General features: G+C 46.6%; 50 protein-coding genes and 4 pseudogenes (1 of these 54 running past the window's edge). 27 read left to right on the forward strand and 27 right to left on the reverse strand.

Annotated elements, in window-relative coordinates; all coding sequences use genetic code 11:
- Both A9587_RS25685 and A9587_RS15345 read left to right on the forward strand, forming a co-directional pair.
- On the forward strand, positions 1 to 115 hold a 115-nt coding region (locus A9587_RS25685; RefSeq protein ID WP_123057717.1), incomplete at its 5' end, for an autotransporter outer membrane beta-barrel domain-containing protein.
- A 133-nt stretch (positions 116 to 248) separates the two neighbouring features.
- On the forward strand, positions 249 to 881 hold the full coding sequence (locus tag A9587_RS15345; RefSeq protein WP_016248394.1) for a LysE family transporter: 633 nt from the start codon (positions 249 to 251) through the stop codon (positions 879 to 881).
- Between the two features lie 34 nt (positions 882 to 915).
- On the opposite strand, the pseudogene A9587_RS25690 reads toward A9587_RS15345, so the two are convergent.
- From A9587_RS25690 to zorA1, 5 genes and pseudogenes are all read right to left on the reverse strand, one after another.
- Positions 916 to 1,090, reverse strand: a pseudogene (locus tag A9587_RS25690) (hypothetical protein); the annotation flags it as partial.
- 179 nt (positions 1,091 to 1,269) lie between these two features.
- A complete protein-coding gene (gene zorD, locus A9587_RS15350; protein ID WP_105264013.1) occupies positions 1,270 to 4,509 on the reverse strand; it encodes a type I Zorya anti-phage system protein ZorD in 3,240 nt (1,079 codons plus the stop codon).
- Complete coding sequence (gene zorC, locus A9587_RS15355; RefSeq protein WP_085448719.1) at positions 4,509 to 6,296, reverse strand: type I Zorya anti-phage system protein ZorC; 1,788 nt, start codon at positions 6,294 to 6,296, stop codon at positions 4,509 to 4,511. The genes zorD and zorC overlap by 1 nt, the downstream gene beginning before the upstream one ends.
- Positions 6,293 to 7,030, reverse strand: a complete 738-nt coding sequence (zorB1, locus tag A9587_RS15360) for a type I Zorya anti-phage system protein ZorB1 (protein WP_000483326.1) — start codon at positions 7,028 to 7,030, stop codon at positions 6,293 to 6,295. The genes zorC and zorB1 overlap by 4 nt, the downstream gene beginning before the upstream one ends.
- Before the next feature lie 11 nt (positions 7,031 to 7,041).
- Positions 7,042 to 9,597 carry a type I Zorya anti-phage system protein ZorA1 gene (gene zorA1 / locus A9587_RS15365; protein ID WP_105264014.1) on the reverse strand — a complete coding sequence of 852 codons (2,556 nt, stop codon included), beginning with the start codon at positions 9,595 to 9,597 and terminating at the stop codon, positions 7,042 to 7,044.
- A gap of 411 nt (positions 9,598 to 10,008) precedes the next feature.
- Here zorA1 and A9587_RS15370 point away from each other — a divergent pair, with 411 nt between their 5' ends.
- On the forward strand, positions 10,009 to 10,176 hold the full coding sequence (locus tag A9587_RS15370) for a hypothetical protein (protein WP_010377087.1): 168 nt from the start codon (positions 10,009 to 10,011) through the stop codon (positions 10,174 to 10,176).
- Between the two features lie 142 nt (positions 10,177 to 10,318).
- On the opposite strand, the gene A9587_RS15375 is transcribed toward A9587_RS15370, so the two are convergent.
- From A9587_RS15375 to A9587_RS15400, 6 genes and pseudogenes are all read right to left on the reverse strand, one after another.
- The gene (locus A9587_RS15375; protein ID WP_001515825.1) at positions 10,319 to 11,701 is read right to left on the reverse strand and encodes an amidohydrolase family protein; all 1,383 of its coding nucleotides are present in this window, start codon (positions 11,699 to 11,701) and stop codon (positions 10,319 to 10,321) included.
- Between the two features lie 9 nt (positions 11,702 to 11,710).
- Positions 11,711 to 12,660: pseudogene (locus A9587_RS15380) on the reverse strand (carbamate kinase family protein).
- A 1,042-nt stretch (positions 12,661 to 13,702) separates the two neighbouring features.
- Entirely contained in the window at positions 13,703 to 15,121 is a 1,419-nt protein-coding gene (locus tag A9587_RS15385; protein ID WP_000083466.1) for a DUF1116 domain-containing protein, read from the reverse strand.
- The gene (gene fdrA / locus A9587_RS15390) at positions 15,121 to 16,668 is read right to left on the reverse strand and encodes an acyl-CoA synthetase FdrA (RefSeq protein WP_016248390.1); all 1,548 of its coding nucleotides are present in this window, start codon (positions 16,666 to 16,668) and stop codon (positions 15,121 to 15,123) included. Before fdrA ends, A9587_RS15385 begins: the two co-directional genes overlap by 1 nt.
- The gene (locus A9587_RS15395; RefSeq protein ID WP_105263634.1) at positions 16,658 to 17,521 is read right to left on the reverse strand and encodes a DUF2877 domain-containing protein; all 864 of its coding nucleotides are present in this window, start codon (positions 17,519 to 17,521) and stop codon (positions 16,658 to 16,660) included. The genes fdrA and A9587_RS15395 overlap by 11 nt, the downstream gene beginning before the upstream one ends.
- A 39-nt stretch (positions 17,522 to 17,560) precedes the next feature.
- Positions 17,561 to 18,166: an ankyrin repeat domain-containing protein gene (locus tag A9587_RS15400; protein ID WP_001515820.1), complete on the reverse strand. Its 606-nt coding sequence runs from the start codon at positions 18,164 to 18,166 to the stop codon at positions 17,561 to 17,563.
- 257 nt (positions 18,167 to 18,423) lie between these two features.
- Here A9587_RS15400 and A9587_RS15410 point away from each other — a divergent pair, with 257 nt between their 5' ends.
- Both A9587_RS15410 and A9587_RS15415 read left to right on the forward strand, forming a co-directional pair.
- Positions 18,424 to 18,921, forward strand: coding sequence for a DUF1097 domain-containing protein (locus A9587_RS15410; protein WP_001515819.1), 498 nt, complete (start codon positions 18,424 to 18,426; stop codon positions 18,919 to 18,921).
- Between the two features lie 91 nt (positions 18,922 to 19,012).
- On the forward strand, positions 19,013 to 19,945 hold the full coding sequence (locus A9587_RS15415; RefSeq protein ID WP_001084382.1) for a LysR substrate-binding domain-containing protein: 933 nt from the start codon (positions 19,013 to 19,015) through the stop codon (positions 19,943 to 19,945).
- 41 nt (positions 19,946 to 19,986) lie between these two features.
- Here the strand turns inward: A9587_RS15415 and pdeL are convergent, their stop codons facing one another.
- The 4 genes from pdeL to A9587_RS15435 all read right to left on the reverse strand — a co-directional run bounded on the left by pdeL (position 19,987) and on the right by A9587_RS15435 (position 24,916).
- The gene (pdeL, locus tag A9587_RS15420; protein ID WP_010377096.1) at positions 19,987 to 21,075 is read right to left on the reverse strand and encodes a DNA-binding transcriptional activator/c-di-GMP phosphodiesterase PdeL; all 1,089 of its coding nucleotides are present in this window, start codon (positions 21,073 to 21,075) and stop codon (positions 19,987 to 19,989) included.
- 995 nt (positions 21,076 to 22,070) lie between these two features.
- On the reverse strand, positions 22,071 to 22,766 hold the full coding sequence (locus A9587_RS15425) for a LutC/YkgG family protein (protein ID WP_000370394.1): 696 nt from the start codon (positions 22,764 to 22,766) through the stop codon (positions 22,071 to 22,073).
- Positions 22,759 to 24,186: a LutB/LldF family L-lactate oxidation iron-sulfur protein gene (locus A9587_RS15430; RefSeq protein WP_000023937.1), complete on the reverse strand. Its 1,428-nt coding sequence runs from the start codon at positions 24,184 to 24,186 to the stop codon at positions 22,759 to 22,761. Before A9587_RS15430 ends, A9587_RS15425 begins: the two co-directional genes overlap by 8 nt.
- Before the next feature lie 10 nt (positions 24,187 to 24,196).
- Complete coding sequence (locus A9587_RS15435) at positions 24,197 to 24,916, reverse strand: (Fe-S)-binding protein (RefSeq protein ID WP_001102096.1); 720 nt, start codon at positions 24,914 to 24,916, stop codon at positions 24,197 to 24,199.
- Between the two features lie 493 nt (positions 24,917 to 25,409).
- Here A9587_RS15435 and A9587_RS15440 point away from each other — a divergent pair, with 493 nt between their 5' ends.
- Positions 25,410 to 26,963, forward strand: a complete 1,554-nt coding sequence (locus tag A9587_RS15440; RefSeq protein ID WP_024191840.1) for an L-lactate permease — start codon at positions 25,410 to 25,412, stop codon at positions 26,961 to 26,963.
- Between the two features lie 168 nt (positions 26,964 to 27,131).
- On the opposite strand, the gene rclR is transcribed toward A9587_RS15440, so the two are convergent.
- A complete protein-coding gene (rclR, locus tag A9587_RS15445) occupies positions 27,132 to 27,995 on the reverse strand; it encodes a reactive chlorine-specific transcriptional regulator RclR (protein WP_000339576.1) in 864 nt (287 codons plus the stop codon).
- A 225-nt stretch (positions 27,996 to 28,220) separates the two neighbouring features.
- Between rclR and rclA the strand changes: the two genes are divergently transcribed.
- From rclA to rclC, 3 genes are all read left to right on the forward strand, one after another.
- Positions 28,221 to 29,546 (forward strand): reactive chlorine resistance oxidoreductase RclA, encoded by a 1,326-nt coding sequence (gene rclA / locus A9587_RS15450; RefSeq protein WP_105263632.1) that lies wholly within the window; start codon positions 28,221 to 28,223, stop codon positions 29,544 to 29,546.
- A gap of 108 nt (positions 29,547 to 29,654) precedes the next feature.
- Positions 29,655 to 29,891 (forward strand): reactive chlorine resistance periplasmic protein RclB, encoded by a 237-nt coding sequence (rclB, locus tag A9587_RS15455; protein ID WP_105263631.1) that lies wholly within the window; start codon positions 29,655 to 29,657, stop codon positions 29,889 to 29,891.
- A gap of 11 nt (positions 29,892 to 29,902) precedes the next feature.
- Complete coding sequence (gene rclC / locus A9587_RS15460; RefSeq protein ID WP_105263630.1) at positions 29,903 to 30,490, forward strand: reactive chlorine resistance membrane protein RclC; 588 nt, start codon at positions 29,903 to 29,905, stop codon at positions 30,488 to 30,490.
- A 243-nt stretch (positions 30,491 to 30,733) separates the two neighbouring features.
- Here the strand turns inward: rclC and A9587_RS15465 are convergent, their stop codons facing one another.
- A complete protein-coding gene (locus A9587_RS15465) occupies positions 30,734 to 31,759 on the reverse strand; it encodes an alpha/beta hydrolase (protein WP_442899308.1) in 1,026 nt (341 codons plus the stop codon).
- Positions 31,760 to 32,163: 404 nt separating this feature from the next.
- Here A9587_RS15465 and A9587_RS15470 point away from each other — a divergent pair, with 404 nt between their 5' ends.
- The 7 genes and pseudogenes from A9587_RS15470 to A9587_RS15500 all read left to right on the forward strand — a co-directional run bounded on the left by A9587_RS15470 (position 32,164) and on the right by A9587_RS15500 (position 38,975).
- Positions 32,164 to 33,096, forward strand: coding sequence for an AEC family transporter (locus A9587_RS15470; RefSeq protein ID WP_105263628.1), 933 nt, complete (start codon positions 32,164 to 32,166; stop codon positions 33,094 to 33,096).
- A 47-nt stretch (positions 33,097 to 33,143) separates the two neighbouring features.
- The gene (locus A9587_RS15475; protein ID WP_105281925.1) at positions 33,144 to 34,277 is read left to right on the forward strand and encodes an alpha/beta hydrolase; all 1,134 of its coding nucleotides are present in this window, start codon (positions 33,144 to 33,146) and stop codon (positions 34,275 to 34,277) included.
- Positions 34,278 to 34,317: 40 nt separating this feature from the next.
- The gene (locus tag A9587_RS15480) at positions 34,318 to 34,998 is read left to right on the forward strand and encodes a heavy metal response regulator transcription factor (RefSeq protein ID WP_105263627.1); all 681 of its coding nucleotides are present in this window, start codon (positions 34,318 to 34,320) and stop codon (positions 34,996 to 34,998) included.
- A gap of 15 nt (positions 34,999 to 35,013) precedes the next feature.
- Positions 35,014 to 36,470: pseudogene (locus A9587_RS15485) on the forward strand (heavy metal sensor histidine kinase).
- A 63-nt stretch (positions 36,471 to 36,533) separates the two neighbouring features.
- Positions 36,534 to 37,013, forward strand: coding sequence for a (R)-mandelonitrile lyase (locus A9587_RS15490; RefSeq protein WP_105263625.1), 480 nt, complete (start codon positions 36,534 to 36,536; stop codon positions 37,011 to 37,013).
- Positions 36,991 to 37,752, forward strand: a complete 762-nt coding sequence (locus A9587_RS15495; RefSeq protein WP_105263624.1) for a carboxymuconolactone decarboxylase family protein — start codon at positions 36,991 to 36,993, stop codon at positions 37,750 to 37,752. The genes A9587_RS15490 and A9587_RS15495 overlap by 23 nt, the downstream gene beginning before the upstream one ends.
- Positions 37,753 to 37,910: 158 nt before the next feature.
- The gene (locus A9587_RS15500) at positions 37,911 to 38,975 is read left to right on the forward strand and encodes an alpha/beta hydrolase (RefSeq protein ID WP_016248379.1); all 1,065 of its coding nucleotides are present in this window, start codon (positions 37,911 to 37,913) and stop codon (positions 38,973 to 38,975) included.
- Between the two features lie 233 nt (positions 38,976 to 39,208).
- On the opposite strand, the gene A9587_RS15505 is transcribed toward A9587_RS15500, so the two are convergent.
- Both A9587_RS15505 and A9587_RS15510 read right to left on the reverse strand, forming a co-directional pair.
- A complete protein-coding gene (locus A9587_RS15505; RefSeq protein WP_105263623.1) occupies positions 39,209 to 40,255 on the reverse strand; it encodes an NAD(P)-dependent alcohol dehydrogenase in 1,047 nt (348 codons plus the stop codon).
- Positions 40,256 to 40,417: 162 nt separating this feature from the next.
- Positions 40,418 to 41,287 (reverse strand): aldo/keto reductase, encoded by an 870-nt coding sequence (locus A9587_RS15510; RefSeq protein ID WP_001515806.1) that lies wholly within the window; start codon positions 41,285 to 41,287, stop codon positions 40,418 to 40,420.
- Between the two features lie 250 nt (positions 41,288 to 41,537).
- On the opposite strand from A9587_RS15510, the gene A9587_RS15515 reads away from it, so the two are divergent.
- Positions 41,538 to 42,389, forward strand: a complete 852-nt coding sequence (locus tag A9587_RS15515) for an aldo/keto reductase (RefSeq protein ID WP_001195264.1) — start codon at positions 41,538 to 41,540, stop codon at positions 42,387 to 42,389.
- A 26-nt stretch (positions 42,390 to 42,415) separates the two neighbouring features.
- Positions 42,416 to 43,405 (forward strand): aldo/keto reductase, encoded by a 990-nt coding sequence (locus tag A9587_RS15520; RefSeq protein ID WP_001172297.1) that lies wholly within the window; start codon positions 42,416 to 42,418, stop codon positions 43,403 to 43,405.
- Between the two features lie 34 nt (positions 43,406 to 43,439).
- Here A9587_RS15520 and A9587_RS15525 read toward each other — a convergent pair whose 3' ends face one another.
- Positions 43,440 to 44,333: a LysR family transcriptional regulator gene (locus A9587_RS15525; protein WP_000910707.1), complete on the reverse strand. Its 894-nt coding sequence runs from the start codon at positions 44,331 to 44,333 to the stop codon at positions 43,440 to 43,442.
- A 148-nt stretch (positions 44,334 to 44,481) separates the two neighbouring features.
- Between A9587_RS15525 and A9587_RS15530 the strand changes: the two genes are divergently transcribed.
- The 5 genes from A9587_RS15530 to ykgO all read left to right on the forward strand — a co-directional run bounded on the left by A9587_RS15530 (position 44,482) and on the right by ykgO (position 46,937).
- Entirely contained in the window at positions 44,482 to 45,264 is a 783-nt protein-coding gene (locus tag A9587_RS15530) for an SDR family oxidoreductase (RefSeq protein ID WP_105263622.1), read from the forward strand.
- Positions 45,265 to 45,389: 125 nt separating this feature from the next.
- Positions 45,390 to 45,641, forward strand: a complete 252-nt coding sequence (locus tag A9587_RS15535) for a DUF1471 domain-containing protein (RefSeq protein ID WP_105263636.1) — start codon at positions 45,390 to 45,392, stop codon at positions 45,639 to 45,641.
- Positions 45,642 to 45,958: 317 nt separating this feature from the next.
- The gene (gene ykgR / locus A9587_RS15540; RefSeq protein ID WP_000662202.1) at positions 45,959 to 46,060 is read left to right on the forward strand and encodes a small membrane protein YkgR; all 102 of its coding nucleotides are present in this window, start codon (positions 45,959 to 45,961) and stop codon (positions 46,058 to 46,060) included.
- A 473-nt stretch (positions 46,061 to 46,533) separates the two neighbouring features.
- Positions 46,534 to 46,797, forward strand: a complete 264-nt coding sequence (locus A9587_RS15545; protein WP_000812360.1) for a type B 50S ribosomal protein L31 — start codon at positions 46,534 to 46,536, stop codon at positions 46,795 to 46,797.
- Entirely contained in the window at positions 46,797 to 46,937 is a 141-nt protein-coding gene (ykgO, locus tag A9587_RS15550) for a type B 50S ribosomal protein L36 (protein WP_000866436.1), read from the forward strand. Before A9587_RS15545 ends, ykgO begins: the two co-directional genes overlap by 1 nt.
- Before the next feature lie 94 nt (positions 46,938 to 47,031).
- On the opposite strand, the gene A9587_RS15555 is transcribed toward ykgO, so the two are convergent.
- The 3 genes from A9587_RS15555 to A9587_RS15565 form a co-directional block, all read right to left on the reverse strand.
- Positions 47,032 to 47,709 carry a tetratricopeptide repeat protein gene (locus tag A9587_RS15555; protein WP_001515804.1) on the reverse strand — a complete coding sequence of 226 codons (678 nt, stop codon included), beginning with the start codon at positions 47,707 to 47,709 and terminating at the stop codon, positions 47,032 to 47,034.
- 59 nt (positions 47,710 to 47,768) lie between these two features.
- Positions 47,769 to 49,064 carry a prolyl oligopeptidase family serine peptidase gene (locus tag A9587_RS15560; RefSeq protein ID WP_105263621.1) on the reverse strand — a complete coding sequence of 432 codons (1,296 nt, stop codon included), beginning with the start codon at positions 49,062 to 49,064 and terminating at the stop codon, positions 47,769 to 47,771.
- Positions 49,065 to 49,152: 88 nt separating this feature from the next.
- On the reverse strand, positions 49,153 to 49,800 hold the full coding sequence (locus A9587_RS15565) for an O-methyltransferase (RefSeq protein ID WP_105263620.1): 648 nt from the start codon (positions 49,798 to 49,800) through the stop codon (positions 49,153 to 49,155).
- 145 nt (positions 49,801 to 49,945) lie between these two features.
- Here A9587_RS15565 and A9587_RS15570 point away from each other — a divergent pair, with 145 nt between their 5' ends.
- Positions 49,946 to 50,623: a TetR/AcrR family transcriptional regulator gene (locus A9587_RS15570; protein ID WP_105263635.1), complete on the forward strand. Its 678-nt coding sequence runs from the start codon at positions 49,946 to 49,948 to the stop codon at positions 50,621 to 50,623.
- 156 nt (positions 50,624 to 50,779) lie between these two features.
- Here A9587_RS15570 and A9587_RS15575 read toward each other — a convergent pair whose 3' ends face one another.
- The gene (locus A9587_RS15575) at positions 50,780 to 51,553 is read right to left on the reverse strand and encodes an ABC transporter ATP-binding protein (protein WP_105263619.1); all 774 of its coding nucleotides are present in this window, start codon (positions 51,551 to 51,553) and stop codon (positions 50,780 to 50,782) included.
- On the reverse strand, positions 51,550 to 52,617 hold the full coding sequence (locus A9587_RS15580; protein ID WP_001146466.1) for a FecCD family ABC transporter permease: 1,068 nt from the start codon (positions 52,615 to 52,617) through the stop codon (positions 51,550 to 51,552). Before A9587_RS15580 ends, A9587_RS15575 begins: the two co-directional genes overlap by 4 nt.
- A gap of 209 nt (positions 52,618 to 52,826) precedes the next feature.
- Here A9587_RS15580 and A9587_RS15585 point away from each other — a divergent pair, with 209 nt between their 5' ends.
- Positions 52,827 to 53,879 carry an ABC transporter substrate-binding protein gene (locus tag A9587_RS15585; protein ID WP_061090644.1) on the forward strand — a complete coding sequence of 351 codons (1,053 nt, stop codon included), beginning with the start codon at positions 52,827 to 52,829 and terminating at the stop codon, positions 53,877 to 53,879.
- Positions 53,879 to 54,571, forward strand: coding sequence for a substrate-binding domain-containing protein (locus A9587_RS15590; protein ID WP_105263618.1), 693 nt, complete (start codon positions 53,879 to 53,881; stop codon positions 54,569 to 54,571). The genes A9587_RS15585 and A9587_RS15590 overlap by 1 nt, the downstream gene beginning before the upstream one ends.
- A gap of 257 nt (positions 54,572 to 54,828) precedes the next feature.
- Here A9587_RS15590 and A9587_RS15595 read toward each other — a convergent pair whose 3' ends face one another.
- A complete protein-coding gene (locus A9587_RS15595; RefSeq protein ID WP_001019913.1) occupies positions 54,829 to 55,443 on the reverse strand; it encodes a YagU family protein in 615 nt (204 codons plus the stop codon).
- Between the two features lie 679 nt (positions 55,444 to 56,122).
- Between A9587_RS15595 and A9587_RS24735 the strand changes: the two are divergent.
- Positions 56,123 to 56,299: pseudogene (locus tag A9587_RS24735) on the forward strand (integrase); the annotation flags it as partial.
- 791 nt (positions 56,300 to 57,090) lie between these two features.
- Here A9587_RS24735 and gapS1 read toward each other — a convergent pair.
- On the reverse strand, positions 57,091 to 57,671 hold the 3' end of the coding sequence (gapS1, locus tag A9587_RS15605) for a GapS1 family protein (RefSeq protein ID WP_096935093.1). The gene runs 1,018 nt beyond the window's last position; only the last 581 of its 1,599 coding nucleotides appear in the window; its start codon lies beyond the right edge, outside the window — the gene reads right to left on this strand; its stop codon occupies positions 57,091 to 57,093.

Consider the following 57,671-nt stretch of genomic DNA (forward strand, 5'->3'; position numbering starts at 1 on the left):
GGTGGAAGGTCAGCTTAATCCGCGTCTGCAACTGTGGGGCAACGTCGCCCAGCAGTTGGGTGACAACGGTTACAGCGATACCCAGGGAATGCTGGGCATGAAATATCTCTTTTAATGCCACTTTGCCACCTGTCGCGTACAGGTGGCACTCTTTTTAGATCCGCGTTCTTTGTGATCGCGCTCGCATTCAGTCATTTTTACTATAAATATGATGAAGTTAATTCAGCTTATTTATGAGTGAAATCACTATGGTTCCTTTGCACGCCGTTTACCTGACCGTTGGACTGTTCGTTATCACCTTTTTTAATCCCGGGGCAAATCTCTTTGTCGTGGTTCAAACCAGTCTGGCTTCAGGCCGTCGCGCGGGCGTACTCACCGGGCTTGGTGTCGCGTTGGGCGATGCCATCTATTCCGGGCTGGGGTTGTTTGGAATGGCAACGCTCATTACCCAGTGTGAAGAGATTTTCTCACTCATTAAAATCGTCGGCGGCACTTATCTCTTATGGTTTGCCTGGAACAGTATGCGCCGACAATCAACACCACAGATGAGCGCGCTACAACAGCCCCTTAGTGCCCCGTGGTATGTATTTTTCCGCCGTGGATTAATTACCGATCTCTCTAATCCACAAACAGTTTTATTTTTTATCAGTATCTTCTCAGTGACGTTAAATGCAGAAACGCCGACCTGGGCGCGTTTAATGGCCTGGGCAGGAATTGTGCTCGCGTCTGTTATCTGGCGTGTATTTCTTAGCCAGGCGTTTTCTTTACCGACCGTGCGTCGCGCATACGGGCGTATGCAGCATGTCGCCAGTCGGATTATTGGTGCGATTATCGGTGTCTTCGCGCTACGTCTGATTTATGAAGGGATAACACAGCGATGAGCTGATAATGGTATATCCAGGTCATCAACTTAATTGAGAAGTTGGACCGCCATCGAGGCCTCGAACCCCGTACCATACAACAATCCTGGTTGTCGTCTGCTCTTCCTGATGAGCTAATGGCGGTTTTTGATATGAGCCTTACAGTATTATTCGCTGTCAGGCTTTGGTGCGATGCATAAGATACAGAAAGCGCCCCATGCAAACTTGATGGAATTATGATTTTTTTCATATAAATGTCAACTCATACATTCACAAAATATATTTATTATTCATAAACCAAGCAACACCGAATCCCTGTCGGTTGACTTGCCCTGCCCCGGCATATTCAGGGTTATAGAAGGGGGCAACTTCGCGCTCTTTTAAGTCTTGTCATCAACCATTGCGTTCCCTATGCCGGGGGAGCGCCCGCCAGCACCGCTTCAAAATCTGCGGCGGTCAGATCGCTTGCCCCTTTGAGCATATCTCTGGCCAACGCTCTGCGTCGGTTCAGTAATTCATCCAGCGTTTCTTCAAAAGTCATTAACTGGCTATCACGCACTGTCGGATAATAGACGTAAACATCTTTCTGCTGCCCAATGCGGTAGGCTCTGTCAGTCGCCTGATCTTCCTTCGCCGGATTCCAACAGCGGGTAAAGTGGATGACATGATTCGCTTTTTGGACATTGACGCCAAACCCAACGGCGATGGTGGATAAAATAATAACGTTAAAACCTGGCGTTGATTGAAATGCATCGATCAGGCTCTGACGATTTTGGTCACTGCCAGATTTGGTGCTGGTATCACCATTAATAATAAAAGGCTTAAAGCCAAAATGCTGCGCAATCAGATGTTGCAGCTCTCGTTGAATATCGCGCAGTTCCGTAAAAATAATCACTTTGTCATCAGATGACTGGCGAATGGTGTTTAACGTCTCCAGCAGCCATTTTACTTTCGGAGCATCGTTACGTAAGCGCAAATCTGCACTTACGGAATAAGGCCATGCGCAAATAAGTTTCAACCGATGCAGCAACCCCAGCATACCTGAGCCTCGTTGATCCAGCCCTTCGCTGATCTCCTGTTGGTTTTGCCAGCTTACAACCGAGTGGGTATAGAGATCCCGTTGCAATAGCAGCATATTCAACTGTTTACAGTACTGATCTTCAATCTTATCCGGCAGATCTTTCGCTACTTCTTCTTTGGTGCGGCGCAGTGTCTGCGGTTCTATTAATTTGCGTAGCGATTCGAGGACAGCATTATCATTCTGTTGCTCAATGGGGCGCAGATAATCTTTACCAAAATTATTTAAAGCCCCCAACAACCCCGGCTGAACGAAGTCAAATAAACACCACAGATCGACAAGGGTGTTTTCGACTGGTGTTCCGGTACATGCGACTTTAAATTGCGCCTGAATGGCTTTTGCCGATTGGGTTATTAATGCCGCCGGATTTTTGATTTTCTGCGCTTCGTCGCACACCATTATGGACCAGGGCTGACGAGCCAGGGAAAATTCCTGATCGCGCAACGTCTCGTAGGTAGTAAGAACAATATGCGCGTCACCCACCCAGTCATTTTGCAGTAAGTTCTTAATGCCCTTGCTTTTAAGTGCCTGAGGAATGCTCTCTTTCGCGCACTTCTTCGCCTTAAGCTCATTACCATAGAGTTTTAAAATCGACACCTGCTCGCGCAGGAAGAAATTCCCGACCTCACGTTCCCAGTTATCGAGTAACGATACCGGAGCAACAATCAGCGAGGGGGGCGCATCCGGGAAACGTTCTCGATGCCAGATGAGAAAGGTTAAAATCTGTAAGGTTTTACCCAACCCCATATCGTCCGCCAGTAAACATCCCGCCGTCTCGGTTGGCGACTTTAGATACAACTGTTGGAGCCACGCCACCCCTTTACGCTGATGTTCACGTAGCTGAATGGACGTTTTGAGGATCATCGGCAGTTCGACTTCTGCCTGATGTGCGCCGAGCAAGGAATCCCGCCGTTGTTTAACATACAGCGCCTGCTCAATATTTTGTTCTATCAGCAGAACGGCACGACTAACCGGTTCACTGCTTACGCCATCATTTGTTTCGCCATCGATTTTCTTTTTCCATTTATCGTGGAAAATTTCTGCTTCTTCGCGAGGCAAAAGGTTGTCGTTCCAGGGCATGGCAACTTCCGGCGCATCCGTGGCTTTTGCCTCTTCCAGCCGCTCTTCCAGTTCCTGAAAATGTTGATGATTATCGAGATCCCAGCCAGAGAACATGACCTCGCACATCTCTTGCGCAAGGTTCTCCGGAAGCCATTTTTCACTTTCACTTTTGACCAGATAAGGCGAACTGATTTTTTCAAATTCACCGATCCCGATAACCCGGTCACTGTATTTGTTGAGATCGAGAACGTGGGTAAAATTCATTCCCGCCGCCTGTTGCTGCCAGTTTTCAAGCAACGCCTGATAACCTTGCAGTTCTTCCTGGCTGAATCTGGAAAGCTCCAGATCGTAACCCTGCCAGACTCCGGCGGGCAGTTGTGCCGCTAACTTTTGTTCCAGTTCAGAGAGCAACGCCGCCAGTTCACCTGGGCGTTTAAAGATATAGGTTTCATCCGGCACGGATTGTTCAGTTCTGGGGCTGAGAAAAAGCGTTACAGATGCAATTTGCCTGTTTTCATCGATCTGCGGCTCCAGACGAAAATCATAAAAGTAGATCCCGGCGTCCTGTAAATTCTGCTCGTAAACGTCAGGATCGAGCACCTGGCTCGCCTCTTCACCAATCCAGGTGTAGGGATTGCGAACAAATGAGAGCGCATCATCCCCCGCCACTCGACGCCCGGTAATAGCGTGCACGGAGGTCAGGACGTCTTTGACTTCAGGAGAAAGAATGACATGATTTAAGACACCATCATCCCCTAAAACACGGTAACGATCCTGCACCTGTTGCGTACGGTCAAAAATCTGTAACCAGTTTGCAGGCTGCTCATCAAAAACCGGTTCAATTTCCAGTACCGGAGTATCTACCACCAGCGATTTTCGCAGTTTTAACTGTAACGATTCTGGCCTGATAACGATCGTTTTTGCGAGATAGTCATCCAGTTTTGCCCCTGCTTTTTTGGCCTGCCGCCGTATTTTAGCCCAACTGGTTTGGTTGACCGTTTCGCCCGGCGTCTGTCGCTGCTGCAATCTGAGTTGCTGTAGTGCGTCCAGAAGCTGCCAGTTCTCTTCGCTTAACACAAAGGTGCCTTCCGCAGAGGAAAAACTGGCTCCCGTGCAAGTTATTCCGACGGGGCGATAGTCGTCGGGCTGCGTCCATTTATCAATGAAAACGCGAAAAGTATCATCGCTAATACTTCCCGTTGCAGCAAGATGAGCCGTCAGATTGCGCTGTGGAGGAAAAGCGAAAATCGCCAGGCTGCTGGCATAGTCATCATTTTTCCGGATGCGATAAAAATCATCCCAGCTAAGAAACCAGCAATCAGACCAGTGTGAAACATAATCTTCCTCATGAAGCTGTTCCAGACATGAGGCGACAGGCCAGTTATCTTCACTATCAGCAAGACTAAAGGGGAAAGAAAAGCCCTCCTCTTTCATTACATACAGCGGCACAAATGAAGCGGGTAGTGAGGTATTCTCTTTAATAAATTTACCCAACAATTTTTTGAACACTATTTGCTCCAGTAAGTAAATTTACCCAGCACCGGTTTAAACCCGAGGCTGAGTAATTTTTGCGCCGCTTCATGGTCAGGCTCATTGAACTGAATGTGGATTGCGCCCCCCAGCCCTCGTTTATCCATCACTTTACAATCGACCGAACGAATAACCTCCCGGATTTGCTGTTCCCGGCCAGGTAGCTCTTTTTTGGCTTTTAACGCTGAGGCGATGATGTTGGTTTGCTCTTCCCGGTCTGACTTTGCATCACTGACTTCATGTTCAGGCAACGATGCAGGCTCTGGCCGACTCACGGTCTTTGACGCATTGAAGCGGGAGGCATCCAAAGTGACAGAGGGCTGATTTACATCTTCCGCAACGTAATCAATGCCCAACTTACGAAGTTCTTCGTCATATCGGCTCATCCAACCTTCAATTCGGTTGAGTGAGTAGCGAAATACCGGCGACAAATGCGGTAAACGCAACCGGACTTTGCGCCGGTTATTCCGCTTATCTTTCAGATCATAATCAATATCAAGAATGCCGGTTTCCGGATTAAAGGGCGCATTCCCCATATGGTAGGCATACATCGCCCCCACTTTCGAAAATTCGACAAACAGATAATCGCCAATGCGCATAATCATGGCATTGTTATCGCGTGAACCAGAGCCTTGCAGGCGGCTTAATCGCCCTGCGTTTTTCGCCCTGAACTCAACATAATCGGCATCTTTGGATCGCAGCGCCTCTTCGCCCAGCACAATGCGCGTATAGCTCATCTGATTGGCAAAACGTAGCCAGTAGAACAGGCGCGCATGGTCAACATCCCGATTGCCTTTCAGCAACTCAAAGAACAGCTTCAGGTCGTCTTTGGCAAACCACCCTTGCACCATCAGTAATACGGGATTTTCAACGTGAACCTGCCAGCTTTTATTACGACTGGTTAACTGCGGATTTCCCCAATATTCCAGGGCCAATTGCTTGAGTTCGAAATGTGTTTGATGTTTAAAAGCCGACTGATAATAACGGGTCAAAGTGGCTGCCAGAATATTATCTTTAAACCGCGTAAGCTGGCGGCTTAACGCGATAAGCGAATTAATTTTCTGCTGAAAATCATCGTCATTCTGGCGAAAAATCTCATTGATCAGGTGGTTAACAATTTTGCGCCATAACCAACTGGTTTGCGGAATTTGCGCAACTTTCTCCAGCACCGAAATATCCGTTATTTCTCCGCGCCCAAGCTGTTGTCCGAGAAGAAACCCTGCATTATCGGTAAAAATATCGCTATAGGTGTCAATGACCGACATCCAGGACATCTGACGCGGCGCGCTCTCCTTAAGTTGTTGAAAACCGTGGGCAATCTGCGTGCGTAGCTGCAGCCACTGCGGATTCTTTTCTGGCGTATCGCTGGCATGACCAAAGTAGCTGGTACATAACGCCAGCCATTCCCGCCGCGTTAACCGCCGCTGCGCAATTTTTTGTTCAATTTCAGCGATAATTCTCGCAAAGTTTGTTGCATCATCCATCAATGCAATTTCAAACAGATCGCCTTCTGCTACGTCATTGAGGCCAAAAAAAATCATCTTCCATTCGAAGGGCTTTGGCATCTCCCCCGCACGCAGTCGGGCAATGGCCTGTCGGCGTTTCTCCAGAGGGGGAACCATCTTCACCGCGCGAGCATCTACCTTTCTCTCAAGTTGCGCGATAACGCGCTGAAGATAGTTAAAAGCGTGACTTACCGTCGGCTGCGCGTTCTGCTCTCTGTAGGGAAGTAAGCGGGTTTTCAGTTTTTCAATAGCGGAAGTCATTGCATGATTCCTAGCTGACAGGTTTCCTGGCTAATGCCTGGAACAACATCCATGCTTTCATCGTGCTTTTTGTCTTTCAGGCCAAAGAATTGCATCCGCAGTTCTACGCGACGGCTGGCCTCTTTGCTCTCTTTCGCATTGTTGAACGAAACCCCACCCGCCAGAAATAATTTGCGGATCTGGACTTGCTGTTCCGGGGTTATTTTTTGCTGTAGCGCGCTTCTGCTATCCAGCAAACTGCACATCACCCACTCCGAGCGTTGCAACGAAAGATGCAAGTTATAGAGATAAGAACCATCGGTATCCGTAAAACCTTCTATAACAATTTGCTTAAACCATTTTTTGCCTTCATCGCTATTTGCCGCCTCCAGCACTAACGGCACCACATCCTGTAGCGCCTGTAATCCTTCGGCGTTAAGCGCGAAGCGATTGTGCTCAAAACGCCCTGCTTCACCAAAGCTGATACGGTTATCATGGCAGTCAACCTGAATCGTCTTGTTGAGATTTTTTGCCTGAAGTTCAAGTTTTTCACACAGGCGAGCGATATCATGCCCGCGCGATTTCTCCCCGGCTTCCGCCTGCTGAATTCGCTGCGTAACAGAGCTAAGCGACGCCACCATCACCACCAGAAACAACACCATCATGGCAGTCATCAGATCTGCATAGGAGATCCAGAAAGGTTTTTCCGCTTCATCGCTGCGCCGTTGCCTGCCATTAAATACCCGGTTAAACATCAGCCTGTTCCTTACGCGCGACGATGACGGAGTACCGTTTCCAGCGTATCCACGCTTTCACCGATAATCTCAACCGAAGAACTTAAGGCTCCTGCCGCTTTAGTCAGTTGCGTATCCATCTCCTGTAGTGAACGATTCAGGCCGTTTTCCACCCCGGTCGTAAAGGATTCAAAACTGGTTCCCATCACCTCGGCAATGTTATGCAGGAACTCCTGAGCCTCGCGGTTATATTGTTGCAGGCGTTCGGAATACGCCTTCAGATCGTCAACAAAACGGCTGCGGGATGATTGTTCATCATGGCTACGGTTAATCAGCGTTTCGAGTGCGGTTATGGCATTCGCCACGACTTCACGGGTATTACGATAATCAGCAATCAATGCCCCCAACTCCGCGCTGGCACCGGAAAGCGTGCGCCCTGCCTGTTGCGTGCTATTCAGCACCTCGGCGGTCAATTGATTAGCCTCGGCAACGCGATCGCCCGCGGCTTCAAAGCGGTCGGCGGCCACGCGCATTTTGTCGGCTCCTGTTTGTATCTCTTCCAGATGGCGCGTGGTGTTTTGCGCCATCCGTTGCAGCAACTCGCCAGAGGCTGATTGCTGTTCACGTAGCATCTGCATCAGCGACTCAACCTGACTTTCAAGCTGACCAATGATTCGCTGCGCTTCCTGTTGCAACGCACTCTGCGCTGATTGCTGTTGCTGACTGAGCGACTTCTGACCTTCTTCCAGTTGTCCAAACAGGCTGCCAAGTTGGCTACCCAATTGATCAATACCGCTGGTCATTTTCTCTCGCAGGGCATCCTGGCTGGAATGCATGGTTTGCTGTAACGACGTCATAAACTGTTGTTGTTGCTCGGCCGCCGCCTGCTCACGCGCTTCGCTACGTGCCAGGAGCTGCTGAGTCTCTTCATGCAGCACGCGTTGCCCTTGTTCCTGAGTCTGGCTCATCTGTTTTTGCCCGGACTCCAGTTGGCTGAATACGCCCGCCAGGTTTTGCGTCAGCGCTTCCACCCCTTTGCTCATATTGCCTATCAGCAGATTTTGCGCCTGATTTTGCTGCTGATTAAGTTGCTGCTGGCCATCTTCCAGTTGTGCGAAAAGCGTTGCCATATGACTGCCAAGCGTATCCACAGAAGCCGCCATTTTTTCCATGGTTTCATTTTGCCCTTGCTGAACACTGGACTGGATAGCCTCAATAAAAGCGCGCATCTGTTCCGCCATCGCTTTTTCACGCGCTTCACTGTCGGCAAAGATTTTTTCCAGTTGTTGTGCCATCCGTTCGCCCGCACCCTCACCTTCTGCGCCAATACGGGCAACGGACTCCTGCAAACTACGCAGCATCTCATTCATCCCTGCCTGCATCTCCTGCTGACCGCTTTTCATTTCGCTTAACAGTTGAGAGATCAGTTGCGCGCTGCCCTGACGTGAGTCATCCCCGGCCTGACGCATATCCTGCAACAACGTAGAAAAACCGCTTTGCATCGACTGAATGGCTTCCACAGAACGCCCCATCATCTCCTGCATGGTGGTGAACTGCTGACCAAAGGTGTTATCCATTTTGCTCATAAAGGCAGTCAGGACGTTCTCCAGCATCGACTGCACACGATGGCTCTGATCGCCGGAAGCGGTTTGCACCACACCAGCAATTTTATCCAGCGGATTTTTCAGACTGGTTTCAATAGCGCCACTGACCTGTTCAGCAAACTGTTGGCCTGACTCGCGATATGTCGTTGATAATGTCTCTGCCAGCTTTTGATTTTCCCGCATCTGGCTATCTACCAGGTTTTGCAGCATTTCACGCAGGTCAGTGACCAGACCATCCTTAAGTTGCCTCGCATGGGTGGTGTTTTCTTTAGTACTGGAAAGAAGTTGCGAAAGGTAATCTTCACCGACGCCGCCTTCAAAAAGCTGGTCAATGCTGGCGGTAAGGAGTTCAAGATTTTTATAACATTGCGCCAGTCGCCATTTTTCAAACATGGTGACCAGAATAGAGAACGTAATAGCAAATGCCGAACCTAAAAACGCATACAGAACGTCGCGTAAAAGGTTAGCGACACTGGCGCTGACCTGCTCTGGCGTGCTGGGGTCAAAATGGTGCAAACCAATCATCAGCCCCGAAAAGGTGCCGATAATCCCAATTCCGGTCAGGATGCCAGGGAGATGTTTAAACGCTTCTGTATAGAGAGGAATTTCGACTAATAACGGTTCCGTAAACCATGCTGACGACGGAGCCGTTGAGCGGATGGCGCTAATTTTTTTTTGCCCGCTGTTTTCATCAAACTCAAACTGGCGATGTAGAGACTCTTTAAATTCGCTCCAGGGGTGCGCAAAAAATTTATCAGAGAATAACGCGTCTAATTTTTCGAGTTGTTGTGCCGGTTTTTCATTGCCAAGTAGCCGAATTGCTTTCGCTTTTTGTTTAAAGCGTGCTGAAACCCTAAATGAAGGAATAGCGTAACGGACAATGAAACCCAACAACAAAACCCCAACCACAATAGCGACATAAATCGGCACATTTTCTGGATTAACAGAGGTTAACGTGTCGAGGAACGAAGTCAGCGAAAACATCTAAATACCTTGAGTGAAGGAAAAGAAATTTGCAGGGCAGAACATCACCAGCAAGGAAAAAAACCGCCCGCTCATTATAGGAAAAGTCTCGATTTTTACATCTACAAAACGTTATATATCTCATAAAAACATTGATCAAACACATGCGTAAGAAATTTAAATCGCTTGATGGGAATAATTCACAGAATTTATGCTTTTTGACACAAAGATTGTGGATTTTATTTTTTGCCGCCGGGCTTACGGATGAAACTTTTTCATGGAGTGCGCGGCTTCTAATAACGTCCAGTCACTATTCAACGAGACAATTAAATGAGTGAGATTGACATTAAGGGCGATGAAACGCTGGTTGCTCTGCTACTGAACGCCGACAAAAACGAATACCACCAACGCCAATAAAGTCATTTTGCGAAAATGGCACAACAATCGCTTAATGCCGCAAAAGTCGCAATTAAGGACGCCCGTCAGGCGTTCGGCCAATTCCAGCAAAATATGCTGGATAAGCCGTTACAGACCAGCCGCATGTTGATGGAAATGAAAGATGGTAAACCGGTGAAGTGTTATGCGTTGCCGAATGCTTAAGGCGACTCGTAAGATTTGCTGTGTGGTTAGTGGAACCACACACTATTTCTCATGTTCAGGAGAGTCAAAGCCAACAAAGCCATATTCAGGCGACCCCATCCCTGGGGTTACTGCTCGCCGTTACAAACGCGTCAAATGCACATCACCCTGTCACACTCCCCCATACCAGTTGTCCTTTATGGAACGTCGCCGTGCGCGGCGAGATACGCGCCACCGCCTCGGCGGAACAGGAGGCATCCACCAGCACAAAACTGGCGTCATCCTGCGCTTTTGGCCAGACGCGCTCGCCTTTTTCATTCAGCGGCAAAACGTCACCAGTGGCTAAAAACAGCGAACGGGACAGGTTTTGTTCGTTAGGGCGAATATAAAGCTGCGCGTACAAATTGGCTTTCTCCAGCATGTCGCCCAGGCCGTAAGGCGACCAGTGATCAATAACGCTGTCGGTGCCGGTCATCACTTTTACGCCCTTGTCGTGTAGCTGCTTGAGCGGCATATGCAACGTGCCAATCGGCACCGTCGAGGCGATAGAAATTTGCTGCGCCGCCATCCGGTGCGCCAGTTCATCTACCTGTTGCTCGTTGAGCATGGCCAGCGCAAAGGCGTGGCTGATGGTCAGCTTGCCTTTTAGTTGCGGCGTTTTCTCTACCGTTTCAACCATATAATTGATGGCCGCCACGCCCGCCGGAGTGGTTTCGTGCAGGTGAATATCGACGCCTTTGTCATAGTCCAGCGCAATCTGGAACATGGTGTCGAGAGATTTTTCCATCGCACCATCAACACTGGTCGGGTCCAGGCCGCCGACGTAATGCGCGCCTGCCTGCATCGCTTCGCGCATTAAGGGTTCCGATTTCGACAGCAGCAAACCGTGCTGCGGGAAGGCGACAATTTCACACTCGAAGCCCGCCTGACGTCGCGCCAGCACCGCCTGCAAATTTTGCAGATTTTTCAGGCCGGAAACCGGTTCGATATTGCAGTGGCTGCGGGCAATGGTGGTGCCTTTCGACTGCAATAAATCGATCAGTTTTTCCGCCCGCTCCTGAGTGTACGGTTGCAGCTCCGGCAGCATTTTCTGCTCGAGCTTGATCATGTCCTGGATGGTGGTGCCTGCCGGGCGATTGAGTGAACGCCACGGCCCGCCGTAAAAGGTTTTGTCGAGATGAATATGCATGTCGCGGGTGGTGGGCAACATCAACTTACCGCCAGCGTCATAGTGCGGCAGCGTGGCGTCCGGATGCTGCTTGTTCTCGCGCAGCGCAACAATTTTGCCGTCCTGAATCTCCACGGTCTGGCGCGCCGTGCGGGTCTGCACCGCCACGCCGTTTTCGTAGTCAAAACCGTTTTCCAGCAGCACGTTGTCGAGATAGTAATGCGGGTCAGTGATTTTCATGGTGTTGTTCGCTTCGCAGTGGATTGTGTCAGAGGCTGCCGCATGGGCAAGCGGCACAGACGTACCAAACAGCGCGGCGGCGGTGACCATCTTACCGCTCTGGCTCAGAAACTCACGGCGGCTATTGCTTTCTTTCATCTTACGTCCTTACGTTTTAATAATATGAGTGCCCGTTTCACCGCGCAGCGCCGCGGGCAGGCATTCCGGCGTGGTGATAATCACTTCTTTGCCGCCCTGTTCCAGGAACGTCAGGCTGGCGATGATTTTTGGCAACATGCTGCCGGGCGGGAAATGCCCTTCCTGCATATAACGGGTCATAGTGGCAATATCTACGCGATCCAGCGCCTGCTGCTGCGGTTTGCCAAAGTGGATACACACTTTTTCCACACCGGTGGTGATCACCAGAATGTCGGCGTGAATTTCACGCGCCAGTAGCGCGGTAGAGAGATCTTTGTCGATAACCGCGTCCACGCTTTGGTAATCCCCCGCTTCGCTGCGTACCACCGGAATGCCGCCGCCGCCCGCACCAATCACCACAAAGCCCTGTTGGATCAGCGCTTTAATAGCAGGTGCTTCGACAATACGTTTCGGTTCCGGCGAGGCGACAACGCGGCGATAGCCCCGTCCGGCATCTTCTACAAAACGCCAGTCAGGGTTTGCCTTTTGTAATGCGTCACGCTGGGTTTCACTGAGAATGCGCCAATAGGTTTGGTGGGATGAGCAAAACCCGGATCGTTTTTATCCACTTCCACCTGAGTCACCACGGTGACGGCTTTTTTCTCGCCGTGGCGGGCAAGCCGGTTATTCAACGCCTGTTGGATCAGGTAGCCAATGCCGCCTTGCGTATCTGCCACACAGTTCGCCAGCGGCGTTAGGGGCAGCCCTTCTCGCTCATGGGCAATCTCCGCGCGGCGTAAATCCAGACCGACCTGCGGCCCATTGCCGTGGGTCAGCACAATGTCGTAATCGGAAGCCAGCATTTCCAGCACCGTATCGGCGACGGCTTTCACCGCCTCCGCCTGATGCTCAATCGACTGGCTGGCGTTATCTTTGATAATGCTGTTGCCACCAATGGCAACGACCACAAGTTCTTTCATGTTGTTATGTCCGCTACAGAGGGTGATGGGGTTATGACCAACGCCAGACTGCCTGATGCGCTACGCTTATCAGGCCTACAATTCTCGTGCCATTCGCAGGCCGGATAAGGCGTTCACGCCGCATCCGGCAATGGTGATAAATGCCTGATGCGACGCTCGCGCGTCTTATCAGGCCTACAGATTCTTGCGCCATTCGCAGGCCGGATAAGGCGTTCTCGCCGCATCCGGCAATGGTGACAAATGCCTGATGCCACGCTCGCGCGTCTTATCAGGCCTACTGATTCTTGCGCCACTCGCAGGCCGGATAAGGCGTTCTCGCCGCATCCGGCAATGGTGACAAATGCCTGATGCGACGCTCGCGCGTCTTATCAGGCCTACTGATTCTTGCGCCATTCGCAGGCCGGATAAGGCGTTCTCGCCGCATCCGGCAATGGTGACAAATGCCTGATGCCACGCTCGCGCGTCTTATCAGGCCTACAGATTCTTGCACCATTCGCAGGCCGGATAAGGCGTTCTCGCCGCATCCGGCAATGGTGACAAATGCCTGATGCGACGCTCGCGCGTCTTATCAGGCCTACAGATTCTTGCACCATTCGTAGGCCGGATAAGGCGTTCTCGCCGCATCCGGCAATGGTGATAAATGCCGGATGCGACGCTCGCGCGTCTTATCAGGCCTACTGATTCTTGCGCCATTCGTAGGCCGGATAAGGCGTTCACGCCGCATCCGGCAATGGTGACAAATGCCTGATGCAACGCTCGCGCGTCTTATCAGGCCTACAGATTCTTGCACCATTCGTAGGCCGGATAAGGCGTTCTCGCCGCATCCGGCAATGGTGACAAATGCCTGATGCCACGCTCGCGCGTCTTATCAGGCCTACTGATTCTTGCGCCATTCGCAGGCCGGATAAGGCGTTCTCGCCGCATCCGGCAATGGTGACAAATGCCCGATGCGACGCTCACGCGTCTTATCAGGCCTACTGATTCTTGCGCCATTTGTAGGCCGGATAAGGCGTTCACGCCGCATCCGGCATAAACATGTAAGTCAAACGCCGTAACGTTCGCACCAGCCAAGAATGGCTTTCTCGAAGCAGGCGAATGGTGGATGCACAATGCCCGCGCCAATCATGCCGACGCCTGCATCTTTATGAGCGATGGCGGTGTTGATCACCGGCAGAATGCCGCTGCTACCCACACGGGTGATGTCGATAGCCGATGGCACGCCCATAAAACCCAGCAGCGGAATGGTGACGTTAGGGTTTTCACCGAGGGTGATTTCACGCATCTGACGGGAGAAATCGATAGCCTCTTCCACCGTGCCGCCCACCAGCGCGACGATTGCAGGTGCGGTCGCCATAGCAAATCCACCAATGCCATAAGTTTCGGTAATAGCACTGTCTCCAATATCCAGCCCCGAATCTTCCGGCTTATAACCGGCAAACATCGGCCCGATGACCTGCTGCGCCGGGCCGGTAAACCATTGCCCCGGTAATCCACTGACCCGCAGGCCGAACTCGACGCCGTTACGCGCCATCGTGGTCACTACGGTGCTGTATTCAATGCCGTGCGCCGCATCCATCGCCGCTTTACACATTGCCATCCACGTCGGGCCGGAGAAATAATCGCTGCTGGCGACAAACTCAAACACTTCGCGCTGTTGTTCGACGGAATAGCCTGCCTGAATAATCCCCGGCGTCAGCGCCTGAATCAGCAGAGTCGTCCCGGCGTTATTGCGGTTATGGCACTCATCGCCCATATGCAGCGCTTGCGCCAGCATTAAGCGCAGATCGATCTCACCGATAATTTTCATCGCGTCGCGCAGCATTGGCCCCTGCACATCGCGCATCCAGTTGAGGCGGTCAATCACGCTCTGGTCGTTAGCGCCCATACGCAAAATCTTCGCCATCTGCTCGCTCATGTTGGTGTAAGCGATGTTGCCGTAGGTTTTGTTTTTCACGATGTGCATAAACATCGAGGCAGAGGTAACGCCCGCCATCGATCCCACACAGTCGTGTTCGTGGCACGGCGAGAAAGTGATCTCCCCGGAAGCCGCCAGTTCAGCCGCCTCATCGAGATCTTTCGCCAGCCCTTCAAACACCAGCGCACCGGTGACCGCACCTTTCATCGCGCCGCACATTTTTTCCCAGGTAACCGGCGGCCCGGCGTGAAGAATGGTTTTCGCCGTCATGCCCGGCACCACGTTAATCGCCTGATCAAAACCAATCAGCACCGGATGCGACTGGGTAATGCGCTCCAGCGCCTGCTGGTTAGCGGCAGCGATTTTGTCCGCCAGCGGCGAATCAGCAATGTTGTCCAGCGCCTGTACCACCTGCATATTGCCCTGTCCCGGCGGCGTCCAGTCGAGTTGGGTCACTTCTACATGCTGCTTTTTCAGATCATCGCTAAACATGGCGATGCCGACGTTAATAACGTTCAACGGTTGGCTAAACAGTGACTGGCTCATCAGGCTTCCTCCCCTTTGCAGATAAATTCACGCGCCAGCAATCCGGTATTGGTGCTGCTGCTGGCCAGAATTACCCCGGCATCAAGCAGCATCTGGCTTTGTTGTGCTAACGATGGCGTATCAAGATCGGTGCCCAGTACATAGGCGAGAATGATCAACTCACGGCCTTCGGCTGCGGCGATCGCTTTCGCTTCTTTGATCGCATCGAGGGTGGAGCCGACCGGATCTTCATGCGATCCAAATCCGAGCACGAAATCCATCACGATCACCGCCACTTCTGGATCGCGCGCTTCTTCGATCAAGCGGCTGATACGGTTGGTCGGGTCAATCATCGGGTGCGGCTTGCCGTTGGTGAAGTCGTCATCGCCAAAGTCGAGGAAGGTGTGTTTGATGCTGCGGTTGATATCTTGCAGGCGGAATTCCGGATCGGGCTGGATGTTGCTATAAACATCGCCATGTTTTTCCATCACCGCGAACATGGTTTCGTCACACAGCGTGCCGCCGCAGAACAGTCCACGAATGTATTTCTGTTGTGGTTGCAGACGCGCACGGACATCAGCAATCAACGGCTGGTTCAAGGTATGCAGGTCGAGATGTTCTTGTTTCACGCCGGAGAGCATTACCGCTTTCAGCGCCGCCTCTTTGCTGCCGCGGGCAAACTGTAGCCCCTGCTCATCCACTGGTGTTTCACCACGACCGAGGAAGCAAACCACCACCGGCTTGCGGCAGGCGCGCGCACGTTCCAGCACTTTGCGAGCCACCGCAGGCGCAGGCGGTTTGGAGATCAGCGCGATGATTTCAGTTTGCGGATCGTTTTCCAGCATTCCGATGGCATCGAGCATCATCAGACCGCCAATTTTCTCGCTCAGGTCGCGCCCACCGGTGCCGATCAGTTGCGAAACGCCGCCGCCAAATTCATGGATACGGACGCTCAGTTCCTGGCTGCCGGTGCCGGATGCACCAACAATACCGATGTTGCCGCGACGCACGGCGTTACCAAAACAGAGCGCCGCGCCGTTGATAATCGCCGTGCCGCAGTCCGGCCCCATCATCAGCAGCCCTTTTTCGTGAGCGAGTTGCTTGAGCGCCAGTTCATCTTCAATTGAGACGTTATCGGAGAACAGCATCACGTTGAGGTCGTTTTGCAGCGCCTGACGCGCTTCGCGCGCGGCAAACAGGCCATTGACAGAAATCACTGCCAGGTTACTTTCCGGGATATGCTTTTTGGCGCTGGCAAGGGTGGCGTAACGCGCCTCATGCGAGCCGCTTTGCGCTTTGCTGTTGAACAGTTCTTCAATCTCCGCCAGCAACTGCTCGTTGTCTGCGTCTGGTTTGCCGTTGATGACAATCATCAGGTCGCCGTTTTTGGCCTGTTCCAGCTCCGGCGTCAGCAGCCCTAAATTTTTCAACACGCCTTTGTTCATTTCGGTCGCCATCGCCACAAATGCCTGCTCGACGCCGTCGAGTTTATTTGCGCGCGTGGAGATGGACATCAGCGAGACAGAATCAAAATAGGTATTCGGTTTAATGACTATTTTAACTGACATAATTCCCTCCGTAGGTTTGGCTCAGCGCACAACCATCGGCCATGCCATACAGCATGTCGCAGCCGGAACTGGAGCCAATATGTTTAATCTTTTCTATTGCCTGAGTTGAGTTCCCAGGGACGCTATAAATAATGTCGTAAATAAAATAATGAATATTTTCCCGACAACGTTGTTGCAATGCCGCTTCTAACGTTATGGCACTTAATAACGTAGTGTTATTTCTGCCGCATTGCAGGCCGCGATAAAATTCCCCTTTGTATTTTTCTGCCGGATGTCCGTAAATAAATAAAACAAGCGCCAGACCTGTTAAATAATCATCGGCTGAAGGTGTCAGACCAATCCCTAACCCCATCATGTTAGCGACCGCTGATGCGATATTTTGTTTATCGCTTAATGCCTGAATTACACGACGTCTTTTAATCTGTAACTCTTTATTTAACGCCTGATAAAACGGATTATCACCGCAATAATTAAACAGGGTTTCATTTTCTCCCAGATGCTGATGAATAATGTCGTGCCACTGTTGCCAGGCGATAAAGTGGAAATTCTCAGTGGTCAATTGCAGTACTGGAGACAGCCAACGCTGGCAACAACGCTTATCTATATGAATATGTTGACCAACCGTAATCCCGTGATCGTCAAACTGAACCTTATCGCCATGACGGAACAGACCATCAAAGTGAGTGAGTGCCAACCGACAACTGTTTGGCGCATTGTCGTACTCTTCACAAAGTAGCGTCAGCAACTGTTGGTGAGCCGGGAGTGCAATGTTTACCGCTCTGGCAAAGACCTGTTCAACCTGACCTTCTCCCCGCTGCGCCAGAAAATCCGCATCCGCAGTTAGCGCCCACACACACCGTCTTTCTGGTGTGTCGATAGCAAGCCTCCCGGTTTATGCGCCTGCGGCAATCAGCAACTGCGCAATCTCTTCAAAACCGCGTTCCCGCGCCAGTTCCAGCGGTGTTTTGCCATATTTATCCGTCAGATGCGGGCTGGCACCGTGTTCCAGTAATAACTGGACAATCGCCTGTTGTTTAATCCCGCCATCATTAAGCACAATCGCTTCCAGTAGCGGCGTCCAGCCAACATGATTGGTCTGGTTGACGTTAATATCCGTATGCGTCAAAAGCTCTTTCACAATACTTAAATGGCCTTTTTCACAGGCTGGCGTCAGGCCGACACCGCCAAAACGGGTGACGCAATTAAGATCGGGTTTAGCCGGTAAAATAATTCGTAGCAGCGTTAAATCATCGTTCAGGCAACTCATTAAAAAAGGATTTAAGCAGGTATGGTCTTGTTTGTTAATATCTGCACCGGCATCAATTAACGCCTGCACACATGCATATTGCTGATATAAACTTGCCAGCGTAATTGCCGTTTTCCCCTGGCGATCGCAGGTATTAATATCGACACCCAGCGCAAGGCAGGTTTTTACTTTATCGATATCACCTTGTAGGGCAGCCAATAAATAGTCGGCAGGTAGATTTTTTATACTCATTCACATTCCCCTGGTTTTTGTGGCTGTTTTCGATGAATTGAGAATAGCAACGAAACTCAACCAAAAGAACCCACTTAAATTTAATTCGCTGTATTCCGTCTTTTTGTTGAATGATGCTCAACAATCTTTTAGCAGTGTGCGCCAGTGCAATATTTATCTTTTTCTCCCCATACCCTTTCACTCAATCAGGTTTTATTTCTCTATAGTCTGCATATGTATTAACAGCTTCCGTCCACGTCTAACCAGAGGAGAACAAGATGAACGGACTCACTGCAACGGGTATTACCGTCGGTATTTGTGCAGGGCTTTGGCAGTTAGTGTCTTCACATGTCGGGCTTTCTCAAGGATGGGATTTATTAGGAACAACAGGCTTCGTCGCCTTTTGCAGTTTTTATGCCGCAGGCGGCGGTAAATCGGGGTTTATCAAGAGTCTGGCAGTCAATTATTCCGGGATGGTGTGGGCATTTTTCGCTGCACTGGCTTCCGGCTGGCTGGCCTCTGTGAGTGGGCTTTCCGGATTCTGGGCAAGCGTGATTACCACCATTCCCTTCTCGGCGGTGGTGGTCTGGCAAGGGCGTTTCTGGTTACTGTCATTCATTCCCGGTGGATTTCTTGGCATGACGCTGTTTTTTGCCAGCGGGATGAACTGGACAGTAACGCTACTGGGTTTTCTGGCGGGTAATTGCGTGGGGATAATTTCAGAATATAGCGGACAAAAATTAAGCGAAGCGACAACCAAAAGCGGCGGGTGTTAAAAGTTATTCAAAAATGATTATCTATCTTTAATAGATACCTCTACAGTCATGGCTGGAGAAATTCATATTAGAAAATGGCGGGAATGGTTTAATGAACTCAATTTTTACCGAAGAAAATCTGCTGGCGTTTACTACCGCTGCACGTTTTGGCAGCTTCAGTAAAGCCGCAGAAGAGTTGGGTTTAACGACTTCCGCCATTAGCTACACCATCAAGCGAATGGAAACGGGGTTAGATGTGGTGCTGTTTACCCGCAACACCCGCAGCATTGAGCTAACGGAATCCGGGCGCTATTTTTTCCGCAAGGCCACCGACCTGCTGAATGATTTTCACGCTATTAAACGCAGTATCGATACTATTTCGCAAGGCATAGAAGCGCGGGTACGCATTTGTATTAATCAGCTACTTTATACACCCAAACACACCGCACGCTTATTGCAGGTACTGAAAAAGCAATTTCCCACCTGCCAGATTACCGTCACCACCGAAGTGTATAACGGTGTCTGGGACGCGATTATCAATAACCAGGCGAATATCGCCATTGGCGCGCCCGATACGCTACTGGACGGTGGCGGTATTGATTACACCGAGATTGGTGCGATTCGCTGGGCCTTTGCCATCGCCCCGGCTCATCCGTTAGCCTTCATGCCGGAGCCAATCGCTGAAAGTCAGTTACGTCTCTATCCCAATATCATGGTGGAAGACACCGCACATACGATTAATAAAAAAGTGGGCTGGTTGCTACACGGTCAGGAATCGATTCTGGTGCCAGATTTCAACACCAAATGTCAGTGCCAGATTCTGGGCGAAGGGATTGGTTTTTTGCCGGATTACATGGTTCGCGAAGCGATGGCGCAATCACTGCTGGTTACCCGCCAAATTCATAACCCGCGCCAGGATTCGCGCATGTTACTGGCAACCCAGCACTCCGCAACGGGTCAGGTGACGCAGTGGATTAAAAAACAATTTGCGCCAAATGGCATATTAACAAGGATCTATCAGGATTTACTGCATCGGGAGAATTAATACCCGGCACTCTCCCGATGCACTCTGAACTGCGGCTTATATCAACCACCCGCTTTCATTACCCATTCAGAGATAAATTTATCACCCGGTACTGGCGGGGAGAACAAATAGCCCTGCAAAAAGTGAACGCCTTTGCCGATCATTAAATCCGCCTGCTCCTGAGTTTCAACCCCTTCCGCCACAATATTAAGACCAGGCTTACGTGCCAGTTCGACAATATTATCCACAATATGGCCGGAGATTTCGTCCACACTGGCCATTTGCACAAACGACTTATCGATCTTAATAAAATCGACCGGGAACGCCTGCAAGTAACGATAGGTCGCATAACCAGTACCAAAATCGTCCAGAGCAAATGTGATGTTATGGCGATGCAGGCTGTCAAAAATCGCTCTGGCTTCTGGCGTTACCGGAATTGGGTTACGTTCCGTCAACTCGAGAACCAGTTTGATTTTATCGTTGCCTAATTTCTTAACCAGGTTCAGACACTCCTTTTCAAACCCGGATGCCAGGAAACAACCCGCGGACACGTTAATACCAATATGGAAATTATCCGGCAGCAAATGTTTTACTGGTGCCAGAATATCCGCGGTTTGTTTCATCAACTGACGGGTCATTATCACAATCAAGCCGGATGATTCCGCCAGAGGAATAAACTGATCCGGAGGAATAATTCCCGTTTGCGGATGCTCCCAGCGAACCAGCACTTCACAGCCAGTCAGTACCCCTGTCTGTGCGCAGAAAACAGGTTGGATCCACGGTTTGAATTCATGGTTTTCCAGCGCCAGACTGATTGCCTCAGGTGTGACAATATGGTGATAGTGGTTGTCAGAGATATATCTGTGACTGTTATTACCACTGGCGGATATGATCTCCGGATTGTACTGGAAGAAAATATCGCGCCAGAAAGTAATATCGCTTTGGATCCCCAGTTTCTCAAAGAGCTGTTTCTTTTGATGTGAAATTGTCTTTGCGCTGCGATTTCTATATTGTGATATTTCTGTAACCGACATCCCCTGCATCAGCAGCTTGAGTAGCAGTCGCTCTTTCTCGGATACGTTACCGGGCAATGACAAATGAACCGTTGTACCGAACTCTTGCAGAAAAACACGAAAATCACATGAATCCATGAACACACCTTTTATCTTTTATCGCTGTTCAGTATGAGTTACTACTGGTGGATTCCCGAGCACGCATAAGGGGTAACCATAAACATCAACAATGCCGTATCGATAACAACAAACATCACTATCAATCAGTTTATCGTTATCTCTAATGTTTGCTCAATAATGTTTACGCTAAATACCTCAGAAATGTAATCACAAGTGAATCTCAGTAGATAATAACGCAAGTTTAATATTAAAAGCCAACAATCTCAGTCACGCATTTGGGGTACTATAGAAGTAGTTCGACTATTTCTATATTTATAATTTACCACTAAGTACTGACCTTCATTCACGAGCGAAGGCGCATTATATGAATTTAACAATCCAAATCAACTTAAAATATCCCAACTGATATGAACATGGCGTCAACATCCGATTACAAAATGAGTAAAGATGTGTCTTAAACACACAAATTATTCATACTATGCACATACTTTCATAGCATCAACTTTAAGGCTGAATCCATTCAGCTTATATTGAAATATTAATAAGAGATTAAGAATGAATAATATTTAAAACATCCAATAAAATATCATACACAGACAATTAAACCTTAATTAACATGCAGTTACAATAATTCTGACGCATTAACTCCACACGCCTTGCATGAATAAGACCCCAATTCGAATATGTAATTATAATTACCTCAAATAAGAATAAACTTATTGAACAATGGTTTCGACCCGGTGGTGATTTTGGGCATCAATGTTTCTTTTTATGTTTTTATTATTCACTGTCTGGCAGACCACCAGTCTAAACTAATGGCTTCGCTGTATAGATATAACCTCTGCGAGAGGATACACGATTATCTACAACGGTGATGATGCGCTAAAGGTATAAGAAAGTGCGCCATATACAGGACATGGCGCAGACTTGTGTCCCACTGTGTAAATCGGTAATAGCGGTATAGTCGCTGTCTTTCTTGCTACTGAATAGCAGAATGGCTATCAATATTTCTCTCAGCAATCCTCAATAATCAGGTATACCGCTTTCACCGGGCCATGAACCCCAACGACTTTGATAAGCTCAATGTCCGCTGTTGAACTGGGGCCACTGATGATGTTAATGCAGGATGGCATACGTTCACCGGCCTGCGCTTTCTGATGCAATTTTTCTGCAAGTTGTGCCACTCGCGGCAAGATGGTGCTTTTACGCAGAATAAAAATAGAGGACTCCGGTAGCAGGCTCAACGAACGCCCGCGCTCGGCAGCGGAAAAAAGTACCACGCCTCCCGACTCTGTTAAGCCATATTCAGCATACACAACGCCAACTTTCGCCTGCTCCGCCTGAGAGATATTCTCTACACCTTTCGCCGGGTCCCAAACAATGGCATTGCATTCCTGCTGTAAACGTTCGCTGATCCCCAGTTCCTCCAGTCGCGAGTCACCGCTAATCACAACAGACTGATCTCCCAACTCTTTACACAGGCGTAATGCGGCTTCTGCAGCCTGCGCCTCGCTGGTCAGTTCACAACGCGTCAACATGACATCGCTGGCAAACTGGATGAACGCATCACAGCGCTGCTGCTGATTAAGTTCAGTAAGCCGCTCGTTAGCATAGTTGTTAAGCGGCACATCTTCTGCTTGCGGTTCGAGTCGCAACGGGCGACCCAGAGCCTGAGCAATGTTGTTCAAAAATTCGCTACGATTATCCATTCTTTTTCTCCTGCGCCTGATGTTTCTTAAACCAGCTACGGAAACTCTCGCCGTCAGCTTCAGGAAGATCGCGTGCTTCCATCCAGTCACTAATCGCGCCAATCCTGAGCGGTGTTTTGCCGCCATTGATAAACCAGCTCGCCGCATGAGCGCCTGCCATCATTCCGACTTTCCACAATCCCGGATGACTATTGGCATAAGCGAACATTTTTATCGCTCGTTGCTCTGCTTTTGCTGTGATCCCTTTTTCAGCCATCACCCGACGATGACGCAAAATCAGTTTCGACAGAGGAATACGTACCGGACAAACGCTGTCACAGGCTGTACATAAAGAACAGGCGTAGGGGAGATCTTTAAAATCTTTATAGCCGCCAAGCAGTGGCGAAATCACTGCGCCGATTGGCCCTGGGTAAATAGAACCATATCCGTGGCCGCCAATATGGCGATATGCCGGACAAGTATTCATACAGGCCCCGCAGCGAATACAACGCAGCACATCCCGAAATTCAGAGGCCAGCACCTCAGAGCGCCCGTTGTCGACAATAACCAGATGAAACTCTTCAGGGCCATCAACGTGTCCGGCTTCGCGCGGCCCTGTCAGCCAGGTGTTGTATCCCGTCAAACGCGCGCCAACAGCACTGCGCGCCAGCATGGTAATCAATACATCAACCTCGGCAAAAGTGGGGGCAATACGCTCCATCCCCATTACCGCAATGTGCGTTTTAGGTAACGTGGTACACATCCGCGCATTGCCTTCATTGGTCACCAGGCATACCGAACCCGTCTCTGCCACCGCGAAATTACAGCCGGTAATACCGATTTCAGCACTGAGGAAATCTTCGCGGATTTTTTGCCGGATGAATAAGGTCATTGCTTCAGGCGTTTCCGGGCCGTCATAGCCCAGGCATTCATGTAGCACCCGGCGGATCTGGTGGCGATCTTTATGGATAGCCGGAACCACGACATGAGATGGCGGATCTTGATCCAACTGGAGAATATATTCACCCAAATCAGTTTCAATCACCTGAATGCCCGCATCCTGCAACACATGGTTGACACCAATCTCTTCGGTCACCATTGATTTGGACTTCACCACCTTCCGCGCGTTTTTACGTTGGGCAACCTGTAAAATATAGCGGGTAGCGTCTTCTTTGGTTTTTGCGAAATAGACGTGGCCGCCGTTTTGCGTCACTTTTTCTGAGAGCTGGTACAGATAAGCGTCAAGATTACTCAGAACATGATCACGAATCTGGGCGGCACGATCACGCCACTCCTCCCAGTGCCCTAATTCATCAACCATTTTTTGCCGATTTGCACCAATACGCTGCTGCGCGTTTGCCACCGCTTTGCGCATGATCGGATCTTCAATTTGCTGACGGATGCGTGTTTTAAATTCTGTATTACTGGTTTTGATCGACATCTTTATATCCTCAGCGACTCATCAGCACTTCAGCAATATGCATCACTTTGACTTTCTGCCCTTCCCGTTGTAACCGCCCACTAATGTTCAGCAGGCAACTCACGTCAGCACCAATGAGATACTCAGGACGAACCTCCATCAGATGTGAAACCTTTTCTTTCACCATCTCGCCGGATATTTCGGCCATTTTGACCGAGAATGTGCCGCCAAATCCGCAGCAGGTGTCCTGTTCGGCAAAGGGCAACAACTCCAGCCCGCGCACATTTTTCAGGAGCGTAAGTGGCTCATCCTTCACCCCCAACTTACGGGCCAGACTGCAAGACGGGTGATACACAGCCCTCCCTTGCAAGCTGGCTCCTACATCAACTACCCCTAATTTATTAACAATAAAAGAGGTGAGATCCTGCATACGCGCAGCGACCTTTTCGGCACGTAATGCCCATTCAGGCTCCTCAGCCAGATAGGTCGGGTAACTTTTTACGGCATAGGTGCAGGAACCGGCAGGAGAAATAATGGGATCGTCGTTTTCCTCCAGTGCGGCGATCAGATTTTTCATCCCTGGAATCGCTTCTTTGATATAACCACTATTGATCGCTGGCTGACCGCAGCATCCCTGTTTCTCCGGGAAATTTACGTGACAGCCGAGCTTTTCCAGTAGCAACACGGAGTCTCGTGCCATCCTTGATTTCAGTGCATCACCAATACAGGTAACAAAGAAATTTACATTCACAACCAATACTCCATTACTTCATTTCTGTTTATGCCCGATGGCAACCACCCCTTATGGGTTATCAATCATCAACAAAAATAGGGGCTCTTTTTTAATCAGGTAGCAAAATACAATTTCAAACTCATTTGTATGACAAAACAGATAATCCGTCATTCAATTCCGGGATGCAATAACTAATTTTATTTCTTTCGGCATCGCTCACATTTTTATAATGACACACACTATCAACACGGGATCATGAATTTGATTTAAGAAGGCCATAAAGTTCATAGCCATGAACTCCCATACCTATTTTGAGTTACTCATTTTGGAGCTGTGAAAATATACATTCATTGTTTTATACGTCGAGTAATCAACAATAAACATACAATCATCAACAGCCATAATTTTATTTTACTGAAGCGATTCAGTTTGCATTTTTTATTTTTACAATGAGATAGCCTTCTTCGGAAAAATATATAAACAAGGTCAAGCAATATAGTTGGAAATAGAAATGCACGGATATTTAATGTTTGCTATAGCACTCTCACCTTTGCTCCTTATGGTATTTCTGATTCTGAAACTGAAGATGCCTATCCATTATTCAGTTCTGATATCACTGGCATTCACTGCTGTTTTATCTGTCCTGTTCTGGGACATGCCAGTACAAAATCTTAAAGCCTCCGTGAGTTATGGCGCACTCAAAGGGTTATGGCCGATAGTGATTGTGATCCTCGGCGCGATATTCAGTTATAACGTGATGCAGGCAACCAAAGCGCTGGATATTCTCCGCGATATTCTCGCCAGTATTAGCGAAGATAAGCGTATCCAGGTACTCCTTATTTCGTGGTGTTTTGGTGGTTTTCTTGAAGCTGCCGCCGGTTACGGTACAGCGGTCGCAATCCCTATCGGTATCCTCATCGCGCTGGGATTCAACCCACTGAAAGCCGCAATTGCTTCACTGGTTGCTAATACCGTACCTACAGCGTTTGGGGCAGTGGGTATTCCGGTTTCGATTCTGGCCGAACAGGTTAACCTGTCGGTTTACACCTTAGGTGGCACAATTATTCTGCAATTGGCGATTTTTAATCTCCTGCTGCCCTTTGTCATTATTGGTATTATTGGCGGCGGTGTGAAAGCAATTCGCGGCGTATTCCTTATCACGCTGCTATGTGGCATTGCGACACTTGTTCCGCAGTATTTTGTTGCCATACATCTCGGTGCCGAATTACCCGCTTTTGCTGGCAGCCTGGTTAGCCTTTTCACTGTCGCAATTGCCAGCCGTTTACGCAAAAGAGACGTAGATCCCGAGTGGCGTATTGAAGCCAGCCATACCCGTGAAATGGCACCACGCTCAGTAAAGGTGCTGTTTCGGGTCGGCTCTATTTACCTGTTCATTTTTATCTTTATTCTGCTGTGCTCACCGTTATTCCCAACGATAAAGGCAGCAGCATCTCAGTTAGCTTCAGCACTGCATTTTTCACTGGTCGATGGTGGAACATTGGTGTTAAAAATCGAATGGCTCACGACGCCAGGAATGCTGATTATCTTTGCGACTATTCTCGGCGGTTTTATTCAAGGGGCTTCAGCACGCGGTATGCTGGAAGTTTTTGTCAAAACCGTGCTCCAACTTAAAAATTCTATTATTGCAATTATGGCTATTGTCGCTATGGCAACAGTTATGGATCTCAGCGGCATTATTTCTACGCTGGCACAGTCAATTGTCGACCTCACAGGAAGTTCATATGTCTTCCTCGCCCCGGTCATTGGTGCTCTGGGTACTTTCGTCACTGGTAGCGACACTAACTCGAATATTTTGTTTGGCAAACTGCAAACTATTGCAGCCAGTAAGTTACATATCGATCCCAACTGGCTGGCGGCGGCAAATACCTCCGGTGCAACGGGAGGAAAAATGATTTCGCCACAAAGTATCGCCATTGCCGTTTCAGCCACGAAAATGGAAGGACAGGCTAATCAAATAATGTCTGGCACCATGAAATATTGCTGTGCCTACATCGCGATACTTGGCTTAAAAGTTGGCCTCTTTTATTTCTGGTTTATGCGATAATATGCTTTTATATTTGTCAGAACACAAATAAAGGCTAAGTAACAAAAATCTTATCTCCAGAATGCCAGGATGTTCTTTATATCTTCCAGAACATCCTGCTGTTTTCCTCCACTACGCTAAGTATGACAGACTCTATTTTTATGCCCGGTAATCTTATTCATACTTAGCTTACAAGATAACCTCCTGAAGTTGTCTGACTCTTTCCCGATATTCTCCCGGAGTACAAGCAAACTCGCGGACAAAAGCCTTGTGAAAAGATGATTCACTGGCATAGCCTACCGACTCAGCAATCACCACAACAGGGAGCGTTTCCCGGGAAAACATCTGGGCCGCTATTTGTAGGCGTAACTTTGTTAATACAGCCAGTGGCGTAGTTCCGGAAACATCACGGAAAAGTTGGGCAAAACTTGCCCTGGACATGTGAGCGATGCTGGCCAGTGATTCGACGGTCCAGGCGTGTCCGGGCATTTCCAGCATTTGCTGGATCACCGCACCAAGACGCGGATGCAGTAGCAAACTGAGAATGTTTTTCTCTGTATTAGCCTGTGCAATCCATTCACGTACCGCGAGTGTAAATAGTGTCGCGCAAACCTGGCTACACAGTGCATCCGCTCCCGGCATTGCCGATCTGGATTCCTGTTGTAAAAAAGGAATCGCTTCCCTCAGCCAGTGAAATTCCACACTGTCGCTTTCCGGTGCCAAAACCAGCACTTCCGGCAAAGAGGTTAAAAAATAACGCGCCGAACGTTGCAGTCGAAGAGTGCCGCAGACAATACAGGTCGATTCATTTTCGACGTGACTCAGGCGATGCGCTGAATTGTGTGGTAACAGAACCACACTCCCTGAGCGTAACGTAAAGGTCTGCCCCGTCGGTATTTCCAGTTTCGCCGCACCTTGTGTTAGCGCATGCCAACGAATAACCGACAGTTCTCCTGCGCCATGTGGAAGCTGCCAGTCGCTTCCTAACTCGCAATTTTTATCGATCGTTCCTTGTGGAGCGTTAAGCATCAACAAACGGCTAAGGGCATCCATATCAGACTCCTGAGTAGTTATTGATTACAGACAGCAGCAATCTTATATAAGCATTAATCTAATATCATCAACTAGTTAATCATCATCGTCATATTGTGACCCTGATTAAAAAACAATAAACACAAGACGATAAGACAAAATTTTAAGCGTTGTGAAGAAATATTATTTTTGCCTTTACGTCTATAGTCATTATGTCAAATGAATACGTTTCGACAGGAAATTATCATGAATAAATATCAGGCAGTTATTATTGGTTTTGGTAAGGCAGGAAAAACATTAGCCGTCACGCTGGCTAAAGCGGGTTGGCGTGTGGCCCTCATCGAACAATCGAACGCAATGTATGGCGGGACTTGTATTAATATCGGCTGCATCCCGACCAAGACGTTGGTTCATGATGCACAACAGCACGTAGATTTTGCCAGTGCCATGCAGCGTAAAGATGAGGTCGTCAGTTTATTACGCGATAAGAATTTCCATAATCTTGCAGATATGACCAATATCGACGTGATCGACGGACAAGCGGAGTTTATCGATAACCATATTCTGCGCATTCATCGACCTGAGGGAAATCTGGAGATTAGTGGCGAGAAAATTTTTATTAATACCGGTGCGCAAACCGTGATTCCGCCAATTCCCGGAATAACCACAACGCCTGGCGTCTATGACAGTACCGGATTACTGAATCTGAAGGAATTACCCGAGCATTTAGGTATTTTGGGCGGGGGATATATTGGCGTTGAGTTCGCCTCTATGTTCGCCAATTTTGGCAGTAAGGTTACTATTTTCGAAGCCGCGCCTCTGTTTTTGCCTCGTGAGGATCGGGATATTGCTGATAATATCGCGACTATTTTACGCGAACAGGGCGTCGATATTATCCTCAATGCCCATGTGGAGCGAATCAGCCACGATGAAAATAAAGTGCAAGTGCATACCGGGCACGCCCAACTGGCGGTGAATGCATTGTTAATAGCTTCCGGCCGTCAACCGGCTGCTGCTTCGTTAAAGCCAGGAAATGCCGGTGTCGCGGTAAACGAGCGCGGAGCAATTGTCGTTGACAAGCAATTACATACCACAGCGGACAATATTTGGGCGATGGGAGATGTTACCGGCGGGCTACAGTTTACCTATATTTCACTGGATGACTTCCGCATCGTGCGCGATGAGTTACTGGGAGAAGGCAAACGTAGCACAGACGATCGGAAAAATGTGCCTTATTCCGTATTCATGACTCCACCGCTGTCCCGGGTTGGTATAACGGAAGAGCAGGCCAGGGAAAGCGGCGCGGATATTCAGGTGGCAACATTACCTGTAACAGAAATTCCGCGCGCCAGAGTGATGAACGATACCCGTGGGGTATTAAAAGCGATTGTCGATAATAAAACCCAACGCATATTAGGGGCATCACTGCTGTGTGTTGATTCCCACGAGATGATCAATATAGTGAAAATGGTGATGGATGCCGGACTGCCTTATAGCGTATTACGCGATCAGATTTTTACTCACCCGTCGATGAGCGAATCGCTCAATGATCTATTTTCATTAGTCAAATAACCCAAAAATCAGACGCCAGGACAAATATTCTGGCGTCTCAGAGAAAAGCATTTTATTAGCTTTTGCTTATTCTATAACTTCTTAATCACTTCATTGATGGTATTTTATATGTTTAAAAAAACTGTTTTATTTGCAACGCTATTATCTGGCGTTATGGCTTTTTACACCAATGCAGATGACAAAATAGTTCTGAAACATGTCAGCGTCTCGTCAATATCAGCCTCACCAACAGTTCTGGAGGATGCCATTGCCGATATTGCCAGAAAATACGATGCTTCATCATGGAAAGTCACCTCAATGCGAATTGATAATAACTCAACCGCAACGGCAGTATTGTATAAATAAGGATGTTTACAATGGAAAAATACCTGCACCTGTTAAGTCGGGGGGATAAAGTTGGCCTGACATTGATTCGACTGAGCATTGCGATTGTTTTTATGTGGATTGGGTTATTAAAGTTTGCCCCTTACGAGGCAGACAGCATTACACCATTCGTCGCGAACAGTCCGTTAATGTCGTTCTTCTATGAACATCCGGAAGACTACAAACAGTATCTGACTCACGAAGGCGAATACAAGCCAGAAGCCCGGGCATGGCAAATTACCAATAATACCTATGGTTTTTCCAATGGCCTTGGCGTCGTGGAGGTGATGATTGCGCTACTGGTTTTGGCTAACCCTGTTAACCGGTGGTTGGGTTTATTGGGAGGACTGATGTCATTTGCCACACCTCTGGTAACACTCTCATTTTTAATCACCACACCTGAAGCCTGGGTGCCCGCACTGGGGGATGCTCATCATGGTTTTCCTTATTTATCCGGTGCCGGTCGTCTGGTGTTGAAGGATACCCTGATGCTGGCTGGCGCAGTCATGATAATGGCCGATTCAGCACGGGATATCCTCAACCAACGAAGTCATGAATCATGTTCAGATTTTAAAGTTTAAATTCTTATAATCAGAACAGAATTTGTTTCTCATTATTCAGGCGTCAGTCTTCTCTTTGTACAGGCGAGGCTGACGCTATTTTGATGCTCAATGTTTCTTTGTTGAGTATATAAACTTCCTGATATAAAGCATCGACATTATTCACATTAGCCTGTATTGGAAAATTTAGTACCTGTGTCCTTATTCCCAGCGACGAAGAGTGCGCGAATGCTCCCCAGCCTGCTGGAGAGCATCGGAGGTTAATTAAATATTCTTATCAAAGAAAACGTCTAATTTTTGCGTCGCCTGGTCAACGTATTCAGGCACCCAATAGGTCTCAATATGGGTAGCGCCATCGATCAGGAAGAGTTCTTTGTTTTTCGTACCTGTGGCTTTAGCGAATGCATCTTCAGTCATGTACAACGTATCCGCTTTTGTACCGGCAATCATCAGCAGTGGTTGATTGATGAGATCGATATGGTCTGTCACGTCAAAGCTCATCAGATCCAGCAAACTGCTTGTGGTGTATTTAAACGTTGAATTTGGATGTGCGTGCGTTTTCCAGTAATACTCGTAGCCCTGTCGGTACAAAGCAAATGGCAATTTAGCGATCTGTTCATCAGTCAGGTTGGCATCACCGGAGTAAAGCACTTCACCTCCGGCTGCTTCCTGAGCGCGTGCGTCAGAAGCCTGCTGGAGCCGCTGCTGGATAATATCCAACTGTGAATTCTGAAAACCATTACGCCGCACAAGACCTGAATTAAACATGCTAATGGTGGCAATCGATTTGAAGCGTTTATCCGTCTCAGCGGCAACAAGTGAATAGCCGCCTCCTCCACAAATCCCCAGCAAGCCAATACGGGTGCTATCAACACCGGGATACTGACTGATGAAGTCAGCCATGCCGTGGATATCTTCAATACGATTTGCGGGCTTGTCTACGTTACGCGGCAGACCTCCGCTGGCCCCCTGATAAGCAGCATCGGCGGCGATGGTAATATATCCGTGTTCTGCCAGGCGTTGGGCATATAACCCGGCAACCTGCTCTTTTACGCCACCATTAGGGTGAGCCACCACGATTGCCGGATATTTTTTCGCAGGATCATAGTTAGCCGGTGTATACACATTTGCTGCAATTTGAATGCCATGGAGATCATATTTCACCGGATGGATATTGACCTTACCTGCGACATTCTCGGTGATAGCCCCGTCATAAACGAGAGTAAATGGGTTCTTTTTGTAATCTGCTGCATTGGCTGAGGTGATACCGACTACCGCCGTCATCAGCATTGCACTTAAAAGAGTCAATTTCATGGTTTCTCCCGATAAAAATGCGTGTTCATAAGGCAAGCGAGATGGAACATTCAGACACAGGGTAGAGAGAAAAAACTGTCAGCATCATGACCGCTAAATAACATTTTTGTCAGGAAACGCCCCTGACAATCGCGTTTTCTGTTGTCGGTGGTTGAAATGAGAGAACGCAGACCCTTTCCCTGACCTGATTTATGAATCAGGCTGATTAACCCTATCGGTAAAGCTCTCTCAAATGCACATAAATATGTTGCTATACTCAACCTGACTTAAGCGGTTGTGATATACCCCGTATAAAATAAGTCACTTATAACAGTTCAACAAATAAAATTCACAGCTTCCGGGTTAATAATTATTATATATACCATGGCAAGGATATTAATATGGCGACACTTGAGCAACTTATCATTTTCTTTCTTCTTATTGGCGTTGGCGTTATAGCTCGTAAAGTGGGAGTCATTACACCAGGAAACACTCCCCAACTCACATCTCTTGTTTTTAACTTTGCGATGCCAGCCATTATACTTTCCGGGATAACCACTGACCAACCACATATTTCCGGAAAAGAACTTTCCATCGTCCTTGCATCTGCATTTACTGCGCCTATTTTACTGATTATTTGCAGCCGTATACTGGCAAGAGTTTTACGATATGAAAGAGAATATCATGGTGTGGTTACTGTTATGACAACATTTACCAATATTTCCATGATGGGGATCCCAATGATATATTCATTGTATGGCGCTGAAGCCATGATTTATATCACTGTGTTTTTACTCCCATATAACTTATTATTCTTTTCATATGGCTATTACTGCATGAAAGACCAGAGTGGAAATGCTGAAGCGCTTAGCTTGAGAAATATGTTAAACGTCATCAACCCAGGGATTATTGCCTGTATCCTTGCTTTGATTTTATATATTTCAAATATACACATTCCTTACGTCATTGCACAACCAATCAAAATGCTGGGCGCAATAACTGGCCCGGTTTCAATGCTACTGATTGGCTCATTCCTGTTAGACATCGAATGGAAATCTGTTTTTAAGGATGTAAAAGTATGGGTATTCACTTTTTTTAAAATGGTCATTATTCCGCTTGTCATTATATTAATAATGAAGTTATTCATTACAAATGGGCTATTACTGGGTGTCCTGCTGGCTGCGGTAGCGACACCGACTGGTGCCGGAACTCCCTTATTAGCTCAGATGTTAAATAAAAAAATTTATCCGTTAGCTCTTAAAGGTGCAACGTTAACCACACTGGTGTCACTTATTACGATGCCTCTCGTAGCAATGATGACAGGTATTGGATAATACCTGGAGCACTATTTGAAGCCATAATAAAACATCAGAGATAATATATGAGCCATAAAACTTCCTTCAAAAAAACGGTCGGTAATGTTTTGTTGTCCGGACTGATATTTTCTGTTTCTGGTTGCGCAATGCACAACATTCAGAGCCAAAGTGCAGAACCGCATATTGTATTACAAACCCAGGGAAGCTTTACTGTAGGTGGTACAACGGTAAAACATTCAGGCACATTTTCAGAACAAAATTTTCTGTCTCCTGATGGTCAGACAGCTTATGGCGATCATGCTTACGTCTTCTACCAAATTCCGGTAAATACACATAAATATCCTCTGGTCTTCCAGCATGGCGGGGCACAAACCAAAAGAACATGGGAAAGTACACCAGATGGACGCGATGGATTCCAGAATATTTTCCTGAAAAAAAACTATAGTGTTTATCTCGTTGACCAACCCCGTATGGGTGAAGCCGGTTTATCAACCAAAGATGATACGGGTAAAAATCCCTGGGCGGGCAATCCTATGTATGCCGACAAGACATTTTTTCTGTTGTCCCGTGTTGGCAATGAACAGGGCGTATTTAAAAATTCGCAGTTTCCTGACAATCCTGAAAGTATTGAAGCATTCCAGCGTTCCTGGAATCCCTACTCAGGAGAACTTGATAATGAGCTGAATGCGAAAACACTTGCTCAGTTATTTGAAAAAATTGGCCAGGGTATTTTAATCACTCACTCGATGGGCGGCACTATTGGCTGGAGAACCCCCTTTTATACCGACAATGTAAAAGCTATTGTTGCTTATGAGCCAGGTGGAACACCATTTATCTTCCCGGAAAATGAGATGCCATCCCCGGTGAAAACCACATTTGCCCCCTTGAGCGCTTCCGCGATGGGAGTTCCCATGAACGAGTTTCTCAAACTCACGCGGATCCCAATCATTATTTATTATGGCGATTTTATTGCTGAAAAACCGGATACGGCCGTTGGCCCGGATAAATGGAGAAGTGAATATGAAATGGCAAAGCAATTTGTTATGGCCATCAACCGTCACGGTGGAGATGCTACCCTTGTCCATCTCCCTGATATTGGCATCAAAGGCAATTCTCATTTCCTGATGGCGGAAAAGAATAATCAGGAGATTGCCGGGATAATGGCATCGTGGTTACACGATAAAGGACTCGATAAATAAACCAGTGCCCTAAAATCATTAATGGAGCGGGATAAATATTATGCGCCTTTTACTTATAGAAGATGAAGAGAAAACCTCGACATATATCAGCCGTGCATTAAAAGAATCAGGGTTCATCGTTGATATTTCTGCCAATGGCGCTGAAGGGCTTCATTATGCGCTGGAATTAGACTACGACGCGATAATTCTTGATGTGATGCTACCCGGAATGGATGGTTATCAGGTACTGGAAGGCGTCCGGGCCAGGAAACAGCCCCCCGTACTGATGCTGTCAGCACGGGGATCGGTCGACGAACGCGTCAAAGGGCTGCGTCTGGGAGCAGATGATTATCTCCCTAAGCCCTTTTCACTCATTGAATTGGTGGCGCGTATTCAGGCGTTGGTGCGTCGCCGCCCTACGGATGGCGCAGACATCACTCAGCTTCATATTCAGGATCTGCATCTCGACTTACTGGCGCGCAGGGTATTTCGCGGAGGAACGAGACTGGAACTAACCGCGAAAGAGTTTTCCCTGTTGAGTTTGCTCGCTCGCCATCAAGGGGAGATCCTGTCAAAGATGATGATTGCCGAACAAGTCTGGGACATGAATTTTGATAGTGATGCCAATGTGGTTGAAGTCGCTATTAAACGTTTACGCGCCAAAGTTGATGCCCCATTCGACGTTAAGTTGCTTCATACCGTTCGCGGCATGGGGTATGTCCTCGAAGTCCGGCCTGAGTAAATAAAGGGGATAAGCATGCTCAAGCGTTCCATCTCTGTCCACCTGGCGCTGATGTTTGCCTTATCCGCGCTGCTGATTGTTTCCGTTATTGGCATCCTGCTCAGAAGCTCTTTGCATGATTCCTTACAAAAACAGATGCACAACGAACTGTTGTTCAGGGAATCATTGATGAGTCCGTGGATCACCGCTCGAACCTCAGCCGACGGTTGGTCCACGCTTGCCAATAAATTCACCGTATTAGCCAGTTCCGAAGGTGAGCGCGTGCGCTACTGGATAGTCAGCGATAACCCGCGTTTCAGCGTGGGAGGAATACCGCCAGTGGGAGTTCAGTGGTCTTCTTTGCGGGAGGGATTTAATAAAGTACCCGGCGCATCAGAGGGCGCATGCTCGCTGTTTCTGTTAGTGAAAACGATTCCGGCAAACGGTGAAAGACCTGAGTTACGTTATGTGGTCGCCATTGACTCCACGCCGTACATGGGCACGCTCAATGCCTTTACGCGGACACTGTTGATCATTACTGCTCTGGGCGTAGCGATCGTCGCCCTGCTGGGCTACGTTGTTTCAAAGATTGGCCTGCGTCCGGTGGGAATGCTCAGTAAGCAGGCGCAACATCTCGCACCAGGGGATCATAGTCAGCGACTGGATGCCAGAGCCTTGCCCGAAGAGTTGCAGCAACTGGCCTCATCATTTAATGGCGTGCTGGAGCGCCAGGAAATCGCCTGGCGGCAACTTGAAAGTTTTAATGCTGATGTTGCTCATGAACTTCGCACGCCGCTGACTAACCTGATTGGCCAAACGCAACTGGGGCTATCACGACGACGATCTTATGAAGAACTGGAAGAATTATTGGGCTCGAATCTGGAAGAGCTTGAACGTATGACGTCTATTGTCAATGACATGCTGTTCCTGTCTCATGCCCACGCGGGGGAACATGCGTCTCAGCTTAAACAAGTCTCCTTGCGAGAAGAAACCCTTAAGACAGCAGAATATGTCGAGCCTTCTTTTACAGAAAAACAGCTTTCGCTGGATGTTGAAGGCGATGTCACTGCGCTTATCGATCGGCGGCTGTTCCACCGCTCACTGGCCAATTTACTGGAAAATAGCGCAAGACATTCCCCCTCCAATAGCACGATTACCGTGCGGTTAAGCGAAAGAGATAATCAGGCCTGTGTTGAAGTTTCCAATCCGGGCGATCCGATAGCACCTGAGCACTTACACCGGCTTTTTGAGCGGTTTTATCGCATCGACACCTCCCGGGCAAGAAGTGATGCCCATCATGGGTTGGGTCTGTCGATTGTGCGCGCCGTCGCTATTATGCACCGGGGAGATGCCTTTGCCCGTAGTGAAGGTGGCATCAATACATTTGGCCTCACCTTTGCGATGCAAGCAAATAAAACAGCGGGCATTCGCCTTCAGGCACTGAGTCTGGTGCAGCGTTAACTGACAAAATTGTCAGGGAGGCGTCAGCCTGACGACATGTCACGCTGATTAGAATCATTGCATCCCCTCCATCATCGTAGATAAGGACGCTTTGCATGATCAGACAGTTACGTTATCTCGGGTTACTACTGCCACTCTTCACCGCTTCATCCTGGGCAGTGGAGCAAAATGCCGCTGTCCATATTGCTCCCGCCGGAAGCCAGAATGCGGTGTACGGATCAGCGGAGAACTTTACCGGTCGTGTCCGGGTTGATCCGCTGTTCAACGCAGACAACGACATCCGTGTTTCCGCGGCTTATGTCACCTTTGAACCAGGCGCTCGCTCCGCCTGGCATATTCATCCGGCTGGTCAGCGGCTGATTGTGACCGCTGGTGTTGGGCTCACCCAACAAGAAGGCCAGCCGGTACAGGTGATCCGTGCTGGCGATGTTGTCTCTTGCCCGGCGGGCGTCAAACACTGGCATGGCGCAGCCCCCGGTAGCGCGATGACACATCTGGCAATAACCGGCGTGGTGGATGGCAAAAGCGTTAACTGGAAGGAGTTAGTGACAGATGAACAATACCACGCCCATTAAGATATTAACGGCAGCGGTACTGCTAACCTTTGGTTTTGCGCTTACCGCAAATGCTGCGCTCATCAATAAAGGAGCTACCAAAATGAATCATGAATACACGGTTTCAGATACGCTTTCAGCTCGCCAGCAGGCCATCCCGTTGATTGCCGCCTCAATGGCCAGCAGTCAGATGGATAAGCTGAATGCAGCACTTAATCAGGGACTTGATGCAGGACTCACGATAAACGAAGCTAAAGAAATTCTCATCCAGCTCTATGCCTATACCGGATTCCCCCGCAGCCTGAATGCTCTGAATGAGCTGATGAAAGTCGTCGAAGCACGTAAACAACGTGGCATCGAAGACATTGAAGGTAAAGAGCCAATCGCCCCGGTTCCCGTCGGGGATGAGCTTCGCCGTGTCGGTATCGCAAACCAGACTAAAATCGCAGGAGCGCCTGTCCAGGGACCACTGTTTGATTTTGCGCCCACGATAAATCAATTCCTGCAAACGCATCTGTTCGGGGACATTTTCGCCCGCGATAACCTCGACTGGCAAAGCCGTGAACTGGCAACAGTTGGCGCATTAGCAGCCACGCCAGGCATTGAAGCCCAATTGTTGTCACATACGCGAGCAAGCATGAGAGTTGGCCTGACAGCAGCGCAGTTACGGCAGTTGGCACAGGTTCTGCGTGAACATGGTGACCATGATGCGGCCACAAGATCTGAAGAGGCACTGCAAAAAGCGATTGAAAGCAAATAGAGAAGGTCGCCATGCAGACTGGCCCCCTGATCAGAGAACATATGTGATTCATCATCCGCATTCATGAATCTGCCAAATAGAGGCAATCAAGGGGGCAAAATAATTAACGCTGGTAACTCAGATATGATTGAACGGCAACCATAACAGAGGATGTAATCTTGAAAACTGTCTTAAAAACGCTGGCTATCTGCATGATGGCAGGAGGTCTGGCGGCGCAGTCGGTCTCTGCCGAACCATTGGTCATTCAGGAACAAGGAAGCTTTTCTGCCGGGGGCACCATCATCACCGAGCCAGGAACATTTGATGCGAAAAAGCCGCTGGACTCGGCGGGGCAAACTTATCATGGCGATCATGCGTCAGTGTTCTACCAAATCCCGGAGAATCCGCATAAATATCCCATCGTTATGCTACACGGCGCAGGTCAATCTTCCCGTACCTGGGAAAGTACGCCGGATGGTCGTGAAGGATTCCAGAACATATTCCTGCGTCGCGGATTCTCCACGTATATTGTCGATCAGCCGCGTCGGGGTGATGCCGGACGTACCACTGTAGAAAGTACGGTTACACCAAAACCCGATGAGCAGATGTGGTTTAACCAGTTCCGTGTTGGCGTGTGGCCAGCGTATTTTAAAGGCGTCCAGTTTTCCCACGACAAAGAGGCACTGAATCAGTATTTCCGCCAGATGACCCCGAATACAGGGCCGTTTGATGTCAATGTCATCTCTGATGCGATGTCTGCCGTAGTAGATAAATCAGGTCCGGCAATCCTCTTCACTCACTCTCAGGGTGGTGGTCCAGGCTGGTATACCGCGATAAAAAACAACAAGGTAAAAGCCATTGTCGCCTTCGAGCCAGGAAGTGGCTTTGTGTTCCCGGAAAAAGAACTCCCACCCCCTATGCCAAGTGCGTTCGACACGCTGAAGGGTGAACCAGTGCCAATGGAGCAGTTTATGGCGCTGACTAAAATCCCGATTCTGATTATTTACGGCGATAACATACCGGATAAGCCTGTAGCCATGCCCGCGCAGGACAGTTGGCGAGTACGCCTGGCAATGGCGCGTACGTGGCGTGACGTGGTTAACAAGCATGGTGGGGATGTGACGGTGACGCATCTGCCTGAAGTAGGGATAAAAGGTAATACCCACTTCCCGTTCTCTGACCTGAATAATGTGCAAATCGCTGATTTGGTCAGTAAATTCATTCATGACAAAAAACTTGATTAATTAAGCAAAGGGGGCTGACTCGCGCTCCCTTTATGTTGGGACTTCCCATATTCCGTCACATCAGGATACAAACTGATACTCTTTCCTTTCCGCAATGAGAGGCACGAAAGAATCTTCATGATTTGATGGCATTCATCGTTGTTGCGCGTAAAAGGAGTTTCACCAGAGCAGCGGTTCAATTTTGTGATTTATTGGTAAATATAAAGAATCGCTGCTCTGAATTACTCCGTTACTCAGCCATTCAGTGAAGCCATGTCAATGACAAAACGATGCGCCATATCCCCTTTTGCAAGGCGGGCAAAAGCATCGTTTATCTGATCAATATTGATCATTTCACATTCGGGATAGACATTATGCTTCGCGCAGAAATCCAGCACTTCCTGTGTTTCTGCAATACCACCGATGAGTGAACCTGCAACACGGCGACGCCCCATAATCAGAGGGATCGTTGAAGGTTCTTCCACAGGACCAACCTGGCCAACAATAACTAATGAACCATCAATATCTAGTAATGGGGTGTAGATATTCAGGTCGTGTTTAACGGGAACTGTATCGATAATCAAATCGAATGCGCAGGCTGAGCTTTGTAATGCCTCGGGGTCTGAAGACGGGAGAATGCCTTTTGCACCGAGCGATTTTGCCTCATCCTCTTTGCTTTTCGTCCGGCTAATCACAGTAACGTCAGCCCCCATCGCAACGGCCAGTTTTACCGCCATATGGCCTAATCCGCCTAACCCAATAACACCAACACGGCTGCCAGGGCCAACATTCCAGGTACGTAATGGTGAGAACGTGGTGATACCTGCACAGAGAATCGGCGCGGTTTTCGCTAAATCCATATTTTCAGGGATCCGCAGGACAAATTCCTCACGTACCACAATATGTTTGGAGTAGCCTCCCTGAGTGATTTCGCCGCTAATCCGATCCTTAGCACCATAAGTTGGCGTCATCCCGTGGCGGCAATACTGCTCTTCGCCCTGCTCACACTGGTCGCAGTGCATACAGCTATCGACCATACAGCCAACGGCAACATGATCACCTACCTGATATTTTTTAACCCCCTGCCCCACTGTTCTCACGACACCAACAATTTCGTGCCCCGGAATTAACGGATAAGGTTGTGGCCCCCAGTCGCCATTAACTGTATGTAAATCTGAGTGACAAACGCCACAATAAAGAATTTCAATAGCAATATCATTGTCACGTAACTCACGACGTTTAAAATGATAAGGAACCAGCTTTGCGTCGGCAGAGAGTGCAGCATAACCAATAGTTTTCATAACGTGCCTCTTCATTGTGAAATGATTAATAATTTAAGGATCATATCCTTAAAGCACTGGCTAAAAGCCATATTGTCTGAATGTGACTACTTTATAAAATAAAGCCTGTACGCTCAGATAAAACATCCTCATCCAAATGATATAGCTCAACAAATACTAAAATCAGTCATGTATTTTTACGCCAAGACAACCACGAACAAACTCAGGATTAAAATGTTTTACGGATTCGCCAACATAGCCTAAATCGAGTGAACTAATTTGTTCCATTTCTTCATCTGTCAGGGAAAAATCCCAGATGGCGAAATTTTCCTCAATACGGTGTTGATGAGTCGATTTCGGTATAACAACTACGCCTCGTTGAATATTCCAGCGCAGGATTACCTGAGAAATCGATTTCTGGTGAGTATTTGCAATACTCTGAAGCATTTTGTTTTCAAATGGCTTATGTCTTCCACCGCCTAATGGAGCCCAGGCTTCAGGCTGCACATTATAGTACTTCATCGTTGCCAGCGCCTCAGGTTGAGCAAAATAGGGATGCAGTTCCACCTGGTTTACCATTGGTTTTACTCTGACAGTTTCACAAAAATTTGCTAATACATGAGGATAGAAGTTGGAAACACCAATCGCTTTCAGTTTCCCCTCATCATAAGCCTCTTCCAGGGCGCGCCACGCACTGAAATAATCGCGCATTGCCTGGTGCAATAAATAGAGATCAAAGTATTCAAGGCCCGATTTTTTTAACGATGCTTCGATTCCTGCTTTTGCTGTATCGCGATCGACCATGTCCTGTACCCAAAGTTTTGAGGTAATAAATAATTCCTCTCGGGTACAAAGACCTTCCGAAATGGCCTCACGAACCGCTTCACCGACAGCATCTTCATTACCGTATACCGCAGCAGTATCGATAAGACGATAACCTGTCCGGATAGCACTCAACACCGACTGTTTACACTCTTCTTTATCGGTAACCTGAAAAACCCCAAAACCGACCATCGGCATTTTAAGATTGTTGCTTAATACAGAAAATTCCACGGTAAGCACCTCCATCACGTATGGATCATTATTCTAAGTTAAAATACAACTCCCGATTAGTATGCAAATTGTGATTTCACTTATGCAGATAATTCATTAATAAAATAGACCCACCTGGTTACGAGGCCATTCAAATCTGCATTCTGGCGGATTAATGAATTTTGTTCATAGCCCCTGACAAATCCTTCCGTCTAATCTCATCACTCCCTTTACGTTATGCTTCCCGTGAACAATAACGGGAGGTAACACCATGCAAACTGTAAAACTGAACAACGGTATTGAAATGCCCTTGCTGGGTTTTGGTGTATTTCAGATGACAGATGCCGCCGAATGCGAAAGAGCGGTTATTGACGCTATTGACACCGGTTATCGCCTGATTGATACCGCCGCTTCATATCAGAATGAAACCCAGGTTGGGAATGCGCTAAAACAAAGTGGTATTGCGCGTAACGAACTCTTTGTCACCACTAAACTCTGGTTGCAGGATACGAATTACGAAGGTGCCAAAGCCCAGTTCGAACGCTCACTGAATCGACTGCAACTTGATTACGTTGACCTGTATTTGATTCACCAGCCATACGGCGATGTCCACGGTGCCTGGCGCGCCATGGAAGAACTGCAACAGGCAGGCAAGATCCGCGCTATTGGCGTCAGTAACTTCCACCCTGACCGACTGGCTGACCTTATCGCCTTTAATAAAGTCGTTCCGGCGGTGAACCAGATTGAAGTTAACCCCTTCAACCAGCAATTACAGGCCGTTCCGTGGATGCAAAGTCGTGGTATTCAGCCAGAAGCCTGGGCACCGTTTGCGGAAGGTAAAAATGGTCTGTTCCAGCATCCTGTATTGGCGGCAATAGGCAAGAAATACGGCAAAAGCGTGGGTCAGGTTGTTTTGCGCTGGATCTACCAACGAGGCATCGTTTCGCTGGCGAAATCAGTACGAAAAGAACGCATGGAAGAAAACATTAACATTCTTGATTTTGAACTCAGTCCTGAAGATATGCTGCAGATTACTGCCCTTGATACTGCAACCAGCGCGTTCTTCTCTCACCGCGATCCCGCAATGGTGGAATGGCTGACTGGCCGCAAACTTGATGTTTAAGCCGCGATAAAAGAGGTATTCATTCAATGCAAAAACGTTATCTGGGTAAATCCGGACTCGAAGTCTCCGCCCTTGGACTCGGTTGCATGGGCTTGAGCTACGGCTACGGTCCGGCAACAAATACCCGTCAGGCTATCGAACTCATTCGCGCTGCCGTTGAACGTGGCGTTACCTTCTTCGATACCGCCGAAGTGTATGGTCCGTATCTGAATGAAGAAGTTGTTGGCGAAGCCTTAAAACCGTTTCGTGACCGCGTGGTGATTGCCACTAAATTTGGCTTTACCTTCGGTGATGATAATAAGCAGCAGATTTTAAACAGCCGCCCGGAACATATCCGTGAAGCCGTTGAAGGATCATTACGCCGTCTGAAGACAGATGTTATTGACCTGTTGTATCAACACCGTGTCGATCCAGATGTCCCGATTGAAGACGTTGCTGGAACGGTGAAAGACCTTATCGCAGAAGGTAAAGTCAAACATTTCGGTCTGTCCGAAGCGGGTGCGCAAACCATTCGTCGTGCACATGCAGTACAACCTGTCACCGCCCTGCAAAGCGAATACTCCATGTGGTGGCGTGAGCCTGAGCAGGAAATTCTGCCGTTGCTGGAGGAGCTGGGAATTGGTTTTGTGCCATTCAGCCCATTAGGTAAAGGTTTTCTGACGGGGTCAATTAAACCAGGGACAACTTTTAGTAAGGATGATTACCGCAGCACCGTACCGCGTTTCGCTGCACAAGCCATTGAAGCCAATGAAAAACTGGTCACGTTGTTGGGTGAGCTGGCTGCAGAGAAAGGGGTAACGTCTGCCCAAATTGCACTGGCCTGGCTGTTAGCACAAAAACCGTGGATTGTTCCCATCCCGGGCACCACTAAACTGCACCGGCTGGAAGAAAACCTGGGCGCTGTCGACATTATTCTTTCGCAGAAAGATACACAGCAGATAACCCAGGCACTGGAAACAATTAAAATCGTCGGTGAACGTTACTCGCCTGAGCACCAGGCACGCGTAGGTCGTTGATGCCCAAACGGGTCCACAGCAAAATGCGGACCCGTTATTCCGAGTAGCGAAGTGCATCGATCAACAGCGCAAAAGCAGGCGGGTGCTGCTTACGGCTGGGATAGTAAAGATAATATCCAGGGAAAGAAGGACACCACTCCTGTAAAACCTGAATAAGTTCGCCTGACTTTACATAATCCTGAACCGAGTTTTCGGGAACACAGGCGATACCAAATCCTGATAATGCTGCATCAATTCTTTCTGGCAGCAGATTAAACGTCAGTTGCCCATCAACTCTGACCCGTAACGGTTTGCCTTCTCGCTCAAACTCCCAGTGATAAATTCCACCGGCAGTTGGCAAACGCATATTGATACACTGATGATTTTGTAGATCGTGAGGCGTTTCTGGTAAGGAATTAGCCGCAAAATACGCCGGTGCTCCCACCACGGCCATCCGCATATCAGGTCCAATCTTCACGGCAATCATATCTTTATCCACACTTTCACCCAGACGGATCCCGGCATCAAAGCGGCCTTCAACAATATCGACAAAACCGTTATCTACCACCAGTTCAACATTGATTTCGGGATACTCCCTGAGGAACGGTTTTAGCTTCGGCCAGACCAGACTGCGCGCAGCATGTTCCCCGGCAGATAAACGAATATTCCCGGAGGGCGTGCCGTTCAGTTGAATAAGTGATTCCAGCTCCTGTTCAAGCTCGTCAATACGAGGCTCAAGACAGGCAATTATTCTCTCCCCTGCTTCCGTGGGAGCCACGCTGCGGGTAGTTCGGGTTAAGAGGCGGATATTTAGCCTTTCCTCCAGCGCCTTAATCGCATGGCTGAGAGCAGACTGAGAAACACCGAGTTTGCCCGCGGCTTTGGTAAAACTTCGCTCCCTTGCCACCACAAGAAATATTTGCAATTCGTTGAAGTTTTCTTTGAGCATTGGCAATTTCCTTGTAGAAGCATTCCCTTCAAAACGCACTCATGAAGGGTGTTCATAGACACAATCATTTTAGCCCCATTATTGACAATAATGATAATTGATATTCTGGCTGTATCGAAAATAAGGCTGAATTATCAGAAGGTTTATCATGAAAATACTCGTTGCAGGAGCGACAGGAAGCATTGGCATTCATGTTGTGAATACTGCTATTGCAATGGGCCATCAGCCCGTGGCTCTGGTCAGGAATCGGCGGAAAATCAAATTACTCCCTCGTGGAACAGATATTTTCTATGGCGATGTTTCAATACCTGAAACACTCACCGATTTACCGAAAGATATTGATGCCATCATTTTTACACTTGGCTCCGATGGTCAGGGACGTATTGGTGCCAGAGCGATAGATTACGGCGGTGTACGTAACATTTTGCGAAGATTCATGGCTACACCTGTTCGCATCGCCCTGATGACAACAATTGGCGTTACTGAGCGCCTCAGTAGCTGGAATCAACGTACTGAAGTTCATGACTGGAAAAGACGAGCTGAACGCCTGGTCAGAGCCAGTGGGCATACCTACACTATCGTCAGACCCGGCTGGTTTGATTACAACAATGATGATGAGCACAGAATCGTTATGCTTCAGGGGGATAGACGCCATGCGGGAACACCGGAAGATGGTGTTATCTCCCGGGAACAAATCGCCCAGGTTCTGGTAACTGCTCTGAGCAACGATGCAGCAAAAAATAAAACGTTCGAACTGGTCGCAGAGCGAGGAGAAGCACAGCAGGATCTCACCCCTCTGTTTGCAGAGTTGCAAAGTGATAATCCACAAAAAAATGATGGGGTTTTCGATATAAACAATATGCCCCTTACTGAAGAACCGGAATGCATTATTAACGACCTGAATCTGTATTCAAAAAAATCAAAAATCTGACAACGTTGTCATATGACAGTCAGTCTTATGACAGCTTAGAACTGTATATTTACATATCAAGAAGGAGGAGGCTCCTCCTGATATTCGTCAACTTCCAAATATATCGTTCAAAACAGGTATCAGATATGAAAGCACTACTAATTACTGCATTATTCATGGGATTCATTTCGGTAAATACCGCATCTGCTGCTAAGGAGATTCGTCATGCAGATGGCAAAGAAAAGATTGGTGTAGTTTCAGTCAGTAATGCCCTGACGCTTGATGAGGTATCAAATGCGCTTTCTCGTAAAGCTGATGAGCAAGGAGCAACGTCGTTCAAAATCCTGTCTACGACTGGGAATAACAAACTGCATGGTGTTGCTGAAATCTATAAGTAAATAGTAACTGACTGTTTATCATGAGCATCGATTCCATGACTTGCCCTTACGGCGAAAATACAGCCTCTGCGGGCTGTAAATACGGTGCTCTCTAAATGTGAATAGCACAATTACGCGGGGATATTACAAGAAGAGCAGAGTAATCTTCAGGGCCAATTTCAGGTGTCGAATATGGATCACTTTTGTGCGATTAGTAATAATTGATGTAATACATCTTTTCAAATTTGTGATACACCTCAAAAAATTGGTTGACCAAACTCGCTATCTATATACAAGGCGCTTATGAGGTGCGCTCTTTTTAAAGCGAGGAAATACCAATGAAAGAGAATAAGATACAGGAAATCAGTAATAAACTGATTAATATTGTTGTTTTTGTTGCAATTGTAGAATATGCCTATTTATTCCTCCACTTCTATTAATTACATCAAAAAACAATTCCCTTAGGTGATATTTAATATATGTATATTCTACCTCCTTCATAATAGCTATGCCTGTGGGAGAGGTATTTGTACTGTTTCAAAGGGAAGCTTAAAAAAACCGTATTTGTGCCGCACTGAAAGAGATTGCGCATTGAGTCAGCATTTTAGTTACCCAATGCGCATGTTGGTTCACTAAATTGCTACTTTGGCTGTGTGATAAATAATCAGCCGGTAAAGCAGAGCTTACCCACATTCTCAAATGCTTTCATACTGCTCCGCGGGTCGCGTCGTAAATCAGCAGTTCGGCTGCTGAATAGTGCCGTTACCAACGATAGCCAACAACATCTCTCACTTCCGGCACGTTCGGTTAGCTGCAGGAATCCCGCATATCCAGGTGGTCATAGGATTTTGTTGAAATTATCTGGACGAGAATGTATCTTTATTGTTATGTTATAACGTAACAGGAAGAAGTAATGAAACAAAATATCCATCCTGAATATCGTACCGTGGTGTTCCACGACACCAGTGCTGATGAGTACTTTAAAATTGGCTCCACTATCAAAACAGACCGTGAGATTGAACTGGATGGCGTAACGTATCCGTATGTAACGATTGATGTCTCTTCAAAATCACACCCGTTCTATACCGGGAAACTGAGATCCGTTTCATCAGAAGGAAATGTGGCGCGATTTACCCAGCGTTTTGGTCGTTTTGTTAGCACGAAAAAGGGGGCATGATGAAAGTCCTTAACTCTCTGCGCACAGCAAAAGAACGCCACCCAGACTGTCAGATTGTGAAGCGAAAAGGACGGCTATATGTTATTTGTAAATCTAATCCCCGTTTTAAGGCTGTTCAGGGGCGCAAGAAAAAGCGTTAACTCTGAGTTCGAAGGTTCAACAATACTTGTCTGGCTGGTCGCATAATCATGCCTGATTAATGCTGGTGTATTCAGTACGCCAGCATTAACTCACCTACTGCTGACGCTGTGTATTAGCTGCATCAATTGCTTTTTGATACCACTTTTCAGCCAGTTGGGGATTTTTCTCGACGCCCAATCCCAGTGAATAAATATCACCTAAAGCCACAAAACTGGGGGCAGTGATATGATCCATTCTGTTGATATGTTTAAGATAAAGGTTTATCGCTTTTTGGTAATCGCGCTCTACACCATAACCTTGCTCATAAAGTTTCGCCAGACGATACTGCGCCGTAATATCATTATGTTTATCGCCGTTCTTATAATATTCCGCTGCTTTTTTATAGTCCTGAGAAACGCCTAATCCTCTTTCATAAATAATCCCAAGATAACGTGCAGCTTTCATTTCTCCCGCTAAGTCAGCTTGCTCAAAAAGGCTTAAGGCTTTGGCATAATCAAACGGTACGCCATACCCATTAAGATATAAAATCCCTAAATCCAGTTTCGCTCGGGGATTTCCGCTGGCTGCTGATTTCGTCAACCATTTAAAAGACTGAGCGTAATTCACCGTTTGATTGTAGTTTCCATTTAGGTATGCTTCCCCCAATCTGGCTTGTGCTTCTGCATCTCCTTGAGCAGAGCGTGTAAGTATTTCATCAAAATTCATTTTTGATGCCGTATCTGCATATACAGATGCAGAAAAAAATAGAATTACAAATAATAATGTCTTCATTCTGTCTCTCGGCAAAAATGACTGCCAACACGTTACCTGATGACAGTCTGGTCTATTTTTTATTGTTTACGTTGGTTAAATAACCATTCGCGAATAGGTTCTATGCTGTAAGCAATACGCCATGTGTTACGATGCCCACTTGCCCCTTCTCGCGAAGAGTATTCATCAAATACACTGTCTTTTATAAAAACGGTATAACGGATATTAGTTTGTTCTTCAAACAAAGTGTCGGCAGCAAATCGATATTGCTCAGGCTCCCACTGGCCATTCCATGCCGCGCGAGAAACCTTTCCGCCAAATTGCTCAAGACGTTCAGTAATCGCGTTGAAGCTGGGAAAAGCTCCTGAATCATCCTCTGAGGCCATAAACCATAATTTGTTTTTAGCTATTGGAGCAACCTGTTCCGCATCCCACTTTCCTGCAACCAGGTAACTTGCTGTGAAAAAATCAGGATATTTAATATTCATGGCGATGGCCAGCATACATCCCCCTGACTGACCAGTAACATAAATACGCACAGGATCTATTTTATATTCTTTTACCAAATACTGAACAAGATTTATTGTTGTATCAAGCAATGTTGAGGTACGCCAGTCATCATCAGCAATGATTTCATTATATTGAGGAGCTAAAACATAACAGGGGCGTTTCATTTGCTCTTCAGGTTCTGCCCAAATTACTGCGCCTAACCCCTGAAACAGAGTCGTTGTAACTTGTGCACTGGTAGCCCCTGCATCATGCATAAAAAGAACCAGTGGTAATGGTTTATTTTGTTCTTCAGGAATAAAGAAATTATATTTTAGTATTTTCCCGCTTTCTTTATCTTTATATTCATCTTGTCTAAAACTATCCACTACCAGGTTTGAAACGGCGTTAGTTTCCAGTGTAGTATTTTGTGTGACGACAACAGCAGAAGCATCTTTATATTTAATTGTTTGGTTTAGTTTTTCTCCTGCAACCCAGGTAGGTTTACCTTGCCCTTGTTTGGGCGCTGCTTTTTGTATTGTTGGATCCGTTATAGTTTCTTGCCATTCATTTTGTGGTTTGCTGTGTTCCAGTTCAAGTATCGCGTACTTACCTGATTTTGCTTCAACCAAAGCTGTTGACTGGCTGACAAATGTTTTATTGATGTGATAATTTTTTACACTAAACTCTATTGTTGAAAGTTCTTCCTTGTTTATAGGTTTTTCAAATTCTACAGCGATCGCAATAAGTCGAACTCCGTCACCAAAAACTTGTGTAATAGCTGTAGCATTTATTGCTTTGTTATTTGTGTTTGCAAATACAATGCGAGGCATTGAAACAATTAAAGCACCCGCAACACTTTTAATTAAAAACTCTCTGCGCGTCGGCATAAATGCCCCTTTACTTCTGATAAAAAGTAGATGAGTATCAGTATGAACAAGGACTATGATTTTTCAACTTTATCATTCGCACTTATATTTAACTTATCTTCAGTGCTAACTCTGTACCTCGTTTTATCGGTAATGTTATAGAAATGAAACCATTCTGTGGATCACGAACATAAGATAAAAAATCTGGTTCTGCGTTATCATTTAATATATATCCTCCCACTCGTAGCTGCGGCGCAACAACCTCAGTAACCTGACGAGCAAGACTTGGGCCATCAGCAAGAGGGAAACCATCAATAAGAATAAAATCGACAGGACCACCGAGATCTTTCAGCGTTTCTCTCGCATCACCGACACGAATATCAACAAAAGACGTAAGACCAGCCTCTGCCAGATTTCGGGACGCGACTTCAGCCTTTTCCCGAACCATTTCAGAACCAATCACCAGTCCGCCACCATTATCTTTCATCGCAGCGGCAAAATAGAGTGCTGACATACCTACAGAAGTTGCAAAGTCCACAACACGAGTGGCTTTCATTGCCCGGCACAGTAAGTAGATAAGTTCCCCCTGCTCTGGGGCTATGGAAAAGCCATAACCGGAAAATTTTTCAGGATCAAGTACAGGAGCTTCGCGAAACATCTCCTGCGGGGGATGTTTACGTTCATTATTCATGCGTTCCAGAACACGTATAACCTGGGGATCACGAATGGGGCTGATGCTATTATTTAATCGACTCATAAATAAGGACCTGTATTTTATGAAGTGATGTTACCTGGTTGTTTTCATACACCATGTTATGATCATTGCTTATGTTGTTGGTATAGTGATACCATTTTTGGTACTGGTCAAGTACCAAAAATGAATACAGGAGTAAATGTCTTTGATGAACAAGAGCGAAGTGAGTACACCGGTGCGACGGGGAAGACCCAAAAGTGCGGGACTTGATGAGCGTAAGAAAGCAATAGTTATTGGTGCGTATAGTGCCTTCATTGAGCTTGGTTTTGCCCAAACCTCAACCACAGAAATTGCTCGTCGGGCAAAAGTATCAAAAAGAACAATTTATGAAGTATTCAGTAATAAAAAGGAAATTTTTTCTGAAGTAATTAAAGAATATAAAACCCTGTTCCTCGATCTTCCAAGACCGGAAAACGAGGTGCTTCCTATTAATGAAACTCTGTTTCGCATATTCCGATTAGATATAGGTCAGGAAGAAGCTAAAGAGAGAGAAGCACTCTTAAAATTAATGACACGTGAATCAATTCTTTTTCCAGAGCTTTCAGACTATTTATATGCCACTAAAACGCTTCATTCAAGAGAACTGTTAATAGAATGGCTGGATATTCAACAAGCTCAAGGGCGTATTGCTGTTAAAAACACGGGTAATTGCGCGGGGATGCTAATGGATATTGTTTTTGGCGCATTAATTCCTCGTCGATGGGTTTTGGACGTTAATGAAGATCAGACACTAACACCTGAAGGTCGTCAGCAGCAACTTGAGGAAATAAAAGAACGTATCGAAACCGTTATACAAGGGATCAAAACTGAGCCTGCTCATCCATAGCATTTGATGGACGTTTTTTATGCAAATTACGAGGTAGCACTCATACTTTATACAAATAATCTGCCATCAAAGATGAAACCGGTTTACTCAATCTGACTGATGAAAGTGTCGAAAAGCGCCGGAAGGCGCAGGATGAAAAATATTTAATACGCGTTGCTAATCCGGAATAACACCATCGACAATAAGTTGTAACAAGCCCTGAGAACAATGCTCTATCCGTCCACGAATATGATATACACTAGCCAGATTCTCTGGCGTAATGACCTCTTCTGGATTTCCGCTGGCAATAAGTTTCCCTTTTTTTAGCATGACGACATAATCACCGTATCGTAATGCGATATTTATATCATGAACTACCATAACTGTGACTATATTGCGACTCCTTGTCTCGCTTCTGACTAAATCCATAACATGAAACTGGTGGTTTAAGTCCAATGCACTCAGTGGCTCATCCAGTAGTAATATAGATGGATTTCGGGCCAATGATTGTGCCAGCCCAACCAGTTGCCGCTGACCTCCGGATAATTGATCCAGATAACAAAAGGCCAGATGTTCTATTCCTAGTTGTCTGAGAATAGCTATTGATTGTGTTTTTTCATCTATGCTCCCTATCTTTGAAGCACGCAGAGCAACAAAAATAGATTCCAGCACATTCAAATGCACGTCATGCGGTAAGAACTGTGGTAGAAATATTGTACTGTCGGCACGGGCTGAAAATGGCATCTGCATAAGGTTGACCCCATCAAGAAATATATTACCGCTAACCTTATTCAGCCCCGCCAGGGCACGTAGCAACGTCGACTTTCCACAACCATTTGGCCCCAGAATGATGGTTATTTTTCCGCGAGGAAGTTCAGATAAACTAAGATCACATATTACGTTTTTTTTCTGATAACCCGCGTTTAATTTATGCAGTGAAAGGCCTTTCATAACAAACTCCTGCGATAACGCAGAATAATACTAATAAATAATGGAACACCAACAAGTGATGTGACAATACCAATCGGGATAATGACACCAGGAATAATACTTTTCGAGGCAATTGAAGCCAGAGAGAGCACCAGACCTCCAGTTAATGTGCTTCCCGTCAGATAAAAACGATGTTCCTCACCAAATAGCATTCGGGAAATATGCGGAGAGACAAGACCAATAAAACCAATCGGACCAACGAAGGCTACCGACAATGCAGCAAGTAAACTTATACGTAACAGGGAAGAAAGACGCAGTTGATAAGCATTGATACCAAACCCCATAGCCCTCTCTTCTCCCATGCGCAATGCTGTAAGTTGCCATGAGCGAGAAAATGACCATAGAAAAACAATGATAAACACGCCTAATAAAACGCCCAGTCTGCTCCAGGATGCACGAGCCAGACTGCCCATTGTCCAGAATACCAGTCCCTGGAGAGTATCCTCATCCGCAATAAACTGCATCATTGCCACAAGTGCATTGAATGTGAATACCAATGCGATACCCAGAAGAATCACTCCCGAAGTTGCTATTCTTAGCCAACGAGACATGCTATCGAGTAATAAAGCTGACAGAAGAGAAAATATAAAAGCGTTTGCTGGAACAAACCATGTTGCCGATATACCAGGAATACCGATCCCCAGGACAATAGCCAGAGCTGCACCAAATGCCGCCGCAGAGGAAACCCCAAGTGTAAAGGGACTGGCTAATGGATTGTTGAGGATCGTCTGCATTTCTGCGCCCGCGAGTCCCAAAGCCATGCCAACCAGCAAAGCCATTAAGGCGTAGGGTAATCGGATTTCCCAAACAATGACCTGGATGCTGGTATCAGAGCTAAATGGATGCACTAATGCGTGCCATAACTCACTGACTGACAAACTGGAAGAACCCAGAATAATATCCAGAAATAGTGAGAAAAGTGTCGCCAGTGTTATTATTGAAATCAATATAATTCGTTTACGGACAAGTTGGTGGTACTGATACTCTATCGCATCAGGTGATTGTGAATAGATGAGGTACGGCAACGTAACGACTCCTTTATCTCTGCTATTCTGGCAATACGTCTTTGGGGTTACAGATAACTGAATTGAAAGTTTCTGCTGAACAAATAAAAATCACATTCTCTTCATATAACCACATCAAAAATATCCCCGAATCACTTTTCCCAGCGCCTGACTGGTGTTACCATTTCGGTATATAACCATTTATATACCGATTTTTAGTGTGATGGAATATGAAAATAAATAATAAGTTGTTTTTATTAATGATTTTTTTGCTTTCTTTATCATTTACTACGCAAGCTGAACGAACTTTCACCGATCAGATTGGTCGTGAGGTGAAAGTACCCGACAAAGTTGATCGTATTGTTGTACTTCAACATCAAACTTTGAATCTTTTAGTGCAGATGAATGCCACCGATAAAATCGTGGGTGTTATGTCAAACTGGAAACAGCAACTTGGCAGCAATTATGCACGTCTTGCACCAGAATTAGTCAGCAAGGCATCATTAGGAGATTTAACCCATGTCGATGCTGAAAAATTGGTGGCCTTGCATCCACAGGTCGTTTTTGTCACCAATTATGCGCCGCAAGAAATGATCGACAAAATCAGTAGCCTTGGAATTCCAGCAGTAGCAATTTCTTTGCGGCACGATGACGAGGGAGAGAAGAATAAACTTAATCCAACAATGGCTGATGAAGAACAGGCTTACGTAAAAGGGTTATATGAAGGGATTATGCTGATAGGCAATATCATCAATAAGCCTGAAGAGGCTAAAGCGTTAATCAAGGCCACTGAAAATGGTCGTAATATTGTGAGTGAGCGGCTGCAGAATCTACCCGAAGAAAAGCGTATTCGTGCCTATATGGCTAATCCAGAATTGACAACGTATGGTTCCGGAAAATACACAGGATTAATGATGAAACATGCCGGTGCAGTAAACGTCGCCGCGTCCACCATTAAAGGGTTCAAACAAGTCTCAATGGAACAAGTAATTGCATGGAATCCTCAGGTAATTTTTGTGCAAAATCGCTACCCTGGCGTGGTGAATGAAATACGGTCAAATCCGCAATGGCAGGTAATAGATGCTGTCAAAAATCATCGTGTTTATTTGATGCCAGAGTATGCAAAAGCATGGGGTTATCCGATGCCCGAGGCTATGGGTATTGGAGAGTTGTGGATGGCGAAAAAACTGTATCCTGAAAAATTCAATGATATCGATATGCATAAAATAGCCAATGACTGGTATAGAAAGTTTTACCGTACTAATTATCAAGGTGAAGAATAATGCGTGTACTTGCTGCGGGTAGTTTACGCCAGGTATGGAAATCACTTATATTGGGATTTCAGGATGATAATGTTCATTGTGACTTTGGTCCAGCAGGTATATTGAGGGAACGTATTGAAGCGGGTGAGAGATGTGATCTTTTTGCATCAGCGAATATGGCTCATCCGCAAGTGTTAATGGCCACAGGACATGCTTTGTGTATTAAACCTTTTGCCTATAATCGTTTGTGCCTGTATGTTCGGGCGAATAAACTTAATGAAAATGACGATTGGTATTCTTTATTAAACAGGGAAACGTTGCGAATCGGGACATCAACCGCGGGATGTGATCCCGCTGGTGATTACACTCACCAGCTTTTTGAAAATATGGGTAGTGTTGGAGTAAAAATAAGACAACGAGCGGTTGCATTGGTGGGGGGAAGAAATTCATTACCTCTTCCAAAAAATGTGATAGCCGCGCAGTGGCTAATTGAAAATGATTATACCGATTTGTTCATAGGTTATGCCAGTTACGCTCCCGGCTTACAATCAATTGAATCAGTAAAAGTTATAGAAATACCTGAACCTTATAATCCGATTGCTATCTATGGATTTGCCTGTCTGACCGAGAAAGCCAGGCCACTTTGCAACTTTTTAGTTTCGCCAGATGCCAGGGCGATACTTGAGCAACATGGGTTTATGTCATCACGTTGAGCCTACACTCTTCGCATTACAAACTATAAATACCATTATATAAATAAATCAGTTAATTCATCATAACTGCATTTCCACACCCTGTCCCAAAATATGTGAAACTTTATGAATCTCAGTTTTACCCAGTATGCGTATTGATACCTGCATAGTCCAGGAGAAAGTAAATGGCGATGTAGACGTATGAAAAGAAGAATAAAGCCACGGCTTTGATCTATAAAAATGGCGCTATATCTGCGCCATTTTTATCATTCAATTCGTTATCTGTTTGAACCTAAAGGGATCTCAGGATCAGGCTCGTGAGTAATTCTGTTTCGTAAATCTCTACGAATAATTTCAATAGACCAGAACCATACTAAATGTCCAAAAATTTCAGAGACATTCTCATACCACGGAAGATCAAAAAGAGGTGGTGTAAGTCCCATTAGAGGGAATGAAATCATATGAACAAAAAGTTGTGCTAAAGCGCCTGCAAGCAAGCCCTGCCAAAGTTTAATTTTGGGAAATACTTCGGCGACTACGCAATAACCAACAGCAAAAACTATCGAAAAGATTATGTGCGTTACACCAACCCAGTTAAAGACATGCCCGGCGAAGGTATAAACCGCCGAATTTGGATCTGTCAGTCCCAACCAATCCCGAAGAAAAATATACGGAGGATTAAGAAAGTTACGGGAGCAATCAATTTGTCCTGCCGCCCTGATTAATGATTCCGGACCACACGCTGCATTAAACATATCAATCGGACTACGTGGCGGCAATGGGACTTCTGCTCCCCACTTAACAAATGCTGAAACAACGCCAGCAATCAGCCCGATAAATGCAGCAAGACCATAACGTCTACGGTTCGGTGGAGTTTGCTCAAATATATTCATACTTACCCTGTTTATTTCATTACGTTAAAGCACCTCTTTAGGAGTATTCATAAAAATAATGAGAATGTAAAGAACTGTATTGTTTTGTATTGATAATAGGTTATTTAATAACCTGATAACGTATACTCCATAATTTCTCCACATTTTCATGTTAAATATAGTAAAGAGAGTATGATGTTTCTCTCAGAGATAATTAATCATTCCTTTTGCCCACCTCAACGGTGGGCTTTTTTTTATGCAAAGTCTAAAAATTACACAGACAATAAAAATAATTCAAAATAACCGTAACTTATCACTTATCCGACTGTTACAAACTACAATAGTTAATCTTTTCTGGTTATATTTTATCTGACTGCTAATATTTAAACAGACAGGAAAATTAATAAGAATTGCTAACCATTCAACACACATACCACTGAAAGGTCACCAACCTGCCGCAGGTGGTAAAAATGGTATTGCTGCGGTTTTGTTGTGATTTTTATAAGCAGTATTGGTGAATTATGAACCATCAGCCCCATGCATGACGTGCATTTTTCCGAGTATCCTTGTTACTGAGCCGGGATGCCGGATAGTGCACGAATAATAAAAGTGTCTCAGCCGAAGAATAAACGGCTCCGCTGGATGGAGTCTCATGAAGCACAAAGGCTGATTGTTGAATTTGTATTGATAACAGACTTCGTTGCAGAAAATGGGAGGCTGGGAGTCTATCGAAATGGTTCGTCGATATGCTCACCTTTCAGCCAGGCATCTCACCGGACACGCGAGCAAAATCGACGCAATTATAAGCCGCAATGACACAAATACGGCACAAGAGGAGAACGTGGTTTACTTAAAGCAAGATAATTTATTGATTTAAATGGTGCGATAATAGGAACAAAACATAAACAACAAATACATTGATATTTAATGATATTTTCATATTTCATTTTTATAGATACCCCCAAAAGTACCCCCAATAAATTTTCCCTTATCCCAAACCAGGCAAAAATCGACTATCTAGCACTCTTTTTCTTCGAGCCTCAGCCTCACCGGCAGGCAATGATGAAGGGCTGGTGGATGCCCAAGGATAACCACTAGCGTGAAGTATTTTTTATTTCGCGGGTGTGAAAATTTGACGAGGTGGGTAGTCACGAACAACTGGGTTACAGAGATTATACCCGCCACCACCTATGTTAATGAGGGCAATTATTAGTTGATATACCCACGCTCGTTTTCGCTTAATAGCAGAGCGTGCACAAAATTCACATATTTCCGTCTGCATTCATCTATCGACACAGAAATTCGAGATAGTGGATATGATGAAACAAATCAGTGCTGACATGTGAACATGTTTTCCCTACAAAAATGACTTAAAGCAGTCCATGATTCGGATCTGAAACGCATAAGTTATGGCAGGAATCTTGTTGCACATGGATTACATGTCAATAGCAAGCACGTCTCTGAATGAAGCGTAATTTAACGCAGATATTATTGAAGCTGCTTAAGCTCATACAGAAAAAATTGATAAAAAAATACAAATGCTCAACCTATCTCAAACAACGAGATGAATTAATAGCTTGATGGGCAATAAAATATATAAATAAAAAACACAACTTTTAATATTGTAAGACTATGAGCAAGGGTGTTGATAATAACACCCTTGCTTAATTACCAATTAAAAATATAATCTTTTATTTTAAGATACATATCAACTTTCCCAGACCATTTTGATGCACTCTCTTTCATATTTTCAATAACATCATCAATCAGTAAGTCTCTTCCTTTTACAATCAATTGATCATCATCAATACCCTCTGGTGCAAATTCATATATGTGCATGCTTAGATTAGACTTCTGAGTATGAGGGAATGAATCTTTTTCCACACACATATCAATAAACTCATTAATAGATAGTTCTTTCTGTTTACACATCATAAGTAATAATTCGAACTCATCAATTGTTATATAGTAAATTCTTTTTAGATTAATGGGGATACTATGATATTTTTCAGATAACTCAGTTGATAAATCAGGGTTAATAAAATCCTGCACAACCATTGCATTTGATATATGATGATCCCGATGCACCACAATTAACATTGAATCTTTCGAAGATGGTTTTCTCATCTCTATTTTATTTAAGTTAAAAGCACATTCCTGACCTTGATAAATCCCTTTAATAAAACTCTTATTCAACCTTTCCTTTAGCAACTGAGCATTATTAGATGTTTTAACGAACTTTGCAGGCT

Origin of the sequence: Escherichia sp. MOD1-EC6162 (assembly GCF_002965125.1) — a bacterium.
Lineage (GTDB): Bacteria > Pseudomonadota > Gammaproteobacteria > Enterobacterales > Enterobacteriaceae > Escherichia > Escherichia marmotae.

Excerpts from the sequence above, each read along its gene's own strand:
- A9587_RS15560 (WP_105263621.1), bottom strand. The coding sequence starts at position 49,064 with ATGCCGACGCGCAGAGAGTTTTTAATTAAAAGTGTTGCGGGTGCTTTA.
- ykgO (WP_000866436.1), top strand. The coding sequence starts at position 46,797 with ATGAAAGTCCTTAACTCTCTGCGCACAGCAAAAGAACGCCACCCAGAC.
- A9587_RS15400 (WP_001515820.1), bottom strand. The coding sequence starts at position 18,166 with ATGAGTATAAAAAATCTACCTGCCGACTATTTATTGGCTGCCCTACAA.
- A9587_RS15555 (WP_001515804.1), bottom strand. The coding sequence starts at position 47,709 with ATGAAGACATTATTATTTGTAATTCTATTTTTTTCTGCATCTGTATAT.
- A9587_RS15515 (WP_001195264.1), top strand. The coding sequence starts at position 41,538 with ATGCAAACTGTAAAACTGAACAACGGTATTGAAATGCCCTTGCTGGGT.
- A9587_RS15370 (WP_010377087.1), top strand. The coding sequence starts at position 10,009 with ATGGCACAACAATCGCTTAATGCCGCAAAAGTCGCAATTAAGGACGCC.
- A9587_RS15425 (WP_000370394.1), bottom strand. The coding sequence starts at position 22,766 with ATGGATAATCGTAGCGAATTTTTGAACAACATTGCTCAGGCTCTGGGT.
- A9587_RS15475 (WP_105281925.1), top strand. The coding sequence starts at position 33,144 with ATGAGCCATAAAACTTCCTTCAAAAAAACGGTCGGTAATGTTTTGTTG.
- rclB (WP_105263631.1), top strand. The coding sequence starts at position 29,655 with ATGTTTAAAAAAACTGTTTTATTTGCAACGCTATTATCTGGCGTTATG.
- rclA (WP_105263632.1), top strand. The coding sequence starts at position 28,221 with ATGAATAAATATCAGGCAGTTATTATTGGTTTTGGTAAGGCAGGAAAA.
- A9587_RS15575 (WP_105263619.1), bottom strand. The coding sequence starts at position 51,553 with ATGAAAGGCCTTTCACTGCATAAATTAAACGCGGGTTATCAGAAAAAA.
- A9587_RS15535 (WP_105263636.1), top strand. The coding sequence starts at position 45,390 with ATGAAAGCACTACTAATTACTGCATTATTCATGGGATTCATTTCGGTA.
- A9587_RS15440 (WP_024191840.1), top strand. The coding sequence starts at position 25,410 with ATGCACGGATATTTAATGTTTGCTATAGCACTCTCACCTTTGCTCCTT.
- A9587_RS15520 (WP_001172297.1), top strand. The coding sequence starts at position 42,416 with ATGCAAAAACGTTATCTGGGTAAATCCGGACTCGAAGTCTCCGCCCTT.
- A9587_RS15430 (WP_000023937.1), bottom strand. The coding sequence starts at position 24,186 with ATGTCGATCAAAACCAGTAATACAGAATTTAAAACACGCATCCGTCAG.
- A9587_RS15590 (WP_105263618.1), top strand. The coding sequence starts at position 53,879 with ATGCGTGTACTTGCTGCGGGTAGTTTACGCCAGGTATGGAAATCACTT.
- A9587_RS15490 (WP_105263625.1), top strand. The coding sequence starts at position 36,534 with ATGATCAGACAGTTACGTTATCTCGGGTTACTACTGCCACTCTTCACC.
- A9587_RS15345 (WP_016248394.1), top strand. The coding sequence starts at position 249 with ATGGTTCCTTTGCACGCCGTTTACCTGACCGTTGGACTGTTCGTTATC.
- zorB1 (WP_000483326.1), bottom strand. The coding sequence starts at position 7,030 with ATGTTTAACCGGGTATTTAATGGCAGGCAACGGCGCAGCGATGAAGCG.
- A9587_RS15375 (WP_001515825.1), bottom strand. The coding sequence starts at position 11,701 with ATGAAAGAAAGCAATAGCCGCCGTGAGTTTCTGAGCCAGAGCGGTAAG.
- A9587_RS15410 (WP_001515819.1), top strand. The coding sequence starts at position 18,424 with ATGAACGGACTCACTGCAACGGGTATTACCGTCGGTATTTGTGCAGGG.
- A9587_RS15545 (WP_000812360.1), top strand. The coding sequence starts at position 46,534 with ATGAAACAAAATATCCATCCTGAATATCGTACCGTGGTGTTCCACGAC.
- A9587_RS15385 (WP_000083466.1), bottom strand. The coding sequence starts at position 15,121 with ATGAGCCAGTCACTGTTTAGCCAACCGTTGAACGTTATTAACGTCGGC.
- A9587_RS15565 (WP_105263620.1), bottom strand. The coding sequence starts at position 49,800 with ATGAGTCGATTAAATAATAGCATCAGCCCCATTCGTGATCCCCAGGTT.
- A9587_RS15480 (WP_105263627.1), top strand. The coding sequence starts at position 34,318 with ATGCGCCTTTTACTTATAGAAGATGAAGAGAAAACCTCGACATATATC.
- zorA1 (WP_105264014.1), bottom strand. The coding sequence starts at position 9,597 with ATGTTTTCGCTGACTTCGTTCCTCGACACGTTAACCTCTGTTAATCCA.
- rclC (WP_105263630.1), top strand. The coding sequence starts at position 29,903 with ATGGAAAAATACCTGCACCTGTTAAGTCGGGGGGATAAAGTTGGCCTG.
- A9587_RS15570 (WP_105263635.1), top strand. The coding sequence starts at position 49,946 with ATGAACAAGAGCGAAGTGAGTACACCGGTGCGACGGGGAAGACCCAAA.
- A9587_RS15525 (WP_000910707.1), bottom strand. The coding sequence starts at position 44,333 with ATGCTCAAAGAAAACTTCAACGAATTGCAAATATTTCTTGTGGTGGCA.
- A9587_RS15505 (WP_105263623.1), bottom strand. The coding sequence starts at position 40,255 with ATGAAAACTATTGGTTATGCTGCACTCTCTGCCGACGCAAAGCTGGTT.
- A9587_RS15585 (WP_061090644.1), top strand. The coding sequence starts at position 52,827 with ATGAAAATAAATAATAAGTTGTTTTTATTAATGATTTTTTTGCTTTCT.
- A9587_RS15415 (WP_001084382.1), top strand. The coding sequence starts at position 19,013 with ATGAACTCAATTTTTACCGAAGAAAATCTGCTGGCGTTTACTACCGCT.
- fdrA (WP_016248390.1), bottom strand. The coding sequence starts at position 16,668 with ATGTCAGTTAAAATAGTCATTAAACCGAATACCTATTTTGATTCTGTC.
- rclR (WP_000339576.1), bottom strand. The coding sequence starts at position 27,995 with ATGGATGCCCTTAGCCGTTTGTTGATGCTTAACGCTCCACAAGGAACG.
- A9587_RS15530 (WP_105263622.1), top strand. The coding sequence starts at position 44,482 with ATGAAAATACTCGTTGCAGGAGCGACAGGAAGCATTGGCATTCATGTT.
- pdeL (WP_010377096.1), bottom strand. The coding sequence starts at position 21,075 with ATGGATTCATGTGATTTTCGTGTTTTTCTGCAAGAGTTCGGTACAACG.
- ykgR (WP_000662202.1), top strand. The coding sequence starts at position 45,959 with ATGAAAGAGAATAAGATACAGGAAATCAGTAATAAACTGATTAATATT.
- A9587_RS15470 (WP_105263628.1), top strand. The coding sequence starts at position 32,164 with ATGGCGACACTTGAGCAACTTATCATTTTCTTTCTTCTTATTGGCGTT.
- A9587_RS15495 (WP_105263624.1), top strand. The coding sequence starts at position 36,991 with ATGAACAATACCACGCCCATTAAGATATTAACGGCAGCGGTACTGCTA.
- zorC (WP_085448719.1), bottom strand. The coding sequence starts at position 6,296 with ATGACTTCCGCTATTGAAAAACTGAAAACCCGCTTACTTCCCTACAGA.
- A9587_RS15465 (WP_442899308.1), bottom strand. The coding sequence starts at position 31,759 with ATGCTGATGACGGCGGTAGTCGGTATCACCTCAGCCAATGCAGCAGAT.
- A9587_RS15595 (WP_001019913.1), bottom strand. The coding sequence starts at position 55,443 with ATGAATATATTTGAGCAAACTCCACCGAACCGTAGACGTTATGGTCTT.